Source organism: Aeromonas sp. A04 (assembly GCF_047780465.1).
In the GTDB taxonomy this organism is placed as follows: Bacteria; Pseudomonadota; Gammaproteobacteria; order Enterobacterales; family Aeromonadaceae; genus Aeromonas; species Aeromonas bestiarum.
Genome location: NZ_JBLNHP010000006.1, coordinates 171,171 through 222,656 on the forward strand (window position 1 = coordinate 171,171; position 51,486 = coordinate 222,656).

At 61.1% G+C, this 51,486-nt stretch carries 45 protein-coding genes and 2 tRNA genes; 24 read left to right on the forward strand and 23 right to left on the reverse strand.

Annotated elements, in window-relative coordinates:
• Window positions 1–488 precede the first annotated feature (488 nt).
• Complete coding sequence (locus ACM3N8_RS17570) at window positions 489–2,414, reverse strand: RecQ family ATP-dependent DNA helicase (RefSeq protein WP_290018005.1); 1,926 nt, start codon at window positions 2,412–2,414, stop codon at window positions 489–491.
• 337 nt (window positions 2,415–2,751) lie between these two features.
• On the opposite strand from ACM3N8_RS17570, the gene sstT reads away from it, so the two are divergent.
• Window positions 2,752–4,002 carry a serine/threonine transporter SstT gene (gene sstT, locus ACM3N8_RS17575; RefSeq protein ID WP_098983948.1) on the forward strand — a complete coding sequence of 417 codons (1,251 nt, stop codon included), beginning with the start codon at window positions 2,752–2,754 and terminating at the stop codon, window positions 4,000–4,002.
• A 453-nt stretch (window positions 4,003–4,455) separates the two neighbouring features.
• Here sstT and ACM3N8_RS17580 read toward each other — a convergent pair whose 3' ends face one another.
• The 3 genes from ACM3N8_RS17580 to pabB all read right to left on the reverse strand — a co-directional run bounded on the left by ACM3N8_RS17580 (window position 4,456) and on the right by pabB (window position 7,905).
• Window positions 4,456–5,754: a serine/threonine transporter gene (locus tag ACM3N8_RS17580; RefSeq protein ID WP_043557747.1), complete on the reverse strand. Its 1,299-nt coding sequence runs from the start codon at window positions 5,752–5,754 to the stop codon at window positions 4,456–4,458.
• 215 nt (window positions 5,755–5,969) lie between these two features.
• Window positions 5,970–6,536: a CoA pyrophosphatase gene (locus ACM3N8_RS17585; protein ID WP_098985118.1), complete on the reverse strand. Its 567-nt coding sequence runs from the start codon at window positions 6,534–6,536 to the stop codon at window positions 5,970–5,972.
• An 82-nt stretch (window positions 6,537–6,618) separates the two neighbouring features.
• The gene (pabB, locus tag ACM3N8_RS17590) at window positions 6,619–7,905 is read right to left on the reverse strand and encodes an aminodeoxychorismate synthase component I (RefSeq protein WP_290018364.1); all 1,287 of its coding nucleotides are present in this window, start codon (window positions 7,903–7,905) and stop codon (window positions 6,619–6,621) included.
• Between the two features lie 295 nt (window positions 7,906–8,200).
• Here pabB and ACM3N8_RS17595 point away from each other — a divergent pair, with 295 nt between their 5' ends.
• Complete coding sequence (locus tag ACM3N8_RS17595) at window positions 8,201–9,724, forward strand: fumarate hydratase (RefSeq protein WP_290018006.1); 1,524 nt, start codon at window positions 8,201–8,203, stop codon at window positions 9,722–9,724.
• A 278-nt stretch (window positions 9,725–10,002) separates the two neighbouring features.
• Here the strand turns inward: ACM3N8_RS17595 and ACM3N8_RS17600 are convergent, their stop codons facing one another.
• Window positions 10,003–10,494: a cell division inhibitor SulA gene (locus ACM3N8_RS17600; RefSeq protein WP_098983951.1), complete on the reverse strand. Its 492-nt coding sequence runs from the start codon at window positions 10,492–10,494 to the stop codon at window positions 10,003–10,005.
• A 233-nt stretch (window positions 10,495–10,727) separates the two neighbouring features.
• Between ACM3N8_RS17600 and ACM3N8_RS17605 the strand changes: the two genes are divergently transcribed.
• A complete protein-coding gene (locus ACM3N8_RS17605) occupies window positions 10,728–10,925 on the forward strand; it encodes a DUF4250 domain-containing protein (RefSeq protein WP_005300391.1) in 198 nt (65 codons plus the stop codon).
• A gap of 386 nt (window positions 10,926–11,311) precedes the next feature.
• Window positions 11,312–13,789 carry a glycogen/starch/alpha-glucan phosphorylase gene (locus ACM3N8_RS17610; protein ID WP_043139112.1) on the forward strand — a complete coding sequence of 826 codons (2,478 nt, stop codon included), beginning with the start codon at window positions 11,312–11,314 and terminating at the stop codon, window positions 13,787–13,789.
• A 65-nt stretch (window positions 13,790–13,854) separates the two neighbouring features.
• Here ACM3N8_RS17610 and ACM3N8_RS17615 read toward each other — a convergent pair whose 3' ends face one another.
• The gene (locus tag ACM3N8_RS17615; protein WP_043557749.1) at window positions 13,855–15,240 is read right to left on the reverse strand and encodes an SLC13 family permease; all 1,386 of its coding nucleotides are present in this window, start codon (window positions 15,238–15,240) and stop codon (window positions 13,855–13,857) included.
• Window positions 15,241–15,394: 154 nt separating this feature from the next.
• Window positions 15,395–15,835 carry a thioredoxin TrxC gene (gene trxC, locus ACM3N8_RS17620; RefSeq protein ID WP_098983954.1) on the reverse strand — a complete coding sequence of 147 codons (441 nt, stop codon included), beginning with the start codon at window positions 15,833–15,835 and terminating at the stop codon, window positions 15,395–15,397.
• A 155-nt stretch (window positions 15,836–15,990) separates the two neighbouring features.
• On the opposite strand from trxC, the gene ACM3N8_RS17625 reads away from it, so the two are divergent.
• From ACM3N8_RS17625 to ACM3N8_RS17640, 4 genes are all read left to right on the forward strand, one after another.
• Window positions 15,991–18,792, forward strand: coding sequence for a response regulator (locus ACM3N8_RS17625; RefSeq protein ID WP_043557751.1), 2,802 nt, complete (start codon window positions 15,991–15,993; stop codon window positions 18,790–18,792).
• A gap of 141 nt (window positions 18,793–18,933) precedes the next feature.
• Window positions 18,934–20,670, forward strand: a complete 1,737-nt coding sequence (locus tag ACM3N8_RS17630; RefSeq protein ID WP_103470880.1) for an ABC transporter transmembrane domain-containing protein — start codon at window positions 18,934–18,936, stop codon at window positions 20,668–20,670.
• 91 nt (window positions 20,671–20,761) lie between these two features.
• On the forward strand, window positions 20,762–22,513 hold the full coding sequence (locus ACM3N8_RS17635; protein WP_290018010.1) for an ABC transporter transmembrane domain-containing protein: 1,752 nt from the start codon (window positions 20,762–20,764) through the stop codon (window positions 22,511–22,513).
• A gap of 155 nt (window positions 22,514–22,668) precedes the next feature.
• Complete coding sequence (locus tag ACM3N8_RS17640; protein ID WP_043557753.1) at window positions 22,669–23,142, forward strand: DUF4442 domain-containing protein; 474 nt, start codon at window positions 22,669–22,671, stop codon at window positions 23,140–23,142.
• Window positions 23,143–23,292: 150 nt separating this feature from the next.
• Here ACM3N8_RS17640 and ybcJ read toward each other — a convergent pair whose 3' ends face one another.
• The 4 genes from ybcJ to ACM3N8_RS17660 all read right to left on the reverse strand — a co-directional run bounded on the left by ybcJ (window position 23,293) and on the right by ACM3N8_RS17660 (window position 26,408).
• Window positions 23,293–23,526 carry a ribosome-associated protein YbcJ gene (gene ybcJ / locus ACM3N8_RS17645; protein WP_043557754.1) on the reverse strand — a complete coding sequence of 78 codons (234 nt, stop codon included), beginning with the start codon at window positions 23,524–23,526 and terminating at the stop codon, window positions 23,293–23,295.
• A gap of 252 nt (window positions 23,527–23,778) precedes the next feature.
• Window positions 23,779–24,183, reverse strand: a complete 405-nt coding sequence (locus ACM3N8_RS17650; RefSeq protein ID WP_290018012.1) for a MaoC family dehydratase — start codon at window positions 24,181–24,183, stop codon at window positions 23,779–23,781.
• On the reverse strand, window positions 24,180–25,964 hold the full coding sequence (locus ACM3N8_RS17655; protein WP_290018013.1) for a class I poly(R)-hydroxyalkanoic acid synthase: 1,785 nt from the start codon (window positions 25,962–25,964) through the stop codon (window positions 24,180–24,182). The genes ACM3N8_RS17650 and ACM3N8_RS17655 overlap by 4 nt, the downstream gene beginning before the upstream one ends.
• A 93-nt stretch (window positions 25,965–26,057) precedes the next feature.
• Window positions 26,058–26,408 carry a phasin family protein gene (locus tag ACM3N8_RS17660; RefSeq protein ID WP_043139134.1) on the reverse strand — a complete coding sequence of 117 codons (351 nt, stop codon included), beginning with the start codon at window positions 26,406–26,408 and terminating at the stop codon, window positions 26,058–26,060.
• 318 nt (window positions 26,409–26,726) lie between these two features.
• On the opposite strand from ACM3N8_RS17660, the gene ACM3N8_RS17665 reads away from it, so the two are divergent.
• The 3 genes from ACM3N8_RS17665 (at window position 26,727) to pdxY (ending at window position 29,392) form a co-directional block, all read left to right on the forward strand.
• The gene (locus ACM3N8_RS17665) at window positions 26,727–27,290 is read left to right on the forward strand and encodes a VC2662 family protein (protein ID WP_043557757.1); all 564 of its coding nucleotides are present in this window, start codon (window positions 26,727–26,729) and stop codon (window positions 27,288–27,290) included.
• Between the two features lie 78 nt (window positions 27,291–27,368).
• The gene (locus ACM3N8_RS17670; RefSeq protein ID WP_290018014.1) at window positions 27,369–28,124 is read left to right on the forward strand and encodes a DUF429 domain-containing protein; all 756 of its coding nucleotides are present in this window, start codon (window positions 27,369–27,371) and stop codon (window positions 28,122–28,124) included.
• A 404-nt stretch (window positions 28,125–28,528) separates the two neighbouring features.
• Complete coding sequence (gene pdxY / locus ACM3N8_RS17675; protein ID WP_416016443.1) at window positions 28,529–29,392, forward strand: pyridoxal kinase PdxY; 864 nt, start codon at window positions 28,529–28,531, stop codon at window positions 29,390–29,392.
• 134 nt (window positions 29,393–29,526) lie between these two features.
• Here the strand turns inward: pdxY and ACM3N8_RS17680 are convergent, their stop codons facing one another.
• The 6 genes from ACM3N8_RS17680 to cyaB form a co-directional block, all read right to left on the reverse strand.
• Window positions 29,527–29,859, reverse strand: coding sequence for an antibiotic biosynthesis monooxygenase family protein (locus tag ACM3N8_RS17680; RefSeq protein ID WP_241279141.1), 333 nt, complete (start codon window positions 29,857–29,859; stop codon window positions 29,527–29,529).
• Between the two features lie 117 nt (window positions 29,860–29,976).
• On the reverse strand, window positions 29,977–31,095 hold the full coding sequence (locus ACM3N8_RS17685; RefSeq protein ID WP_103470677.1) for a glycerol dehydrogenase: 1,119 nt from the start codon (window positions 31,093–31,095) through the stop codon (window positions 29,977–29,979).
• 239 nt (window positions 31,096–31,334) lie between these two features.
• A complete protein-coding gene (locus ACM3N8_RS17690) occupies window positions 31,335–31,841 on the reverse strand; it encodes a GNAT family N-acetyltransferase (protein WP_378082119.1) in 507 nt (168 codons plus the stop codon).
• 176 nt (window positions 31,842–32,017) lie between these two features.
• Window positions 32,018–32,410 (reverse strand): NUDIX hydrolase, encoded by a 393-nt coding sequence (locus ACM3N8_RS17695; protein WP_043139146.1) that lies wholly within the window; start codon window positions 32,408–32,410, stop codon window positions 32,018–32,020.
• A gap of 25 nt (window positions 32,411–32,435) precedes the next feature.
• Complete coding sequence (locus tag ACM3N8_RS17700) at window positions 32,436–32,948, reverse strand: DUF4823 domain-containing protein (protein WP_098983965.1); 513 nt, start codon at window positions 32,946–32,948, stop codon at window positions 32,436–32,438.
• An 80-nt stretch (window positions 32,949–33,028) separates the two neighbouring features.
• Complete coding sequence (gene cyaB / locus ACM3N8_RS17705) at window positions 33,029–33,571, reverse strand: class IV adenylate cyclase (protein ID WP_098983966.1); 543 nt, start codon at window positions 33,569–33,571, stop codon at window positions 33,029–33,031.
• Between the two features lie 396 nt (window positions 33,572–33,967).
• On the opposite strand from cyaB, the gene ACM3N8_RS17710 reads away from it, so the two are divergent.
• The 4 genes from ACM3N8_RS17710 to ACM3N8_RS17725 all read left to right on the forward strand — a co-directional run bounded on the left by ACM3N8_RS17710 (window position 33,968) and on the right by ACM3N8_RS17725 (window position 36,278).
• Window positions 33,968–34,813 (forward strand): DUF5718 family protein, encoded by an 846-nt coding sequence (locus ACM3N8_RS17710; RefSeq protein ID WP_098983967.1) that lies wholly within the window; start codon window positions 33,968–33,970, stop codon window positions 34,811–34,813.
• A gap of 136 nt (window positions 34,814–34,949) precedes the next feature.
• On the forward strand, window positions 34,950–35,282 hold the full coding sequence (locus ACM3N8_RS17715; RefSeq protein WP_098983968.1) for a YnfA family protein: 333 nt from the start codon (window positions 34,950–34,952) through the stop codon (window positions 35,280–35,282).
• 46 nt (window positions 35,283–35,328) lie between these two features.
• Window positions 35,329–35,793 (forward strand): GNAT family N-acetyltransferase, encoded by a 465-nt coding sequence (locus ACM3N8_RS17720; RefSeq protein ID WP_172955339.1) that lies wholly within the window; start codon window positions 35,329–35,331, stop codon window positions 35,791–35,793.
• Window positions 35,794–35,828: 35 nt separating this feature from the next.
• On the forward strand, window positions 35,829–36,278 hold the full coding sequence (locus ACM3N8_RS17725; RefSeq protein ID WP_098983969.1) for an acetyltransferase: 450 nt from the start codon (window positions 35,829–35,831) through the stop codon (window positions 36,276–36,278).
• 72 nt (window positions 36,279–36,350) lie between these two features.
• Here the strand turns inward: ACM3N8_RS17725 and ACM3N8_RS17730 are convergent, their stop codons facing one another.
• Both ACM3N8_RS17730 and ACM3N8_RS17735 read right to left on the reverse strand, forming a co-directional pair.
• Window positions 36,351–37,754 (reverse strand): DEAD/DEAH box helicase, encoded by a 1,404-nt coding sequence (locus ACM3N8_RS17730; RefSeq protein ID WP_416016444.1) that lies wholly within the window; start codon window positions 37,752–37,754, stop codon window positions 36,351–36,353.
• A 217-nt stretch (window positions 37,755–37,971) separates the two neighbouring features.
• Window positions 37,972–38,448 carry a glutathione peroxidase gene (locus tag ACM3N8_RS17735; protein ID WP_043142011.1) on the reverse strand — a complete coding sequence of 159 codons (477 nt, stop codon included), beginning with the start codon at window positions 38,446–38,448 and terminating at the stop codon, window positions 37,972–37,974.
• A gap of 292 nt (window positions 38,449–38,740) precedes the next feature.
• Between ACM3N8_RS17735 and ACM3N8_RS17740 the strand changes: the two genes are divergently transcribed.
• Window positions 38,741–39,349, forward strand: coding sequence for a 2OG-Fe(II) oxygenase (locus ACM3N8_RS17740; RefSeq protein ID WP_043142009.1), 609 nt, complete (start codon window positions 38,741–38,743; stop codon window positions 39,347–39,349).
• Window positions 39,350–39,540: 191 nt separating this feature from the next.
• Window positions 39,541–40,530: a D-alanine--D-alanine ligase gene (locus tag ACM3N8_RS17745; RefSeq protein ID WP_043142008.1), complete on the forward strand. Its 990-nt coding sequence runs from the start codon at window positions 39,541–39,543 to the stop codon at window positions 40,528–40,530.
• Window positions 40,531–40,592: 62 nt separating this feature from the next.
• Here the strand turns inward: ACM3N8_RS17745 and ACM3N8_RS17750 are convergent, their stop codons facing one another.
• Window positions 40,593–41,006 carry a VOC family protein gene (locus tag ACM3N8_RS17750; protein ID WP_241279144.1) on the reverse strand — a complete coding sequence of 138 codons (414 nt, stop codon included), beginning with the start codon at window positions 41,004–41,006 and terminating at the stop codon, window positions 40,593–40,595.
• A gap of 165 nt (window positions 41,007–41,171) precedes the next feature.
• On the opposite strand from ACM3N8_RS17750, the gene ACM3N8_RS17755 reads away from it, so the two are divergent.
• On the forward strand, window positions 41,172–41,939 hold the full coding sequence (locus tag ACM3N8_RS17755) for a tRNA-uridine aminocarboxypropyltransferase (protein WP_241279145.1): 768 nt from the start codon (window positions 41,172–41,174) through the stop codon (window positions 41,937–41,939).
• Between the two features lie 176 nt (window positions 41,940–42,115).
• The gene (locus tag ACM3N8_RS17760; RefSeq protein ID WP_241279146.1) at window positions 42,116–42,895 is read left to right on the forward strand and encodes a TSUP family transporter; all 780 of its coding nucleotides are present in this window, start codon (window positions 42,116–42,118) and stop codon (window positions 42,893–42,895) included.
• A gap of 305 nt (window positions 42,896–43,200) precedes the next feature.
• Here the strand turns inward: ACM3N8_RS17760 and ACM3N8_RS17765 are convergent, their stop codons facing one another.
• Together ACM3N8_RS17765 and ACM3N8_RS17770 are read right to left on the reverse strand one after the other, a co-directional pair.
• Window positions 43,201–44,073, reverse strand: coding sequence for a LysR family transcriptional regulator (locus ACM3N8_RS17765; protein ID WP_416016445.1), 873 nt, complete (start codon window positions 44,071–44,073; stop codon window positions 43,201–43,203).
• A gap of 60 nt (window positions 44,074–44,133) precedes the next feature.
• Window positions 44,134–45,051 (reverse strand): DMT family transporter, encoded by a 918-nt coding sequence (locus tag ACM3N8_RS17770; RefSeq protein ID WP_098983977.1) that lies wholly within the window; start codon window positions 45,049–45,051, stop codon window positions 44,134–44,136.
• Between the two features lie 165 nt (window positions 45,052–45,216).
• Here ACM3N8_RS17770 and ACM3N8_RS17775 point away from each other — a divergent pair, with 165 nt between their 5' ends.
• From ACM3N8_RS17775 to ACM3N8_RS17785, 3 genes are all read left to right on the forward strand, one after another.
• A complete protein-coding gene (locus ACM3N8_RS17775; RefSeq protein WP_378040519.1) occupies window positions 45,217–46,095 on the forward strand; it encodes a helix-turn-helix domain-containing protein in 879 nt (292 codons plus the stop codon).
• Between the two features lie 262 nt (window positions 46,096–46,357).
• The gene (locus ACM3N8_RS17780) at window positions 46,358–47,995 is read left to right on the forward strand and encodes an ATP-dependent endonuclease (RefSeq protein WP_043141992.1); all 1,638 of its coding nucleotides are present in this window, start codon (window positions 46,358–46,360) and stop codon (window positions 47,993–47,995) included.
• 195 nt (window positions 47,996–48,190) lie between these two features.
• On the forward strand, window positions 48,191–48,910 hold the full coding sequence (locus ACM3N8_RS17785) for a hypothetical protein (RefSeq protein ID WP_241325949.1): 720 nt from the start codon (window positions 48,191–48,193) through the stop codon (window positions 48,908–48,910).
• Window positions 48,911–48,979: 69 nt separating this feature from the next.
• On the opposite strand, the gene glgX is transcribed toward ACM3N8_RS17785, so the two are convergent.
• On the reverse strand, window positions 48,980–51,043 hold the full coding sequence (gene glgX, locus ACM3N8_RS17790) for a glycogen debranching protein GlgX (RefSeq protein ID WP_098983979.1): 2,064 nt from the start codon (window positions 51,041–51,043) through the stop codon (window positions 48,980–48,982).
• Between the two features lie 196 nt (window positions 51,044–51,239).
• Between glgX and ACM3N8_RS17795 the strand changes: the two genes are divergently transcribed.
• Window positions 51,240–51,316 (forward strand) — tRNA-Met (locus ACM3N8_RS17795).
• A gap of 93 nt (window positions 51,317–51,409) precedes the next feature.
• Window positions 51,410–51,486, forward strand: a tRNA-Met gene (locus ACM3N8_RS17800).

The window sequence follows — 51,486 nt, forward strand, 5'->3', positions numbered from 1 at the left end:
CAGCCCCCAGTAATCCATCACCATCTATTGGTTTAAATTTGCAAGGGTACTTCCCGATCCTGATGCGGGAAGGCGCAATCAGTGACACACCTATGTTACTGACTGTTAAATTATTTTTGCCACGATAGTGAGGTAAATGTCAAAGACATAAAAAATAAATGTTTGCCAGAAAATGGAAAGAAGATCGAATTTATCGGGTCATCTGGCTGCAGCCTAGACAGGGCAAGGGGAGGGGGAATGGCAAGAGGGAAATGCATTACGTTTACGTCAGCGTAATGTAGTCTGTTTGGTGCTTTGGCTCTAATTTTTACATTGACGCTACATTGCGGCTGCTCTAGATTGGCCCTGTGTCAGGCAGTCAGCGCTTTAGCAAGAGAGTGGTTGGTTGCTGGATACAAAGCTCTGTTTAAGCACGTTTCCGTTGGCTTGACCCTCGCAAAAGCGAGGGTCTTATTTTTTCAGCGCAGTGTGAACATGCACAGAGATGATCAGTCGTTATGGGCAGGGTAGATCCGTGACACGGCCGCCAGCACGTTGGCAAACGGATGCATGGCCAGCTGACCAAAGCCCGCCAGGCTTTTTGCCTTGACCCGGGTGGTCAGTGGCGTGGCGATGCCGCACAGAAAACGGGTCAGAATGCGAGGATGGCGGCTGTGGCACAAGGCGATCAGGGGATCGCACCAGGCGCGCAACCCGCTTTCGTTGGGCAGGGTGAGGCTAGGTAGTGGTGGCAGGACTGCGACCTCGCCACGGCAGACTGAGCAGTGCCCGCACTGGCTTGGCGCCTGCTCATCGGCAAAGTAGCGGGCCAGTTCATGGCTCAGGCAGCGAGTCGATGTAAAGAAAGCCAGCAAGGCCTGCAACCGGGCCAGTTCACTCAACTCCTTTTTCTCGAACAGGGCATACAGCTCATTGGCCAGAACATCGATATCCACCCCCTGGCGCAGGATCCGATAGACATCCGTCATCTGCTTGCTTTCCAGCTCTATCCAGCCCTGCTGTTGCAGATAATCCAGTGCCGCCGCCGCTCGCTGCCGCTCCCCCTGATAGCCTTGCCAGAGTGCATCGAAGTCCATGGTGCACCAGCTGCGCGCCTGCGGGGCGCAGGCAAACAGCTGCTCCAGAAACTGGCGGCGATCCGGATTGAAACGGGCCAGGATCTCGGCCTTGTCCAGCACGAACTTGAAGCGATACTCGGCGAAATAGCTGTAGGCAGGCGCTATGATGCCCGCCATCTCCAGATAGACCAGCAGCGTCTTGAGCGGCAACTGACGGATGTTGGTGTCGTTGGAGAGACGTAGCAGACCAAACTCCCACTCGTTGCCGCTTTGCTGCAGGATCTCGAGCAGCGCCACTATGGCGGTGCGATCGGGCGTATCCCCGTACACGAAATTCTCCAGCACGGGGAGCTGGGCGCGATTGGCCAGCACTATGCAGCGGGAAGGGAGCCCATCCCGCCCGGCACGGCCTATCTCCTGGCTGTAGTTCTCGATGGATTTGGGCAGATCGTAGTGAATGACCCGGCGAATATCGGCCTTGTCGATCCCCATGCCAAAGGCGATGGTGGCCACGATGCAATCCACCTTGCCTGCCATGAAGTCATGCTGGATCTGGCTGCGCAGGGCCGAGTCGAGCCCGGCATGATAGGCACGCGCCCTGATCCCCGCCCGTTGCAGCAGCTCGGCGCACTGTTGCGCCGTGTGTTGCAAGGTGACATAGACGATGGTGGGGGCGCCGGGCTCCCGTCGCACTTCCGCTTGCAGCCAGCCATCGCGCGCCTCGGCGGGCAGTGGCACGACGGCCAGATCCAGGTTGGCGCGATAGAAGCCGGTGACGATCAGCCCCTCATCTTCGATATCGAACTTGGCCTGCATGTCGGCCATGACAGCCGGTGTTGCGGTGGCGGTCAGCAGCAACACCTGGGGGATCTTCAGCTCGCGGCGGTAAGTCGGCAGTTTGAGGTAATCGGGTCGAAAGTTGTGACCCCACTCCGAGATGCAGTGCGCTTCATCCACCACCAGCATTGACAGCGGCACCTGCTGGATGAAGCGGCGAAAGCGCTCGTTCTTGAGCCGCTCCACCGAGATCATCAGGATCTTGAGCTGACCGTCACTGACCTGCTGCATCACCCGGCGGCTCTCCTCCGGCGTCTGGCTCGAATCCAGGGTCGCGGCGGCTATCCCCTTGCTGCGCAAGAAGGCGAGCTGATCGTGCATCAACGCGATCAGCGGGGAGATCACCAGGGTCAGGTGGGGCAGGGCAAGGGCGGGCAGCTGGTAACAGAGAGACTTGCCGGAGCCGGTGGGGAAGATGGCTGCGGCGCTCTGGCCTGCCAGCAACCGGCTGATCACCGCCTCCTGACCGGGCCTTAACTGGTCGAAGCCGAAGTGGCGGGTCAACAGGGACGAGATCATGGCAGGACTCCAGTACAAAACCGGCATGATACCACCGCCAGTGAGTGTCTGGACGGCTATCCGGGGGAAAACAGCATCCAATTGGGCGCTGTTGATATTGTGTTATCGCATTGTTGTAGATTTTTTGTGAGGTTAACCGGATATTTTTCAGTGATTATGTGGAAAAAAGCGATTGCAGATGGGATATTCCTTGTCCGCAATCACGTGTGTTTCCGGACAGGCTCAACAGAAGGCTTGCCGGGGCAGATGACGCCAGCCTGTGACATGGGTGTCGCCTGGCGTAGCGGTTGCCAACAGGACTAATGATTCACGCACTTAGGTGCTCAGGGACTATTTGATGACACAACAACACCCCCTCATGCGACTGGTCAACAGCACCAGTCTGGTTAGCCAGATCCTGGTCGGTCTGGTACTCGGTATCCTGCTTGCCATGTTCATGCCGGAATGGGCCAAAACGGCGGGTCTGCTTGGCAGCCTGTTCGTCGGTGCCTTGAAGGCGGTTGCTCCACTGCTGGTCTTTGTACTGGTGATGGCGGCGATCATCGGCCACAAGCAGGGCCAGAAGAGCAACATGAAGCCGATCCTGCTGCTCTATCTGCTGGGCACTTTCCTGGCTGCTGCGGTCGCCGTCGTGGCCAGCTTCCTGTTCCCCTCCAACCTGCATCTGGTGGCAAGCAGCGCCGAGATCACCCCGCCGGGCGGCATCACAGAGGTGCTGCAGACCCTGCTGTTCAACGTGGTGACCAACCCGGTGAAGGCGCTGATGGATGCGAACTATATCGGTATCCTGGCCTGGGCCATCGGTCTTGGCATCGCCATGCGCCACGCCAATGACAGCACCAAGGCGATGATCACCGATCTCTCCCACGGCGTCTCCACCATCGTCAAGGCGGTGATCCGCTGCGCGCCGCTCGGTATCCTGGGGCTGGTCGCGTCGACCCTGGCCGAGACCGGCTTCGATGCGCTGTTTGGCTATGCCCAGCTGCTGGTGGTGCTGATCGGCTGCATGCTGTTCATCGCCTTCGTGGTCAATCCGCTCATCGTGTTCTGGAAGATCCGACGCAACCCTTATCCGCTGGTGCTGACCTGCCTGAAAGAGAGCGGCGTGACCGCCTTCTTCACCCGCAGCTCCGCCGCCAACATTCCGGTCAACATGACGCTGTGTGAAAAACTGCGTCTGCCGGAAGACACTTATGCGGTCTCGATCCCGCTGGGTGCCACCATCAACATGGCGGGCGCCGCCATCACCATTACCGTGCTCTCCATGGCGGCGGTACACACCTTGGGGATGGAAGTGGATCTGGCCACTGCCGTGCTGCTCTCCGTGGTTGCCACCATCAGCGCCTGCGGTGCCTCCGGCGTGGCCGGCGGCTCCCTGCTGCTGATCCCGCTGGCGTGCAGCCTGTTTGGCATCGGCAACGACATCGCTATGCAGGTGGTGGCCGTGGGCTTCATCATAGGGGTGTTGCAGGACTCCGCCGAAACGGCCCTCAACAGCTCCACCGACGTGCTGTTTACCGCCGCGGCCTGCATGGCCGAGGATGAAACCCTGCTGGATGCCTCGCCGGTACCCAATACCGAAGCCTGATAGCCAGCTTCATGGCTCCATGGACAACGCCCTCTTCGGAGGGCGTTTTTTATGCCGGTTTGCCACGGCCGAATACAGGAGATCCGCGTGCAAGTAAAGCCATGGCGGCGGCTTGTCTATCTGCAAGGCCGCAACGTCAGGCCAGTGCGGTCAGCCATATCAACGGTTTGCAAGCGTGCGGCCGCGACATGGCAAGAGACCCATGGACGTGAGCCATACGGGCGGCGCGAGGTTTATCTGAGGAAAATCATGGGCGTGATGAAGGTCATGCCATCCGTCTGCCTTGCCGAGACCGGCCCTGAGGTTGCGAACAACACGCCAGCCGGGGATAGGGTGCTCAAACTGGCAGCCCTGGTCAGGTCACCGGCTTGGGCTGGGGGCGCCATAAAAAATGCCCGCCATCATGGGCGGGCATTTGCGGCAGGCATCGGCCTTGTCGTCAGCTTCTGGCGATTAGCCGACCATCTGGTAGAGGATGGCTGAGATGGCGATCGTGCCCATCAGGGCGACGAAGGCGTTGCTGATGTGGCCCTGATATTTCGCCATGGCTGGCACGCGCTTGATGGCGTACATCGGCATGATGAAGAGGATGGTGGCTATGATGGGGCCACCCAGAGATTCAATCATGCCGAGGATGGAGGGGTTGGCCACCGCCGTGCCCCACAGGGTCAGGATGAAGAAGGCGATGATGAAGATCTCGACCTTCTTGTGGTTTGGCTCCTTGCCGGACTTGCGCAGGTTCTGCACTATCATCCCTTTCAGGCCTTCACGGGCACCCAGGTAGTGACCGAAGAAGGAGGAGACGATGGCCACGAACGCAACCAGCGGGCCGAAGTAGGAGATGATGGGGCTGGCATGCTGGTTCGCCAGGTAGGAGAGCACGGCTATGTTCTGGGACTTGGCTTCAGCCAGCTGGGCCGGGGTCAGGCTCATGACGCAGGAGAAGACGAAGAACATCACGAAGCCCAGCAGTATGGTGGCGGTGCGCTTGAGAATGGCGTCGGATTTCTCGACCGCATGCTCGCCATGATCACGGCGCTGGGCCAGGGAGAAGCTGGAGATGGCCGGGCTGTGGTTGAAGGAGAACACCAGTACCGGGATGGTCAGCCACAGGGTGGTGGCGAAATCCTTGGCAGAGGGCACCTGGGAGAGGGCGGCGCCGGTCCAGTCCGGGATCAGGTAGAAGGAGATCCCCACCAGGATGGCGATGAGCGGGTAGACCAGGAACTCGGTGACCTTCAGCATCAGCTTCTCGCCGGCCAGCATCACCGACATCATGCCCATGATCAGCACTATGGAGAGGATCCAGCGCGGTGGCGCCGTCATCTGCAACTGATTGACCATGAAGCTTTCGACCGTGTTGGTGATACCGACACCGTAGATCAGCACTATGGGATAGATGGCAAAGAAGTAGAGCAGGGTGATTAATTTACCGGCACCGACCCCGAAGTGCTCTTCCACCACTTCCGTGATGTCGGCATTGGGCTTGCTGGAGGAGAGGACGAACCGGGCCAGGCCGCGGTGAGCCAGGTAGGTCATGGGGCCGACCAGCAGCGCCATAACCACCAGTGGCCAGAAGCCACCCATGCCGGCGTTGATGGGCAGGAACAGTATGCCAGCGCCGACGGCGGTGCCGAACAGGCTGATCACCCAACTGGTGTCTTGTTTGGTCCAACCACGAGATTGGATGGAGCGGGTTCCTTGCTCCTGTGAGGTCGCAACGTCCTGTGCGCCGGTGACAGTATTAGTCATGTATCTCACCCCGAATGTGTGGTTTTAATTAGTCGGCGCAAGGATACGGTTTTTTTAATCAAAAATGTTGATGAAATTCATCTTAATGAGGGCCAGACCCGTACTCTTTTGCGGAAATGTGATCGAAGGAAGAATTAATCAATTATTTTTTATAAAGCGCTTCGTTATTTTAGTGTTAACGAGCAAATGTTGCACAGTAATCTGTTGACGAAATGTTATATCGAAATCTGGCGAGACAGTTGGCGGATCATGCTGGCGGTCGCCCCCCAGATAAAGTGGTCCTGCCAGGGTATCCAGTAGATGGTGTGGCGGTGATCGGCTCTGGGAATGGTCAGGGCGATATGGTGGTGCGGATCCAGCAGGTGATTGAGCGGTACTTCGAAGGCCTGCGCCACCTCATCCCGGCTCAGGGTGAGCTGATAATCGGCGGCCACCAGTCCCAGCACCGGCAGTACCTCGTATTGGGAGACGGTATTGAGGGTGCTGAGGGTGCCTATGATCTCGATCTGGGCAGGCGCTATGCCGAGCTCTTCCTGGGTTTCCCGCAGCGCGGTGTGGATCAGATCCCGGTCGTCGGGATCCTGCCTGCCCCCGGGGAAGCTTATCTGGCCCGCATGATGGCGCAGGTGCGGGCTGCGACGGGTCAGCAGCAGTTGCAGGCCGTCGGCCCGCTCGACCAGCGGCAGCAAGACGGCGGCGGGCTTGAGTCCTGCCACCGTCAGCCGATGGGCAGGGGCGGGGCGTTGCAGCAAGAAGCGGGTCAGCAGTTCGGTGCGGTCCATCTGGGCTATGTCTCTCAACTCTTCTCTTGGATCTGCCCTTGAGTCTCTCGCGTGGCGATCCATCTGTCCATTCGTCAGGCGCTCAGCGCAGCGCATCCAGCAGCGGCAGTATGCGGGCCACCTTGTCATAGGTCTCCTGATACTCGCTGTCTACCTCGGAGTCGGCGATGACGCCGCCACCGGCCCAGCAGTGCAGCTGGCCATCCGCCGCTATCAGGGTGCGGATGCAGATGCTGGTGTCCATCCGGCCATGCTGGCTCAGGTAGCCGATGCTGCCGCAGTAGGCGTTGCGTCGCTGGGGCTCCAGCTCCTCTATGATCTCCATCGCCCTGATCTTGGGGGCACCCGTGATGGAACCGCCCGGGAAACAGGCGCGCAGCAGATCCACCGCCTGCCAGCGGCTGTCCAGTTCGCCGTGGATGGTGGAGACCAGATGGTGCACCGCCGGGAATGACTCCACCGCGAACAGGCTGGGCACATGGACTGAACCTGGCCGGCTCACCCTGCCGATATCGTTGCGCAGCAGATCCACGATCATCAGATTTTCCGATCTGTCCTTGTCGGCGCCAGCCAGTTCGAGGGCGCTGGCCTGATCTTGCCCCGGATCGGCAAGCCGTGGGCGGGTGCCCTTGATGGGCTTGGTTTCGATATGGCGATCATCGAGCAGCAGGAACCGCTCGGGGGAGAGGCTCAGGATGGCGCTCCGGGGCAGCCGGATAAAGGCCGAGAAGGGGGCCCGGTTGGCGCGGGACAACGCCTGATAAGCCTGCCATTCATCACCGCGATAAGCTGCGCTGAAGCGCTGGGTCAGGTTGATCTGGTAACAGTCCCCGGCACTCAGGTAAGCCTGTACCCGCGCAAATTTCTCGCCATATTCGGCGCGGCTCATGTTGCTGCGCCACTCCCCTTGCAGGGCAAATGGCGGCGCTGACAGCTCGTGTTGCGCGGCCAGCCACTGCAGCCGGCGATGGAGGCCGGCCTCGTCACCCCAGTGCACCAGCTGCCAGGCGCCGCTCGCCACCTCTCGCAGCAGCGCCCAGTCGTAAATGCCCACCGCCATGTCTGGCACGGACACATCCCGCTCAGCCTGCACCGGCAGTCGTTCGAAGCGGCGGCCCAGATCATAGCCAAACAGCCCGAGGGCGCCGCCAATAAAAGGCAGCGCGTCGCTGTGTGGCGCCAGCTCACCCAGCAGTTCGCGCTGCCGTTGTGCCAGCAGGGTCAGGGGATCGGCGTCAAACGACTGGCGCTGTTCACCCTGGGCTATCCAGGTCAAGGACCCCTCGGTCTGCAGGGTCGCCAGCGGGTCGGCTGTGATGATGTCAAAACGGTTGTCCGCCCCTTGAGGGCCGGCCGACTCCAGCAACATGGCCCAGGGCTGATGATGCAGGCGGGCAAACAGCGCATGCAGCGCCGTCTGGTGATCAAAATGGTGGATATGAAGAGTTGGTTTCATTTTTTGTTACACAGGCAACAGTTTGCACCCTGCTCCCTAGCCGGTACGGGGGGGCAAGCGTATCATAGGCGCCGGAATTTTTAGAAAAAACACGCCGTTGTCTATCGGATCGGCAGGCACCTCGCCTGGCATCACAACACCGAAGCACGGCTCATATGGAAGCCCTTGCTCTGCCGTCACGGCGAAGACAAGGACCAGTGAGGATGATATGAGCATCATTAAAAAACAGGATTTTATCGATTCCGTCGCCGACGCCCTGCAGTACATCTCCTACTATCACCCCCTCGATTTCGTCCATGCCGCCAAGGCTGCCTATGACCGCGAGATCAACCCGGCCGCCAAGGATGCCCTGGCCCAGATCCTGATCAACTCCCGTATGTCCGCCGAAGGCCATCGCCCCCTGTGTCAGGATACGGGTATCGTCACCTGTTTCGTCAAGATCGGCATGCAGGTTCAGTGGGACAGCGACATGACGGTGCAGGAGATGGTGGACGAAGGCACCCGCCGCGCTTACACCAATCCGGACAACCCGCTGCGCGCCTCGGTACTGGCCGACCCGGCCGGCAGCCGCAAGAACACCAAGGATAACACCCCTGCTGTCGTGCACATCGACATGATCCCCGGCAACAAGGTGGAAGTGAGCATAGCGGCCAAGGGCGGCGGCTCCGAGAACAAATCCAAGATGGTGATGCTCAACCCCTCCGATGATGTGGTCGAGTGGGTGCTGAAAACCGTGCCGACCATGGGCGCCGGCTGGTGCCCGCCCGGCATGCTGGGCATCGGTATCGGCGGCACCGCCGAGAAGGCGGCCGTGCTGGCCAAGGAAGCCTTGATGGAGCATATCGACATTCAGGAGCTGATCGCTCGTGGTCCCGAGACCACCGAAGAGAAGCTGCGGGTCGAGCTCTATGACAAGGTCAACAAGCTCGGGATTGGCGCTCAGGGCCTGGGCGGCCTCACTACCGTGCTGGACGTGAAGGTCAAGAGCGCCCCGACCCATGCCGCCTCCAAGCCGGTGGTGATGATCCCCAACTGCGCCGCCACCCGCCATGTCCACTTCGAACTGGATGGCTCGGGCCCGGCCGAATTGACCCCGCCAACACTGGCTGATTGGCCGGAGATCACCCGCGAAGCGGGGGCCAACGTGCGTCGCGTCAATGTCGACGGCATCACCAAGGCCGAGCTCGCCAGCTGGAAGAGCGGCGATACTGTACTGCTCTCCGGCAAGATCCTCACCGGTCGCGACGCCGCCCACAAGCGCATCGCCGACATGCTCAAGAAGGGAGAAGGACTGCCGGAAGGGGTCGATTTCACCAACCGCTTCATCTATTACGTCGGCCCGGTCGATGCGGTGCGTGACGAAGTGGTCGGCCCGGCCGGTCCCACCACCTCCACCCGGATGGACAAGTTCACCGATATGATGCTGGGTGAAACCGGCCTCATCGGCATGATAGGCAAATCCGAGCGTGGCCCCAAGACGGTCGAGAGCATCAAGCAGCACCAGGCCGTCTATCTGATGGCCGTCGGTGGCGCCGCCTATCTGGTGGCCAAGGCGATCAAGAAGGCGCGTGTGGTGGCCTTTGCCGATCTGGGCATGGAAGCCATCTATGAGTTCGAGGTGGAAGACATGCCGGTGACAGTGGCGGTGGACTCTCAGGGTAACAACATACACGAGACAGGCCCGGCCTACTGGTCGGCCAAGATTGCCGAGCTCGATGGCAAGCTCTCCTGAGTGGCCCAACTTGCCGGTAGCCGCTTTACTGCCATAAGGTGAAGCGGCCAACTCGCAGATCGAGTTCAACAATAGGCACTGCGCAAAAAGGCGACCTCAGGGTCGCCTTTTTCTATGAGTGGCAGGCCGGATTGGCGACCGGTTCACTGGCTGGGTTGTCCTGCTGAACCTTGTTTACTTGAACATTTTCCGTCCTGCCACCTCTGTTGGTGTCTTGGTCTGTGCCTACGACTCTTCATACGACCCAGCCTCTGCACGGTTTCATCCTCTCGCCGGCATCAATGGTTGAGGTAGATATCCTGTCCGCCATAGGCCAGTGCGCAGTTGTGAACGGGGAGGGCAGTCCCTGCCGGTTCGAAGAAGCGAGTCAGCACCCCGAAGCGTTGCCCCAGCTTGCTCAGCTTGGCGCGATCCAGCGAGATCTGCTCAGGCAGCCAGGTCAGGACGGCCGCACAGTGGCCATTGCCCAGACTCTGCTCCAGCATGCGTTGCCAGTTCTTGATCTTGGGGCTGTGTACCACCAGCACTCGATCGGGATTGATCCCCTGTGCCTGCAGCTGTTTGGCTACCGGCAGGCCCGGCGGGGCAATCAGCAGGATCCAGCCCGTGTCGCCGTGGCTCAGTCTCACCAACTCGTCGAGCAGCGGCGGTTCCTGGCTGGCAGATGCGATGAGGCGTTCATCTTCCACCTTGCCCTGATGCCGGGTGGGCCAGGGATTGCTCATGCTGACAGAGGCGGCGAAAGGGGGATGACTCATGGGCTGGCTCATATATTTGTCCTGTATGAATAACCATGCTGTATGCGTATACAGTAGTTGTAACTCACACCAGTGACAAGCCATTTATGGTCAAAAATGTGATCTAATCGGCAGGGTTTATGTTCATGTTATTGATTTTAATTAATATTTACTTGCATCTGGGTGTGCGTGTTTTTTAGGCTATGGACAAAGCGGGAGCAGGCGCTCATGGTTATACAGTCGGTTTGTGAAGAGGAGAGATGAGGATGGACGTCAGCACCTTGCAACGACTGGATGCCAATATCCTGCTCGGGATCATCAATGAGAAGCTGCGGCTGGAGTGCGATGGTCTGGAGGAGTTATTGGCCTATTACGACATGACGGAGGATCAGCTCGCGACCCGTTTATTGCAGATAGGCTATCACTACGACCCCATGAGTAATCAGTTCAAGGCGCATGGTTAAAGGGGATATAGCCATCACAGGGCATCGTCAGTCTGGTCCTATGAACAGCGCACATTGAAAACGATTTCAATGTGCGCTGTATTTTCAGTTATTTTCATGGATTTTCAGTACTTGGCAATGATTGAAAACCTATTCACGGATTTATATTTGCATGAGTTTGTTAAGTTGCTGATTTTAAATGGAATGAGCGTTCTTGCTTAATAAGTTTCAGGAAAGGGTTTTCAAGCTTGAACTGTCATTTTTATGCGTTAAAGTGTGACTTGCGTTAACTTTTCAACCATCGGCTTTAGCTAGTATGCCCACGCCGGAACATATTCTGAGATAACAACAGCACCGGTCCCTGATGGGATAACAATTTTATTATTCTGTAACGAAGGAAATGGTTTATGGCTACCAAGAAGAAGACAGACCAGGATCTCCAACTGGATAAAGATCAGCTCAAGGCGAGTATCGTGCGTCACCTGCGTTCTACCTTGGGTACAAGCGAACAGAAAGCCTCGCCAGAAGCGTGGTGGAAAGCGACCGCAGCCGCCGTCAACGAACAGGTGTACGAGCGCCTGACCCGCACTCAGCAGACTCATTTCAAGAAAGATACTCGTGCGATTCACTATCTCTCTGCTGAATTCCTGATGGGGCGTTTGACCTCCAACAACCTGCACAACCTCTCCTTGTACAAAGTGTGTGAAGAGGCGTTGGGTGAACTCGGTCTGGAACTGACAGACCTGTGTGAACAAGAGCCGGACATGGCGCTCGGCAACGGTGGCCTTGGCCGCCTGGCTGCCTGCTTCATCGATTCGCTGGCGACCCTGAACTACCCGGCCGTCGGTTACGGCATCCATTACGAGCACGGCCTGTTCCGTCAGGAGATCCAGGATGGTCGTCAGATAGAGCGTCCGGACTCCTGGCGCGAATATGGCAACCCCTGGGAAATCTGCCGTCCGGAATCCGTGCAGGAGATACCGCTCTACGGTTATGTGGAAACCGTGTTTGGTGACAATGGCGGCCTGAAGAAGGTATGGCACGCCGGTCGCAAGATCAAAGGGGTGCCTTGGGATATCCCGGTTGTCGGCTTTGGCGGCCATACCGTCAACATACTGCGCCTGTGGGAATCCCGCGCCTCCGAGTTTTTTGACTGGGACGTGTTCAACGCCGGTGGTTACATCGACTCCCAGGCCGAGAAAGCCCAGGCCGAGACCATCTCCAAGGTGCTCTATCCGAACGATGAGACAGATGCAGGTAAAGAGCTGCGCCTGATCCAGCAGTACTTCTTCTGTGCCTGCTCCATCAAGGACATCATGCGTCGCTACAAGCGGGTGCATGGCTCGGATTTCAGCAACTTTGCCGCCCAGATCGCCATTCAGCTCAACGATACCCACCCGACCGTGGCCATCCCCGAGCTGATGCGGGTGCTGGTAGATGAAGAAGACTTGAACTGGGATGCCGCCTGGGCCATCTGCTATCGGGTCTTCTCCTACACCAACCACACCCTGCTGCCGGAAGCGCTGGAGAAGTGGTCCGTCAGCCTGTTCGAGAAGGTGCTGCCTCGTCACCTCGAGGTGATCTACGAGATCAACGCCCGCTTCCTGAGCGAGCTGGTCGAACCCAAGTGGCCAGGCAACGATGCCATCAAGGCCAAGCTCTCCATCATAGAAGAAGGGGACGTGCGCAAGGTGCGCATGGGCAACCTGTGCGTGGTCGGCTCTTCCAAGGTGAACGGCGTGGCCGAGATCCACTCCAAGCTGGTGAAAGAGGATCTCTTCCCCGAGTATGCCGAGCTGTGGCCAGAGAAGATGTGCAACGTCACCAACGGCGTGACCCCCCGTCGCTGGCTGCTGGCCTGCAACCCCGAGCTGGCCGAGCTGTACAACGAAGTGGTGGGCAAGGAGTGGCCGCTGCAGCTAGACAAGCTGCGCGCCGTCACCAAGTTTGCCGATGACAAGGCGTTCCAGCAGCAGTTCATGACCATCAAGCGTCATAACAAGGAGAAACTGGTCAAGGTCATCAAGGCCGAAACCGGCATCGATGTGAGCGCCGAGGCGATCTTTGACGTCCAGATCAAGCGTCTGCACGAGTACAAGCGCCAACAGCTGAACCTCATCCACATCATGGCGCTCTACCGTCGCCTGCTGGCGAACCCTGACTATGACATGCACCCGCGCGTGTTCATCTTCGGCTCCAAGGCGGCGCCCGGTTACAAGCTGGCCAAAGACATCATCTACGCCATCAACAAGCTGGCGGAGCGAGTCAACAACGATGCCCGCATCCAGGGCAAGCTGAAGGTGGTGTTCATGCCGAACTACCGCGTCAGCCTGGCCGAGAAGTTGATCCCGGCCGCCGATGTCTCCGAGCAGATCTCCACCGCCGGCTATGAAGCCTCCGGTACCGGCAACATGAAGATGGCACTGAACGGCGCCATCACCATAGGCACGCTGGATGGGGCCAACATAGAGATAGCGGAAGAGGCGGGTGCCGAAAACTGCGCCATCTTCGGTCTGAACGTGGACGAGGTTAAGGCATTGAAGGGACGCGGCTACAACCCGTATGACTTCTACTATGCCAACTCCGAGCTCAAGGCCGTGCTGGACTGGTTCGATACCGACTACTTCACGCCGGGTCGTCCGGGCGAACTCTCCTCCATCAAGCGCTCCTTGCTGGAAGGGGGCGATCCCTACCTGACCCTGGCCGATTTTGCCTCCTACTCCGAAGCGCACAAGCTGATCGATACCTGGTATCGGGATCCGGCGCTCTGGGCCAAGAAGGCCATCATCAACTCGGCCACCATGGGCAAGTTCAACTCCGACCGCTCCATCCAGGACTACGTGGATCGGATCTGGAACCTCAAGAGCTGCAACATCGCAGGTTGATCCCCCTCTGGATATGAAAAAGCCCTCGCATTGCGAGGGCTTTTTGCTGGGGGCGAGTCAGCGGATCAGAGAATGTCGCCGACAAAGTAGGCAAGCCCGGCCAGCAGCACGGTGAACACGACGTTCAGTGCCATCCCGGCCCGCATCATCTCACGCTGACGGATATGGCCGCTGGCGAAGACGATGGCGTTGGGTGGGGTGGCCACCGGCAGCATGAAGGCGCAGGAGGCACCGATGGCGATCAGCACCGCCATGACGATGGGGGAGACGCCCAGCGCCTCGGCCACCCCGGCAAACAGCGGGATCAGCAGGGCGGCGGTGGCGGTATTGGAGACCAGCTCGGTCAGGAATACCACGAAGGCCGCCAGCATCAGCAACACGATGAAAATGTCGGCATGGGAGAGCACGGCCGACAGGTGGCTGGCCAGGAAGGCGCTGGTACCGGTGGCCTTGAGGATGGCACTCAGGGTCAGGCCGCCGCCAAACAGCATCAGCACGCCCCAGTCGGTGTTCTGGTTGACGTCATCCCAACTGGCGACGCGGCTGACCACGATGGCGATGATGGCACCCATGGCAATCAGTGTATCGAGTTGAGGTATGCCGCCGAAGGCGTTGGAGATGGGCTGCGAGCCAATCCAGAGCACCACTGTGGTCAGGAAGATGGCCAGCGTGACCTTGCGTTCACGAGTCCAGTTGATGGTGACATCCTGGATCTCGACCCTGTGGTTGAGCTGCGGGCGGGTGACCAGATAGAGGAGGGCAATGCCGCAGGGCATCAGGATCAGCACCACAGGGATGCCGAATTTCATCCAGTCGGTGAAGCCAATGCCCATCTGGGCGGCAGCGATGGCGTTGGGCGGGCTGCCGACCAGGGTGCCTATGCCGCCAATGCTGGCGCTGTAGGCAATCCCCAGCAGCACGAAGACGAAAGTGGCGCGATCTTTCTGGCTGTCGAGCCGCGTCAGCATGCCGATGGCCAGTGGCAGCATCATGGCGGTGGTGGCGGTGTTGCTGATCCACATGGACATGGCGGCCGTGATGGTGAACAGCAGTATGACGCCCCAGCCCAGATGGCCGTTGGCCAGGTGCATCACCTTGCCCGCCATCAGGGTGTCCAGCCCCTGTTTGGAGAGGGCCGCCGCGAGGGCGAAGCCCCCGAAGAACAGGAACAGGATGGGGTTGGCAAAGTCGGTGAGGGACTTGCTCATGTCAAACACCCCGAGCACGGTTGCCAGCAGGGGCACCAGCAGGGCCGTGATGGTCACGTGCAGGGCTTCGGTCAGCCAGAGAATGGCGATGAAGACCAGAATGCCCAGCCCCTTGTTGACCATGGGATCAAACGGCAGCCAGGCCAGCATGGCGCAGAGCAGCAGCACATCCAGGATGACGATCCCGGATTTGATGTCGAGCCAGCGAGGTGAGGGAGCGGAGGGTACAGCAGATGTGTGCATAATGTTCTCTCGGTTAATTTATGGTTGTTGTTGTGTTGCCGAGATTACATTTATCCCCCTGTTTGAAACAGGGGGAAGTCGTCAAAGCATGCCGGGACTCACAGAGTCAAGGCAAATAAAAACATTAAATAAACACAAATTAAACATCTGGGCATCATTTGGCGGGGGGAATGAAGGAGGCCAGCCACTCCTTGAACAGGCTCTTGGGCAGGGAGCCGCTGCGCTGCGCCACCATCTTGCCCTGCTTGAACACCATCAGGGTGGGGATGCTGCGGATGGCGTAGCGGGCCGCGATGGCTTGCTGCTGCTCGGTATCGACTTTGACAAAGCGAATATTTGGTTCAAGCTCACTGGCAACTTGTTGAAAAATGGGTGAAAATTGTATGCATGGTCCGCACCAGCTGGCCCAGAAGTCGACCACGACCGGAAGGTCGGATTGGATCAGGGTATCGAACTGTTGCTCGCGACCCGTGACGGGCGTGATGCCAAACAGCGGTGCCTTGCAGCGGCCACACTTCGCGTTTGAATCCAATTTTTCGTCAGGCAGGCGGTTCCTGGTGAAGCAATGACTACAATAGGTAGTGATAAATGACATAATTGATTCCTGTATGCATAAGCCCTGCAACATCTTTATTGCACTGACAGGGCCGAGTAACGGTAACATAGCAGTCAGTTATCTTTCACAGCCAGTGATCCGGTTTCGGCATTCTGTCGGCGGATACACGGCCATGACATGAGAATCGAGACGGGATGAATAATGTGACACGGGTCAATCGTGTTGTCCTGAGCCTGATCATCGTATCGCTGCTGGCATTCTCCGGTTATTGCTGGCAACTGCTCAGTCAGCAGCAGAAGGCCTCCGAACTCAGCGTGGCGGCGGAGTTGATCCTCAACCGGGTCAACACGGATACCGTCTATCTGCTGGGGCGGGAGAAGGCCAATGATGGCAATGTTCAGCAGCGTCTCAACCAGCTGTCGAGCAACCTCGACAGCTTCGTGCGCCAGGTGCGCAATGACCCCGACGCCGCTGAGAATCCCCACTCCCAATCCCTGCTGCACGACATCGACAGCTACCTGCTGGACTTGGCCAAACTCTACTCCATGGAGATGGCCATCGAGTACATAGAGCAGCCGTTTCAAAAACAGCTCAATGCCTTGCTGGCGACCCTGCCGGCCGATGCCCCCCTGGCCATCGACCTGACCGAGCTGGCGCAACTCAGCCACTACCTCAAGCGCAGCTGGGACAAGGGCGAGCAGAAGCAGCTGCAAAAACTGCAACAACGGCTCAAGACGGCCTATCCGTCACACCCCGAGGTGGCCGGTCTCGCCCAGTTGAGCGAAGACGTCAGCCACCAGGTGGTGGACTACCACGTGCTGCGCAACCAGGTCATCGACATGCATGAGCTCGATGGCTTGTCGGTCTGGAAGCAGAGCAAGATGGACCAGGCCTCCTCCCTCAAGAGCCGTTTCTATCTGATCGTGCTGGGGGGTGCCATGCTCTGTTTCGCACTGGTGGCCGTCACCCTGTGGCGTCGCAACCAGAAGCTGAGCGAGCTGTCGCGTCAGACCGGCTTGCTGGCCCAGGCGAAAAGCGATTTTCTGGCCAACATGAGCCACGAGATCCGCACCCCCATGAACGCCATCATAGGCTTCAGTTCGCTGGCGCTGCAGACCGAGCTGGATCAGCAGCAGCGGGATTACCTCAGCAAGATCAAGTCTTCGTCAGACACCCTGTTGCTGCTTATCAACGACATTCTGGATCTGACCAAGGTCGAGTCCGGCAAGCTGACCCTGGAAGAGATCGACTTTGATCTGAGCGAGCAGATAGATTCGCTCGCCGGCATGTTTGCCGATCTGGCCGAGCGCAAGCAGGTCGAGGTCATCATCAACAAGTCACCGGCCGTGCCCGACTTCCTGCGCGGCGATCCGCTGCGACTCGGTCAGGTGCTGGTCAATCTGGTCAACAACGCCATCAAGTTTACCGAGCGGGGAGAGGTGGAAGTGGCCATCACCCTGGTCAACCAGCACCCCATGCGGGTGCGTTTCAGCGTGCGGGATACCGGGATCGGCATCGCCGAGGAGAAACAGGCCCAGCTGTTCCAGCCCTTCACCCAGCTGGAGGCGGGCAACACCCGAAAATACGGGGGATCCGGCCTTGGTCTCAACATCTCCCAGCGTCTGGTCGAGCTGATGGGGGGGCGGATCACGGTACAGAGCAAGCCGGGCTCCGGCTCAGTGTTCCAGTTCGAGATCCCCATGACCAAGGCCGTCTATGGGGTGTCCGGTCGTCGGGTCTTCTTCGAGCATCAACCGCTCATTCTGGTGATGGATGACAATGAACTTGTGCTGGATCTGGCCAAGGACATTCTCGGCCGTGCCGGTGTCCGGGTGGTGGCGGTCAACAGCCTCTCCCGGGCTCGTCAGGTGCTGCGCGAGGAGGGCCAGAGCATACGGCTGGCCATTCTGGACTGGCGTATGGGGCAGGAGGATGGCCTGGATCTGGCCCTCGAGATGTACCAGCACAGCCAGTGGCGGCGCCTGCCCATACTGATGACCAGCGCCTGGGCCAAGGAGGGGCTGCACGGGCGCATGGAGAGCATGGGGCTGACCCACTTCCTGGCCAAACCCATGACGGAGAATGCCCTGCTGGCCAAGGTGGACGAGCTGCTCAATGGCAGCTCCCACGATCAGCAGATCCGCCAGGCAGAAGCCCAGGGGGATCAGCAACACTTCCGTGAGCTGTTGCAAGGCGTCCGGGTCTTGCTGGCGGAGGACAACCGGGTCAATCAGCAGCTCATCATCGAATACCTGCGCCGGGTGGATGCCGTGGTGACCGTGGTCGGCAACGGCCGCGAGGCAGTCGAGCGGGTCTCCGAGCAGCCGTTCGACGTGATCCTGATGGACTTGCAGATGCCGGTGCTCGACGGCCTGGATGCGACCCGCCAGATCCGCAAGATGGTGGACAAGCACGACGTCCCCATCATAGCGCTCACCGCCAGCGCCATGCCCGGTGATCGTGAGCGTTGTCTCGGGGTCGGCATGAATGGCTATGTCACCAAGCCGGTCAGCAAGCTGGATCTCTACAACAACCTGCTGCAGTGGGTGAAGAGTGCCAGCGGCGAATGCCGGGTACCGCTGGAGGTGAAACCGCCGGATCTGATGGGGGTGCTGGATCTGGAGGATGCCCTCAAACGGCTGGAGCAGGACAAGGAGGCGCTGCAGATCCTGTTCAAGCTGTTCATGTCCGAGCACAAGGATGACTTGTGGGAGATCCGCTCCGCCCTGCGCCGCCAGCAGCCCGACATCGCCTGCCGGTTGCTGCATACCCTGAAGGGGGTGTCGGCCAATATTTCAGCCTCCCGCCTGCAGATCATGGCGGGTGATCTGGAGTGGCGCCTGCGCCAGAATGAAGAGCTGACCGAGCCGGATCTGGAGCAATTGCAGCGTGTATTCAGTCTGACTCGGGATGAGGTGTCCCACTTCTTGCTGACCGGCGAGCAGCAGGAAACGCCATACAGCCCCTTTGCACAGCGAGATGATCGCTTATTGTGACGGGATAAATAGCAATTATTCTCAAGCCAGCCACTTCAGGCTATCATGACCCTCTCGTATCGCCCCCTTCTGGGGGCGATTGCATTGCGTTTCCCCGTGACGGGCGGCAGCTTCTGGCTGATCGCGACAAAGGATATCTACGTGAGCGTATTCTCAAGGCTGGGCTGGTTTTTCAAGGAGCAGTGGCGGCGTTATCTGGTCGCCATCTCGCTGCTGATGATGGTGGCCCTGTTGACCGTGATCCCGCCCAAGGTGGTGGGCTGGGTGGTGGATGGCATTGCCAAAGGCTCTCTCGACAACGACACCCTGATGGGCTATCTGGCGGGGTTGTTTGTGCTGGGTCTGCTCATCTATCTGTTGCGCTACGTGTGGCGGGTCATGCTGTTTGGCGCCTCTTACCGGCTGGCCTATGTGCTGCGCAATCGCCTGTTCAGCCACTTCACCCGCATGAGCCCCGATTTTTACCAGCGTCACCGTACCGGCGATCTGATGGCCCACGCCACCAACGACATCCAGGCGGTGGAGATGACGGCCGGGGAAGGGGTGTTGACCCTGGTGGACTCCATCATAGTCGGGGTGCTGGTGCTCTCCATCATGTGCAGCCAGTACTCCTGGCAGCTGACGCTGCTCTCCCTGCTGCCCCTGCCGGTGATGGCGTTCTTCATGAACCGTTTTGGCACCCAGATCTACAAGGAGTTCAAGGCGGCGCAGGGGGCTTTCTCCCGTCTCAACAACAAGACCCAGGAGGCGCTCTCCGGCGTGCGGGTGCTCAAGTCCTATGCGGTTGAATCCCTGGAGGACAAGGGCTTTGCCGAGCTGACCCGGCAGGCGGGGGCGTGCAACATGGCGGTGGCCCGCATCGATGCCAAGTTCGACCCCGTCATCTATCTCTGTATCGGTTGTTCCTACTTTCTCGCCGTTGCCGGTGGCAGCGTGCTGGTGGTGCGTGGCGAGCTGACCCTGGGGGAGCTCACCAGTTTCACCATGTATCTGGGCCAGCTCATCTGGCCCATGTTTGCCATCGCCTGGCTGTTCAACATCATAGAGCGGGGCAGCGCCGCCTACTCGCGCATCGAGAGCCTGCTGGCCGAGCGCAGCGACATCGAAGAACCGGCTGAGCCGGCGGTGTTTGTCTCCGCCTTCCCGCTCCAGGCCAAGGGGGTGAGCTACCAGCTGGAGCAGCGTACCTTGCTGCGCAATATCGATTTCACCCTGCACAGCGGCGGCATGCTGGGGGTAGTGGGCCGCACGGGGGCGGGCAAAAGTTCCTTGCTCAAGTTGCTGATGCGCCTCGCCAATCCCACGGCCGGCGAGCTCAGCATGGGCGCCGTGCCCATAGCGCAGCTGGCCCTTGGCGAGCTGCGTGGCCAGTTTGCCTATGTGCCGCAGGAGCCGTTTTTGTTCTCCACCACCATAGCCGCCAACATAGCCCTCGGCCGGCCAGACGCCAGTTCGGAGGAGATAGAGCAGGTGGCGCGCATTGCCTGTGTGCATGACGATATCAGCCGCTTCCCCAAGGGCTATGAGACCGAAGTGGGGGAGAAGGGGGTGACCCTCTCCGGCGGCCAGAAGCAGCGGCTCGCCATTGCCCGCGCCCTGCTGCTGGAGGGACCTATCCTGGTGCTGGACGATGCCCTGTCGGCGGTGGATGCCCATACCGAGCAGCAGATACTGCAGGCCCTCAAGACCCATAGACGGACGCTTATTCTGGTCAGCCACCGCATGACGGCGGTGGAGCAGGCCGACGAGATCCTGGTGCTGGAGCAGGGTCGCGTCAGCGAGCGGGGCCGTCACGGCGCCCTGATGGCTCACAACGGCTGGTACGCAGACATGGTTCGCTATCAGCGGCTGGAACAAGACGTGGAGGAGAGCCTGTGAGCATGATGATTAGACGAGTGGTTCCCCTCATCCCCAACCCTTCTCCCGCAAGGGGAGAAGGGAGCAAAAGCGCTGCACTGGAGGCAAGTCTGTGAATCCAACGATTAAACGCCTGCTCGCTTATTGCGCCCGTTACCCGCGCTGGCTGATCCAGGCCGGGATCTGCCTGCTGCTGGCCACAGGTGCCGAAGTGGCGGGCCCCCTGCTCATCAAGCTCTTCATCGATGACTACCTGGCGCCGCGCCAGCTGGTGTGGCCCGCCATCGCCGCCATCGCGGCCGGGTATCTCGGCCTGCAGGTGCTCTCGGCGGCGGGTTTCTACCTGCAATCCCTGCGCTTCAACCGCATTGCCCAGGCCGTGGTGCAGCGCTTGCGCGAGCAGGTGTTTGCCACCGCCATCCGGTTGCCGGCCCGTTACTTTGACCAGCATCGCTCGGGCTCGCTCATCTCCCGCATCACCAACGACACCGAGGCGATCATGAACCTCTACGTGCAGGTGATAGGCCTGCTGGTGCAAAAGGTGGTGCTGCTGTGCGGCATCCTCATCTCCATGGCGCTGCTGGATGTGCGGCTGATGCTGGTGTGCGCCTGCCTGTTGCCGGCAGTGGCGGCTGTGATGTGGCTCTATCAGAAACTGAGCGTGCCCGTGGTGCGGGCGACCCGCAGCCTGCTGTCCGAGATCAACAGCCGTCTCAACGAATCGCTGCAGGGGATGCCGGTGATCCAGGCCATGGTGCAGGAGCGCCACTTCGCCAATGCCTTTGCCGAGGTGAACCAGCAGCACTGGTCGGCGCGGCTCAAGAGCCTCAAGATCAACGGCATTCTGCTGCGCCCCCTCATCGACTTGTTCTACATGATGGTGCTGATCGGCTTGTTGGCCCTGTTTGCACGCGAGGGCTTGAGTGCAAGTGGCGCCATCCAGGTGGGGGTGCTCTATGCCTTCATCAGCTATCTGGGGCGCATGATAGAGCCGCTGATCGAGATGACCAACCAGCTCAACCAGTTGCAACAGGCCATGGTGGCCGGGGAGCGGGTATTTGCCCTGCTCGACGAGCCCCGCGAGAGCACGGAGGGCGAGAGCCAGTCTTTGCAGGGGCGGGTCAGCTTTGACAAGGTGAGCTTCTCCTACGATGGCCAGCAACAGGTGCTGCGCGAGGTGAGCTTTGCCGTGCACCCCGGCCAGATGCTGGCGCTGGTGGGCCACACCGGCAGTGGCAAGTCCACCATCATCAGCCTGCTGATGGGCTTCTACCCGCTGGATCAGGGCACCATTCGTTTCGATGATCACCCGATGGAGGGCCTGTCGCTCTCGGCGGTGCGGCGCAGCATAGGCCTGGTGCAGCAGGATCCCTTTATCTTCGTTGGGACTTTGGCGGAGAACCTGCGGCTCGGCCGTGACGGCATCGACGAGGCGCGCCTCTGGCAGGCGCTGACCGAGGTACAGCTGGCCGATTTCGTGCTGAGCCTGCCGGAGGGCCTGAGCACCCTGATGGAGGAGGGGGGCAAGAACCTCTCCGCCGGTCAACGTCAGCTGCTCTCCTTTGCCCGCGCTCTGGTAGGGGATCCGCGCATCCTCATTCTGGATGAGGCCACCGCCAGCGTGGATTCCCAGACCGAGCTGGCGCTCTCTCAGGCGCTCTCGGCGGCCCGCCGTGGCCGCACCACCATCGCCATTGCCCACCGGCTCTCGACCATAGTCGATGCCGACGAGATCCTGCTGCTCTCCCGTGGCCAGGTGAATGAGCGGGGCACTCATGGCGAGCTGATGGTGCAGGGAGGGCACTACGCCCAGCTGTTCGAGATGCAGAGCCAGGGGGCCTGGCTGGAAGAGAAGCGGGCCTGATCGAGAGGCCCGTCGTACAAAAAAGAGGGAGCCTTGAGGTTCCCTCTTTTTTTGTGTTGGCCGACAAGCAGCAGAAGCGTGATCGGCAACCTTGTAGAGCAGGGTGGTTGCGTGGCAACATGCTGTTTACATCAACTCATCGGATCAGTTCGCATATGGACTTGCAACGTTTCAAAGCCAATCTGGCGCTGCGGCTGTTTGCCTGGCGTTATATTCCCGTCATCGGCTTTTGTGCCCCCGTCATCGAACGGATGGACGCCAAGGCGCTGCGCATTCGCATTCCCCTTGGCTGGCGCACCCGCAACCACCTGGGCAGCATGTATTTTGGCGCATTGGCGACCGGCGCCGATCTGGTGGGCGGCCTGCTGGTGATGGAGAAGGGACGGACGAGGGGCAAGAAGGTGCACTTCGCCTTCAAGGATGTGCAGGGGGAGTTTCTGAAGCGGCCCGAGGGGGACGTGCAATTTGACTGCGCCGCCGGGGAGGAGATCGACGCCATGATAGACGAGTCGCTGGCGAGCGGTCAGCGCATCAATCGCCCCATCCAGGTGGTGGCCACCTGCCCGTCATTGAACGGGGATGAGGCGATGGCGCGCTTCGTGCTGACCCTGTCGATCAAGGCCAGCTGAATGCGAGAGGGCGCGTCGGCGCCCTTATTCAAGCAGGGATCAGAGGATCTCCGGGCTCACGCCCGCTTTCACCACGACTTTCATGCCATTGAAGTTGACCACCTGCTCGGCCACTGTGCTGGGTAGCGCTTGCGTGCTAGAGCGTCGGGATCAAAGGATCTCGGGGCTGATGCCTTCTTTCACCACCACCTTCATGCCGTTGAAGTTGACCACTTGCTCGGCGACTATCTTGCAGCGCTTGCGGGTCTCGACCTGACCGTCCACTTCCACCAGACCGTCGGCGACGAGCGCCTTGGCTGCGCCGCCACAATCGGCCCAACCCTGATGCTTGATAAGGTCACACAAGGCAACGAAGGGGTGGCCTTCGAGCAGAAACGTCTCCATGGGAAATCCTCTAGATGGATGAATGGCTGAAACAGCAGGGCGGTTATTCTAGGCAGTTCGGGCCGTCAATGAAAGGGCAAGGGTGCCTGTCTGCGGGCAATTGTGGTCGCAACTGAGCGTCTGGACCTCTTTCTGGACGTGCAGGCAGGGCTCAAGGCCAGCAACCGTAGCCGTCATCGCGGTGGAACATGAGGTTGCACCATAAAAGTCAGCCCGGCGGAGCCGGGCTGAAGGAGGGTCGGTGATCAGTGCTTAGCCAACCTTTACCACAGCCTCGCCAGTCACGGCGAGGGCCCCGGCCGCCGTCACTATGCGGGTGGCCAGGGTGATGATGGGCTTGTCGCTGCGCAGGGCGATGATCTCCACCTCGGCCGTCACCTCATCCCCCACAAACACCGGCTGCTTGAAGGAGAGGCTCTGCCCCAGGTAGACGGCGCCCTTGCCGGGCAACTGCTGGCCCAGCAGCCCCGAGAAGAGGCTGGCCAGCAACATGCCGTGCACTATGGGGCGCTCGAACGGCGTGGTGGCGGCAAAGGCAGGGTCCAGGTGCAGGGGATTGAAATCCTCCGACAAGCCGGCGAAGGCCTCGACCTCGGCCGCACCGAACCGTTTGGTCAGACTGGCTTTTTGCCCAATCTCAAAGGGGAGTGTGCTCATGCGGGCTCCTCCTCCGGGGTCTTGGCAAAGACAGGGTTGAGCCGCACCTTGACGTAGCCGCCAGGGGCTGCCTCCAGTCCCTCGCTCGGGATGCGGGCGGGCACGGGCGTGGCCTCTTCCTCTCGCGCCTGGATGAAGGCTGCCATCTGGGGCCACCAGGAGCCGCTCTGATGGGTGGCCTGCTCGAGCCAGGCGGCTGGCGTGTCACTGCTCGCATCGCTGTGCCAGAAGCCGTACTTGTTGGCCGCAGGCGGGTTGATGATGCCGGCGATGTGACCCGATTCCGCCAGGATGAAGCGCTGTTCGCCGCCAAACAGCTTCATGCCCTGCCAGGTGCCCTGCCAGAGGGCGATGTGATCGTCCATGGCCGAGACCAGCAGCACAGGGGTCTTCACCTTGGCGAGATCGATGCGGGTGTGACGGATCTTGAGCTCCCCCTTCACCAGCTGGTTCTCCAGATAGAGGCGACGCAGCAGGCTGTTGTGGGTCTTGCCTGCCACGTTGGTGCTGTCGCTGTTCCAGTGCAGCAGATCGAACGCCACCGGGCTCTGGCCCTTGAGGTAGCTGTCGATGTAGTAATTCCAGTAGAGGCTGTTTTCCCGCAGCAGGCTGAAGGAGACCGCCAGCTGGCGCCCGTCCATGATGCCCTTGGCTTCATTCTGGGCCTCCAGTGCCGCTATGATGGGCTCGTGGATGAAGATGCCGAGTTCCCCCGGCTGGGAGAAATCGAGCAGTGTGGTGAACAGGGTGGCGGAGCGAACCCGCTGCTTCTGGCGCCGCGCCGCCAGCCAGCCCATGGCCAAGGAGAGGGCTGTACCGCCGATGCAGTAACCTATGCCGTGCACCTCGCGTTCACCGGTGGCCGCTTCCACGCCGTCCAGCGCGGCGATCACCCCATCGACCACGTAGTCGTCGAGATCGATATCGGCCTGCTCTACACCTGGGTTGCGCCAGGAGATCATGAAGACCGTCTGGCCCTGGGCGACCAGCCAGGCGACCAGGGAGTTCTGGGGCCGCATGTCCATGATGTAGTACTTGTTGATGAAGGGCGGCACTATCAGCACCGGCGTCCTGGCCACGGTTTCCGTGGTCGGACTGTACTGGATCAGCTCGTAGAGCTCGGTGCGCTGCACCACCCGGCCCGGCGTCAGCGCCAGATCCCGCCCCAGTTCGAAGGCGGACTCGTCGGTCAGGCGGATGTTGAGCTGATCGGCGCTGCGCTCCAGATCCTCGGCCAGCAGGGCCAGTCCGCGCACCAGATTCTGGCCGTCGGATTCCAGGGTGAGTCTGAGCAGTTCGGGGTTGGTGGCCAGAAAATTGCTGGGCGCCATGGCGTTGAGGTATTGGCGGGTGAAAAATCGCAGCCGTTCCCGGCTCTTCTGGGGTACCCCTTCCAGCGCATCCACCGAGGCCAGCAGGTGCCTGGCGGTCAGCAGATAGGATTGCTTGAGGTAGTCATAAAGGGGCTGATCGCGCCAGGCGTCGTCCTTGAAGCGGCGATCGCTGCGCTCCGGCGTGATCACCGGCTCGCTCTCCTGGCCTGCGCTTTTGAGCAGGGTGTGCTGCATCAGCTTGAGCTGATCCTGCCACCAGTTCATCTGGGCATTGATCAGTTGCCAGGGTTGCTGGCTGCCCTGTTCCAGTACCTGGCCCAGATCGTCCAGATTGGTCTGCAGCAGCGCCTGCGCCGTGCGCTCCGTCTGTGCCTTGGCCATGTCCAGCAACTTGTCGTTATAGTGGGCCAGGGCCTCGAACAGCGGGCCGTAAGATGATTGGCTCATGTTCTCTCCTTCACCCACACCCGTGACAGGGCGAGCCTGTCGTGTCGGGTCATGGGGAGATGTGGCTGCCCTTAGCGGGCAGCCAGGGGGATATCAGGCCTTGCCCGTGCTCTTTTTGATGCCGTCGGCCGCCAGGGTATCCAGCTCTTCCTTGAACTGCAGACCCAGCGCATTGAGCTTCTGGATGTCATCCAGCATCTGGCGGGAGAGCTGGCTGGCGGTCTCCAGCTGCACTGTGCCAAGGGCCGCCAGGCTCTGGGCATCCTGCACCTTGCCGGCGGCCTGCAACTGGCTCAATCCCAGTTCGGCATAGGCATTGGCGGAGGCCAGCTGCAACCGGGTCAGCTGTTCGATGTTGCTGGCCAGCAGCTGGTTATAACGGGTGAGGGGGGCAGCAAAGCCTTGCATCTGCTCGGTAAAGGTCTTGATTACGTCCATATTCATCGCGTGTCTCCGTGGTTGGCAGAAGGGTATTGCAAAAGGCCGATGGGCCCATTCTTCGGTTACATCCGTTCGACTACATCCTTAAGTCGTCACGTGTCGTTTGCTCTGTTCAAACGCACGTTTAGGCATTGTGTTACCAAATGAGGCTTGATGTAAATAATATAAATGTTAATTTTTGCTTTAAGTTTGACTCTGGTCTGTCCAGTTTGTGCGAATGAATTCAGACGGGGGATGACGCAGCAGCGCCTGCCCGGCCTCGTTCCCGCACGCGAGTGCTGATAGGCTGGCCTCCCTCCCTGATTGTTAAGGAAAGCCCCGATGAAACCTGCCCACCTGCTGCTTGCCTGCGGCTCCCTTGCCCTGGGTGGTGTCGCCCATGCCAGTACACCCATCCAGGTCTCGCTGCCCGGCGTCAATCTGCCCGCTTCCCATCAGGTCGAAGGCGCCAGAGCCTCCTTTCTCTATGGCCGCACCGGTCAGGTGAAGGGAATAGATCTGCCCATCCTGGCCCTCTCCGACGTGGATCAGTTCAGCGGCCTGCAGCTTGGCGTCTTCCTCGGTGCCGGACGGGTGCGCCACCAGTTCAACGGGGTGGCCATCAACGCCGTCAACTGGCACGAGGGACAGGACAAGGGGATCAACCTTGGCTTCGTCAACCTGACCAACAATGTGCAGGGCCTGAACTGGGGCGCCGTCAACATCGCCAAGGGCAACGCCCTGGCCAACGTCGGCTTCGTCAACTATGCCGAGCGCACCACCTTCCAGCTGGGTTTCATCAACGCCACCAAGCATCTGGACGGGTTGCAGATAGGCCTTGCCAACTACGCCGAGAACGGCATTTTCCCCATACTGCCGCTGATCAATTTCAAGAAATCCTTCTAAGGCGCGCTCCCGGCCTTGCTTTAGGAGACGCAGCCATTACCCTGTGCTCCATTGATAGCGCGCAGAGGTGACACGGGCATGACAATGGAACACATGGACGCCATCGGTATCGGCTGGGATGTGAGAGGCTGGCAGGGCAATGCCCAGGCGGTGGCCGTGGTGGGCTGGCAGGCGCGCGAGCAGCGCCTGCACTGGTTTGGGGTATCGCCCCTGTTTCGGCTGAGTTCGCGGGTGGCGCCGGATCTGGATGCCCTGCTGCGCCCGGCATTGCAGGACGAGATGAACCTGCTGCAGGTGCTGGCTTGCCCGCAACTGGCGTTGGGCATCGATGCGCCGCTGGCATTTCCACGCGCCCTGGGCGATCTGCTGGCGGGGAGGGCAACCGAGTGCGTCGTGCCCCAGCGGGAGATAGACAACCCTTATGCCTATCGCGACTGCGAGCGCTGGCTGCACCGGCAATATGGCAAGAAGCCGCTCTCGGCCACCTTCGACCGGCTCGGCAACAACGCCACCCTGGCGCTCGCCATGCTGCCCCGGCTGGCGGATTTGCAACTGGTACCCAGACTGCAGCCAGAGGCCGATCGCGCCGTGCTGGAGGTCTATCCCGCCCTGGCCAAGGTGGGTGGCAAGGCGTCTGCGGTCAGGGCCGAGCTGCACCCCCATCTGCCGGCCGATGTGACGGCGGGCACGGATCGCTACGATGCCGCCATCTGCGCCCTGATGGCATTGCAATACGCTGCCAAAGGGAGTGTCTCCCTGCTGCCGGCACTGGTGCCGCCACCCGCCGAGATGGCTTTGGACGAGGGTTGGGTCTACCACTTCGCGCGCCCTTGAGCAGAAGGCGGATCTGATGGTTCCAGCGGATCTTGCCCTCTTCCCATTTTGCGCCCGCCATGCCTTGCTGGCGGGCGCTGATATCGACCGATTGCCCACCGGGCTCCCATTTTCTTCCCCTTCAGCACCTGCCTCGGCATGTGCTGATTTATTGTTCTCATATGCCATCAAACAAGAAGCTGAAACCACTTCATGAAGCAGGAGCCGCGACCCCTCATCCGATCAACACCTGGCAAGGCAGGAAAACGGCGGCAACTGTGGCCAAGGAGGCAGGTCTGGCAAATGGAGCTTAGATCGGCAGTTTTTAAGACCAAATACGGGTTTGTGCTGCACAAAAGTGGAAGTTCAATATCTTCATCCGATATATTGCGCCTTTCCCCTGACTCTTCTCTGCGGTGATGTCGATGAAACGCATTCTCTCTATCCAGTCCCACGTGGTGTTTGGCTGTGCCGGTAACAGCGCCGCCGTGTTTCCCATGCGCCGTCTCGGCATGGAGGTGTGGCCCGTCAACACGGTGCAGTTTTCCAACCACACCCAGTACGCGGCAGGCTGGCAGGGGATGGCGATGCCCGCCGGTCACATCAGCGCCCTGTGCAAGGGGCTGGGGGATATAGAAGTACTGGGCCGGTGTGACGCCGTGCTGAGCGGCTATCTGGGCTCGGCCGAGCAGGGGGACGAGATCCTGACCGTGGTGGCTGCGGTCAAGGCGGCCAATCCTGACGCCATCTATTTCTGTGATCCCGTCATGGGCCACCCGGAGAAGGGGTGCATAGTTGCCCCCGGGGTGACCCGGTTTCTCACCGAGCAGGCGTTGCCGGTGGCCGACATCATGGCCCCCAACCTGCTGGAGCTGGAAACACTGTGTGATACCCACCTGGCGGATCTGGCCCAGACCCGCGCCGCGGCGCATCAGTTGCTGGCCCGGGGAGTGAAGATGGTGCTGGTCAAGCATCTGGGTCGCGCCGCTCGCGAGCCGGGTCGTTTTGAGATGCTCTTGGCTACCCCGGATGGGGATTACCTGATCGCCCGTCCGCTCTACGAATTTGCCCGTCAGCCTGTGGGGGTGGGGGATCTCATCAGTGCCCTGATGCTGGCCAATCTGCAGGCGGGCTTTGATGCCGTGACGGCGTTTGAGCGCACCAATGCGGCTGTGGACACTGTGCTGCTGCACACCTGGCAGGCGCAGGCTTACGAGTTGCAGCTGATTTCGGCGCAGGGGGCATTTGCCGAGCCCGTGATCAGCGTGCGCGCCGAACGGCTGGCCTGATGCGGCCTCCCTGTGCGAGCAGGGTGTAGTGATCATCATAATTCTCCAGCCAGTGATCACGCCTGGGCCAGCTGGTCATGTCATTGCCAGGCCCTGCGGGGGATGGATGGTGACCCGCCGGCCCTGGCTGTTTGCTACGAGATCCCGGCGCCCTGTCTTGGTCCGGTCCCCTGGCACTGCGCCACCGCCTGATAGTGTTCCACCGTGGGGAAAGGGTCGTAGAAGTGATGCAGCAGCGCCTTCCATTGCTGGTACTGGACCGAGCCGCGAAAGCCCTGGGTGTGATCTTCGAGCCGCTGCCAGCTGACCAGCAACAGATAGCGGTGAGGATCGGTCAGCGAGTGCTGCAATTGGTGCCCGGCATAACCCGGCATGGCGCTGATGATGGCCTGGGCTTGGCCAAAGGCCTGCTCGAAGGCGGCAGCCTGGCCCGGAATGACCTGCAGATGAGCGACTTCCAATATCATGGTGACTCCTTGTCCTGAGAGGGGAAGAGGCATTCCAGCAGTTCGGGACGCAATAGACAAGGCCAGCCGCACGGCTGGCCTTGTCGTTGTTGATCAAGGGTGCGTTTTATCCATTGATCAATGGTGGGGATGGCGGGCCCGATAGCGCTCTGCCATGGCGTTGGCCGCGATCATGGCGCCGTAGACATCCTGCTCGTTCACGGCCATGGGCATGTTGCCCATGGTGTCGAGGGGATCGCAGGCAAGCGCTGCCACCTTGCGCCACTCGCTCTCGACAAAGCGGGTCAGCCCCATCTCCTGCAGCGTCATGGGCAGACCGGCGACATGGATGATGCGCATCACCTCGTCGAGCTCGGCCTGGGGGGCGCGCTCCAGTACCAGCTGGGTCAGCAGGCCGAATACCACCTTCTCTCCGTGCTGGGCCCTGTGCAGGTCGGGCACCACAGACATGCCGTTGTTGACCGCATGGGCCGCCGCCAGACCGCCGGCCTCGGCGCCGACCCCGCTCAGGTAGATGGTGGCCTCGATGATCTGCTCCAGCGCCGGTGTGGTGACGTGATGGCGCACCGCATCCATCGCCATCTCGATGTTCTCCCCCAGCAGCTCATAGCAGAGCCGGGCCAGACCCAGTCCGGTGCGGGAGGGGCGCTTGCCCACCAGATTGATGCCATCGGCACGATAGCAGGCGCGGGCCTCGAAATAGGTGGCCAGCGCATCCCCCACGCCGGCGGCGAAGAAGCGGGCGGGGGCTGCGGCTATGATGGCGGTGTCGGCGATCACCACGTCCGGGTTCTGGGGCAGGAACAGATAGCGCTCGAACTCGCCCGCCTGATTGTAAATGACCGCCAGCGCGGTACAGGGGGCATCGGTGGAGGCTATGGTGGGGAACAGTACCACGGGGCGGCGCAGGTAGAAGGCGACCGCCTTGGCCACGTCCAGGGTCTTGCCGCCGCCGATCCCGACGATCACGTTGGCACCCTGCTGTTCGGCGATATCCAGAAGGCGGCGGATCTCGATGTCGGTACACTCGTAGTTGAACTTCTCGACCGCCCCCTTCAGGCCCGCTTGCAGCAGGCCGGCCAGCGCCTCTTCACGCACCCGCTCCAGGATGAACTCGTCGCTGACGAGCAGGGCGTTGTCGCCAAAATCTTTCACATGATCATGGAGTTGGGGCAGAAGGTCGTGGCCGATGATGAACTTTTTGGGGGAGGTGACGGTACGAGGCAGGATAGGCATGCAGGATTCCTCAAGGCAGTGAGTGGCACCCGGTTGGTATGCAAACGGGTCTTCCTGCCACACCATACGCCTGGTCCGCCATCAGGTGAAGGGAGAGTGGGGTTCATCCCTCGATTAAATTAATCAAATAACCTGTTGGATGGTTTGTCTGGGGTAAAGAGATGCGGGCTGCGAGGTGCCGATGGCCAGCCTGCGCCCGCTATGGAAGCCGGGCGCAAGGCCATCTTTGCAGGGGAAACTCAGAGCTGCTTGTAGAAGAAGAGGGTAGCCGCCAGGGTGCCGTCGGCACTGCGGGCAAAGTCCGGGATCTGGCCTGCCTCCTGATAGCCCAGCTGGCGATAGAGGCTGGATGCCACGTCGCCGACCCGGGTATCGAGCACCAGCAGGGTACGCCCGGCGTCACTGGCCCCCTGCTCCATGGCCACCATCAGGGCGCGGCCGACCCCCTTGCCACGAGCGTGACTGTGTACCATCAGTTTCTCCACCTCGGCCCGGTGGCGGCCGTTGGCCTTGGTACAGAGCGCCAGTTGCAGGGCGCCGACCAGCTGATGCTGCTCGAAGGCGACCCAGAGCCGGCGGTTGCCTGCCGCCAGCTCCGTCTCTATCCCTTGCCAGTATCCCAGCCCCTGCTCTTCCGTCAGCGGCGGCAGAAATCCCACGGAGGCGCCGCTGGCCACGCTGTCTTGCAGCAGGGTGATGAGCGCAGGCTTGATGCCCAGGGTGGTATCAACCTCAACTATGTCCATCGAGAGTCCTTGTCAAACGTGGTCACGACAGCGGCATGCACCGCTGTGCGGCAAACAGCGATAAGGTATCCGTGTTTTGCCACATGACGGGTTAGCCTCGCCGTTTCTGGCGCCGATTTCAAGCCGAAGGCTCCCGTTGGTTGCGCCGGATCACGCTTGCACCGCTGCGCTATGCCTCAGCGGATGAGACGCTGCTCTGCCAGCCAGGCAAACAGCAGGCGGGAAACGGGGGAGATCTCGGCCAGATGGCGGCTGTCCAGCCAGCGCAGCTCGGCGATCTCGGCCGAGGCAACGGGCGTACCGCTGGCCTCGCCGGTGTAACAGCGCAAGCGGACCTGCACGCCTTCGGGTTTGCCATCGGCCTGGGCGCTGAATTCGCAGGCAAGGCGCAAGGTGTCGGCTTGCAGGGTCACGCTCAGCTCTTCCTCGATTTCCCGAACCAAGGCCGCTTCATCGCTCTCTCCTGCCTCACGTTTGCCACCGGGGATGTAGTAGATGGCCTTGCCGTGGGAGCGGGCACAGAGCAGTTGCTGATCCTGGAAGGTCAGCCAGGCGAGTTTGTCGATCATGGTTGTGTCCCGGTGGTGAAAATGGTCAGTAGAGAGCCTTTACGTATTTTTCAGTCGGTTCCGGCAGTAGATCTTGCGGATGATCGCCACCAAACGTAGCCCATTTGCTTGCTCCCTTGAATGAGCTATTGGCTATGCTCTTCTTGCTCAGGGTGTCGTATATAACTACCTGAATTTCAATCACATCTGGTTTTCCAGACCATTCTGTTGCCCGTTCCTCCCAATGTAGAATGACGGGTTTCACATAATATCTGAACTGAGTCGGTTCAATGGTGTTCAGGCAAGGGTCTCCATGACAACGGGTCGTGATCTCGACTCTGTGAGCCTTCTTGGAAAATGCCGCATAGATTGCCTGGGCCGTCATTTGCCCCGAATTCTGATACTGCGTAGTTTCATATGACCCATCTTGGGGTTGAGAAATGAGTACCCCCTGACTGGCATCGAGTTTATTGGTCATCGTTTGTACATCGGCTTGTTGATAGGTCGAGCTACAGCCGACAGCAAGCAAGGAGAAAAGGGCACTGAGATAGGGCTTCAAAATACATTCCTTTGTTTAATGAGTTGTTTTTTGATTTTTAGATAAAAGCGTGATTTTTATACCAGAGGTAAAGATGTAACTTATTGATTAAGCTCACATAATTTTTTATATGATCGATATTCTCGCTGCTTCAAGCCCAGCTTTATCGCCAGATGCTCCAACTCGGTTCTGTATTCCTCCAACCGATCTTCATCGTCGGTCATGATGGCCAGCTCGGCAAAATCACCGATCCCCTCGAGATGATCCCGGGTGACATGGAAGGGGCCGACAAAGTAGATGCTGCGCCGCTTGCTGATGGCCAGTACCTGCCGGTAGCCCAGGGTGCGTAACATGCTGGCCGCCTTGTCGGCGTCCGTGATATTGACGGCCTCGCAGCGATCGGCTTCGGGTCCCTTCACTATCCAGAGCTGGATGCCGGAAGGCTGCATGGTGCGGAGCACCAGGCTCTTGCCCTCTGCGGCCAGGCTATGTTCTGGCGTGTCGAAGTAGCTATCCTGTTCCTGGTTGTCTTCCAGCATCACCTCGGGGTTGAGGGCGGCGAGGGCGGTGGTGAAGGCATCGACATCGCTCAGCCGGTACTTGAACTCGACCTCGAAGCGGCCCTGAAAGTGTTGTGATGACATCGGCAGGCATCCTTGAGTGTGCTGTTTTGCATGGCAGGCAGCCTAGCAAAGTTGACCGGCAGGCCCAAGGGGCAGCCGTGCACTCTGTGGAAACGATCTGTTTCTCGCTGCATTCGCTCTCAGTGCATCCTCTCCCTGTGCTCAGGTTGATCAGCTGGGTGCATTTATTCTTGATCTATGACCTTGTTTGCGTGAGGCAAGGGGGCCGTCAACTGGCCGTGAGCCTCTGCCCACAGACGCGCCGGCGGATGCCGAAAAGTTCGGGCTGGCGCACAGGATGGGGCGCCCGGGCTGGGCGGGGGCGGGTCCCTGTGGTTTAATCCTTGCCACTTTCGCGGTAGCGGATCCCGTCTGGTGGATCGGCTGCCCCCGCTTTGGCAAGATGCAGGTGATCAGATGCAAGTGACAGCAGAGAGCAAATTTATCGGACTCGGGGTGGCGGGCAACTTCGCCGGTCATCTGGAGCAGGCGGGAGAGGCCTCGGATTTCGTGGCTGTGGTGGTGCGTGACACCAACGCCCCCAAGGCGCTGTTCCCCTTCTATGTGCCGAGTCATCCGGGCCAGCTCGGTGTCTTCCCCCTGAGCGAGAAGGCGATCTTCCTGCCAGAGGCGGCGGTCAGCGGTGACGAGAAGGTGCAGATCGAGCCGGAAGTGGCACTCTGGTGCGAGCTGGAATACGCAGGCACCCAGGTGGTGGCCATCCATCCCCGCGCCTTTGGGGCCTACAACGACTGTTCCATCCGTCGTCCCAATGCCAAGAAGATCAGCGAGAAGAAGAACTGGGGGGAAGAGAGCAAGGGGCTGGCGGCCACTCTGCTGCCACTGTCTCATTTTGCAGCCGGCTGTGAGCTCGATGACTATCGCATCGCCTGTTACCTGGAGCGTGACGGCGAGCTGCATGCTTACGGGGTAGACAGCGCCGCCGTCGATTACAGCTATTTTCATCGACAACTGCTGGACTGGGCCATCGACAAGTTCAACCATCAGCAGGACGAGGGCCCGGCGGAGCATATCCAGGGGCTGCTGGCCCAGGCTGGCTACCCGTCCCATGCGCTCATCAGCATAGGGGCCACCCGTTATACCCATTTTGGCGAGACCCACTTCCTCAAGCCCGGTGATACGTCCTGCGTGCTGGTCTATCCGGCCAGCCGCTATAGCGACAGTGACATCCGCGAAGCCATTCGCACCCGCCAGTTCGGGCCGGATCTGTCTGTCCTGCTGCAGGCGGTCAAGACCCGCTGATGCCACCCCGGCTTCCCCTGCACCCGCGGGGGAAGCCGGGTCCTCCCGCCACTCGGCTCCCTCCTGCTGCGCTTACATAACGCGATGATTTGCTTTAACATTCAGCCTGTTTAACGGGGGGTGATAGAGGCGCATCATGGTGGAACTCAAAACGATCGGACTGTTTCTGATCACGGCGGTGGCCGAAATCGTCGGCTGTTATCTGCCCTATCTCTGGCTGACACAGGGCCGGAGCATCTGGCTGCTGCTGCCCGCGGGCTTGAGTCTGGTGCTGTTTGCCTGGCTGTTGTCACTGCATCCTACCACCGCCGGTCGCGTCTATGCCGCCTATGGTGGCGTCTATATCTTCGTGGCCATCCTCTGGCTCTGGTTGGTGGATGGCATCAGGCCCACGCTGTGGGATCTGGTGGGTTCGCTGGTGGCCCTGCTCGGCATGGCCATCATCATGTTTGCGCCAAGGCCCGCTTAGGGCTCGTGGGGGAAGCCGTGTCGGCAATCAGATCAGGAGGAGTGCCATGGTGGTGATCAGAGCGTGCAATGAACAAGATATAGCCGGTTTGCTGACCCTTTATCGGGAGCTGAGGCCCCATGATCCGCCGCTGGTTGAAGCCGAGGCGGCTCTTGCCGCCTTGCTGGCCCAATCCCATGTGCGGCTTATCGTCGCCGAGGTGGAGGGGCAGCTTGCCGCCACCTGCCAGCTGGGGGTGATCCCCACGCTCACCAATGGTGGCCGGCCCTTTGGCATCATAGAGCACGTGATCACGGCGGCCCGCTTTCGGCGCCAGGGGCTGAGCCAGCAAGTGCTCGAGCAGGCGCTGGCTCTCGCCTGGCAGCAGGATTGCTACAAGGTGATGCTGTTGTCGGGGGAAGGGCGCGAGGCGGCCCACCGCCTGTATGAAAAACTGGGTTTCAAGGCCGGCATCGAGAAGGGATTCGTCATCAAGCAAGCGGATGCCAAAGGCACAGCCGAGCCTCTTTGATGAGACTATCCACTCCAGCCAACAAGAGTCAGAGCATGAAGATTGAACAAGCAAAGACGCAGGATTATCCGACCCTGATCGCCCTCTGGGAAGCCTCGGTGCGCGCCACTCACCACTTTCTGCCAGAAGCTGAGATAGATGTCCTCAAGCCGCTGATCCTGGAGCACTATTTCGCCGCCGTCGATCTGGTCTGTGGCAGGGATGAGGCCGCTGGCATCGTCGGCTTTTGCGGGGTACACGATGGCAATATCGAGATGCTGTTTATCGCCCCCGAGGCGAGGGGCTGCGGTGTTGGCCGCCAGCTGGTGGCCCATGCCATCAGCCGCCAAGGAGCGACCCGGGTGGACGTCAACGAGCAGAATGGGCAGGCGCTTGGCTTCTACCAGCGCATGGGCTTCGTCGTGACGGGGCGCTCGCCGCTGGATGGCCAGGGCAAACCCTATCCACTGCTGCATATGGTGCTGGCGGGTGTCGAAACGGTGTGATCTATCCCGCCAATAAAAAAACCGCCGAAAGGCGGTTTTTTGTTTTTCAGTGCGGGCAGCTCACGGCTGGCCTTACTCCTCGTTGGAGTTGTCCTGATAGCTGTCGCGCTGGGCCCGGGGCAGGCGGCGCATAGGGGTGAGCCCTGCGTCCACGCCACCGCGATCCTTCTGGCGCGCCGGCGCCGGTTGCTTGCTGCCATCGGCTTTGGGCTTGCCGGCTCCCGGCTTGCCTTTGCCCTTGGCGGGCGCCTTGGCATTGTGCTTGGCGTTGGCATGGCCGCGATCCCGCGGCGGGTTTTGTACCGGCTTGCTGCCTGGCAGGGTCTGGCGAGTCGGTTTGCCGCTCGGCTCGTAGCCTGCCTGGATCTCGCTCGGTATGCTGAGGCCGATCAGGGCCTCGATGGCCTTGAGCTGATCCTGTTCATCCTGGCTGACCAGGGAGATGGCTTCGCCTCCACGACCGGCACGGCCGGTACGGCCGATGCGGTGGATATAATCCTCGGCCACCTGGGGCAGCTCGAAGTTGATCACATGGGGCAGTTGATCGATATCGAGACCACGGGCGGCGATGTCGGTGGCGACCAGCACCCGTACCTTGCCTTCCCGAAAATCCGCCAGCGCCCGGTTGCGGGCACCTTGGCTCTTGTCACCGTGGATGGCGACGGTATTGAGGCCGTCTTTTTCCATCTGCTGGGCGAGGCGGTCGGCGATCTGCTTGGTGCGCACGAACACCAGCACCCGTTGCCAGTTATTGCGGCCGATCATGTGGGAGAGCAGCTCGCGCTTGCGCTCGCGGTCGACCTTGATGATGCGCTGATTGACCTGCTCGGCCGTGCTGTTGCTCGGGCTCACCTCGATCAGGGTCGGGCTCTTCAGCAGATCGTCGGCCAGCTCCTTGATCTCGTTGGAGAAGGTGGCAGAGAACAGCAGGGTTTGCCGCTCTTCCGGCAGCGCCTTCATGATGCGGCGAATGTCGGTGATGAAGCCCATGTCCAGCATGCGATCCGCCTCATCCAGCACCAGCACTTCCAGCTCGGTCAGGGTGAGGGCGCGCTGGGTCAGCAGATCCAGCAGCCGGCCCGGGGTCGCGACCAAGATGTCGACGCCGAGCTTGATGGCGTCCAGGTTGGGCTTGATGCTGACGCCGCCGTAGGCGATCAGGGTGCGAAACGGCAGGTGATGGGCGTACTTGATGATGCTTTCGCCCACCTGGGCGGCCAGTTCACGGGTCGGGGTCAACACCAGGGCGCGTACCTGACGACGGCCACCACGGCCATGGTTGGCCAGCAGACGGTGCAACATGGGCAGGGTGAAACCGGCCGTTTTGCCTGTGCCTGTCTGGGCGCCGCCCAGCACATCCTGACCTGCCAGCACGGCCGGAATGGCTTGCTGCTGGATGGGGGTTGGCTGTTCGTAACCCAATTCCTTGACGGCCCGCAGAATATGCGGTGACAGACCCAGTTCGTTAAATGACATGTTCGAGAGAGACTCCTGAGGTGAGCCTTGGGCTCAACGCGTGACAGACATGCGCTGACGCCTGCTCTGCCACAACATAAGGTGCGGCGGGCCACCTTGGCAGCCAGCCACAACATAGAAAAGATAATGGGGGCGTAATATAGCAGATGTGCGACCTGCACGCAGCAGCCGTGTCACTTGCCCGGGCCGGGGGGCGGGTCTGGTTCCCTGGCGAGGCTCAGAGCAGGGCGCTTATCTCGTCCAGCAGGCTCTCTGGCTTGGTTTGGGGGGCGAAGCGATCCACCACCTCGCCGTCACGGTTGATGAGGAACTTGGTGAAGTTCCATTTGACGTTTTCCAGCCCCAGCAGCCCGGGTTTTTGCTGTTTCAGCCAGCGATAGAAGGGGTGGGCGTGCTCGCCGTTGACCTCGCACTTGGCCATGATGGGGAAGCTCACCGGGTAATCCAGCGAGCAGAAGCGGGCTATCTCGTCCGCATCCCCCGGCTCCTGATGGCCGAATTGATCGCAGGGAAAGCCGAGGATCACCAGCCCTTTGGGCCCCAGTTGCTGGTAGAGCGCCTCCAGCCCCGTGTATTGGGGGGTAAAACCGCAGCGGCTGGCCACGTTGACAACCAGGATGACCTGGCCTTGCAGGGCGGTGAGCGAGAGTTCGGAACCATCTAGGTGTTGCAGGGTGAGGTCGGGCAAAGGCATGGTGCACTCCTGGGAGGATGGGGCCCATTCAGGGCGGTTATCATGCACGTTAACGGGCCAGGGCGTCGGGGGCAAGTGGCAGGTGCCCCGTTTGCGCCATGGCTCTCGTGTGGCATGTTCCCATCCTTTTGGGGAGCCGGATCACAGGGTGACCAGGTCGGTACGATAAAGGGCGCCTTCTGTGGCGGAATAGCGTATTGATGGTGGGACTTCTCAGGAGAAGCAATCTGGTTTGTGCCCAGGCCGGGAAGTCGCTAAAAAGCGCCCTCTCTCCACTTATTGTGAGTCACTCTTGGACTATCAAGCCGTCATGGATGCCATTTACACCCGGGGATGGGTGATAGTGGATGATTTTTTAACCGCTGCCGAGGTGGATGAGCTGAAAGCCTGCCTGCCAGGGGAGTGGCAACCGGCCGGGATCGGACGCGCCGCGCTGCATCAGGGCAACCCCGACATTCGCCGTGATCAGATCCACTGGCTGGAGCCCGATCTTGGCGCGCCTGTGGCAGCCTATCTGGCCCGCATGGAATCCCTGCGCCTCGCCGCCAACCGCCTGCTGATGCTGGGGCTGTTCGATTACGAGGCCCACTTTGCCCGCTATCGCAGCGGGGACTTCTATGCCACCCACCGCGATGCCTTCGCCGGTCGCTCCAACCGCCGTCTCACCTCTGTCTTCTATCTCAACAACGACTGGCAACCGGAGGCGGGCGGTGTGCTCAGGGTCTACGACAACGACGAGCAGTTGCTGATGGATGTCTCTCCCAAAGGGGGGCGGCTGGTATTGTTCCTGTCGGAGGAATTTCCCCACGAGGTGCTGCCCGCCAATCGGGAGCGTTACAGCATAGCCGGCTGGTTTCGGGTCAATGGCAACGGCGTGGGACGGCTGGATCCGCCCCGCTGACGCCTTTTTGTCCAATTTTTGACACAGGCAGGAATTTTTCAGGCTGTTGTCGGCGGATGGGGCTCCCATCGGCTGACAAGGCTTGATTTCCCTTGCTACACTGGCCCGCACTTGGCTTCGTCCGGTTTTTCAGTACGGTTGGATTATCAGATGGTCATGACGAGGCCGCTTTTCCCAAGGGATCACATCTAATGAAGAACATGCATGTCTTGCTGCTGTGCGGCGGCGGTGGCTCAGAACACGAAGTCTCTCTGCGCAGCGCCAATTTCCTCGAGCAACAACTCGGTTTCCTGCCTGGCGTCGAGGTGACCCGGGTCGAGATGTTCGCCGATCGCTGGCTCTCTGCCGACGGTCGCGAGTGCAAGCTGGGGCTGGACAAGCTGCTCTCGTTTGACAGCGTGGCCCGTCCGGTGGACTACGTGGTGCCCTGCATTCACGGCTACCCGGGTGAGACCGGCGATCTGCAATCCTTCCTCGAGCTGGCGGGCCTGCCTTATCTCGGTTGTGATGCCGAGGCGAGCAAGATCTGCTTCAACAAGATCAGCACCAAGCTGTGGCTCTCCGCCATCGGCATTCCCAACACCCCCTATCTGTTCCTGACCGAACAGAACGACGCCGCCCTGACCGAGGCAAAAGCCGCCCTGGCCAAGTGGGGCAAGGTCTTCATCAAGGCCGCCTCCCAGGGCTCCTCCGTGGGCTGCTACTCCGCCAGCAACGAAGCCGACCTGGTGCAGGGCATCAAGGATGCCTTCGGTTACTCCGAGCAGGTGTTGATCGAAAAAGCGGTCAAGCCCCGCGAGCTGGAAGTGGCTGTCTACCAGTACGGTGACGAGCTGATTGCCACTTATCCTGGCGAGATCTGCGTGCCGCAGGACAAGTTCTACACCTATGAAGAGAAGTACAGCAGCGCCAGCCACACGGCGACCAGCCTCAAGGCCGAAGGCCTGACCCAGGCGCAGGCCGATGCGATCCACGAGTATGCCCTCAAGGCGTTCCGTCAGCTCAAACTGACCCACCTGTCGCGCATCGACTTCTTCCTGACCGAGGAGGGCGAGATCCTGCTGAACGAGATCAATACCTTCCCCGGCATGACCTCCATCTCCATGTTCCCGAAACTGCTGGAGCATCACGGCCACAGCTTTGCCCGCTACCTCGAGCAGATCCTGCGCAAGCCCGCCTGACGGTTTGCCGAAAACAACAGAGGGGCCCGCGGGCCCCTCTGTTGTTTTTGCGATTGGCGATGTCACATGGATTCAGGGGTGAACAGCCAGATATGCGCCCCTTGTGGATCTGCAATCAGGGCCATGCGCCCGACCCCCGGGATATTCATGGCAGGCACCACCAGGGTGCCGCCGTGCTGATTGACCCTGAGTACCCTGGCATCCACGTCATCCACTGCGATATAGGTTGCCCAGTGGGGCGGTACGCCGGCCATCTCGGGATTGCCCCGGGTGGCCTGCACGCCGGCGATTGGCCTGCCATTGGCAACCAGCATGGGGTAGTTGCCGCCTTCCATCGCCATGGTCTGGCTCTCCCAGCCGAGCACCTCAGTGTAGAAACGGATCCCGGCCTCGGCGTCGGGGAGATAGAGCTCGTGCCAGGTGAAGGTAGTGCCTTCGGCCAGGGCGTGCTCGCGGGCAATGTCTTGTTCTGCCATCGTCGTCCTCCTGTGTCCCATGCGTGGGTGCATGGGTTGACGACCAAGTATAGAGAGGCGTGGTGCCCCGGCTTGCCCCGGATGGGGGGCCTTGCTGCGCGGCGGACGGCTCGTTACAATCTGCCCCCTTTTTTCCCGCAACGTGCACCGCCAGAGCCGCGCCCCATGAAGCCAATCCCAGATCACGCCGTCAATCGCCTGCGCGTATGGCGCAAGAGCATCTCCACCCGTCCTTTTCTCGCCCGTGGTGGCACAGTGCCACGCTGCGAGGCGTGCCAACTGCGCCGCGACTGGTGCGCCTGCGAATGGCGCCCCGAGCTCAAGGCCGAGGCCGGCTTCTGCCTGCTGATGTATGACAGCGAGCCGATGAAGCCTTCCAACACGGGCCGCCTGATCGCCGACGTCTTGCCTGATACCACCTGGGCCTTCCTCTGGAAGCGCACCCAGCCCCATCCCGAGTTGTTGGCACTGCTGGCCGATCCTGCCTGGCAGCCCTATGTGGTCTTTCCCGCCTGCGAGAAAAACCCTGCACGCGTGACCGAACGGGTCACGCTCGCCCCCGGCAAGAAGCCGCTCTTCATCCTGCTGGACGGCACCTGGCCCGAGGCGCGCAAGATGTTCAACATGAGCCCTTATCTGGATGGCTTCCCCGTGCTGGCGGTCAAGCCGGATGCGCTCTCCACCTACGGTATGCGGGTCGCCAACTGCGACGAGCACCTCTGCACCGCCGAGGTGGCGGCCTGCGTGCTGGAGGTGGCTGGCGAGCTGCAGGCAGGCCAGGCGTTGCAGCTCTGGTTCAATCTGTTCAGTTGCCGCTACATGGCCGGTCGCGTAAGCCGGGCGCCCGGTGAGGATGAAGTGCAACTGCAACAGGCGCTGGCGGCGATAAAGGAAGACATACTCGCTGAGGCGTTGGCCGATAGCGCCGCCTAATGGGGGTAAGGGACTGACGAGGAGAGATCAACAAAACTGATGAAAATCAGGAATCAATTGGCTGCCATCGTTTCGTTAGCCTCATGAGCGAGAGCCCGCTAGGATAGCGACCAGCTTGACTCATTCAGGTTCCCGGCGCGGGTGCGGCGGGCACCACAATCACACGAGGTCTATGGATGGAATTGGAACTGTACACGCTTGTCGCCCTGTTCGGGGTGGCGCTCATCGCCGGCTTTATCGACGCCATCGCCGGCGGCGGCGGCCTCCTGACGGTGCCGGCCCTGCTGGCTACCGGCATGCCGCCGGCCCTGGTGCTCGGCACCAACAAGCTGCAGAGCAGTTTTGGCTCCTTCTCCGCCACCTGGTTCTATGCCCGCAAGGGGCTGCTGGAGTGGGACATGATCTGGCCCGCGGTGATCTGCACCTTCATCGGGGCGGCCATCGGCACCCTGGCGGTGCAGACCATAGATGCCGCCATTCTGGAGCGGCTGCTGCCCTTCCTGCTGATGGCGTTTGCCTGCTACTTCTTTTTCTCCCCCAGGGTGAGCGATGCCGAGAGCCAGCGCCGCCTCACTCCCATGCTGTTTGCGCTGCTGGTGGGCGGCGGGGTGGGTTTTTATGACGGTTTCTTCGGGCCGGGCACGGGGTCGTTCTTTGCCATCGGCTTTGTGGCGCTGGCGGGCTTTGGCATGGCGCGGGCCACGGCCCACACCAAGTTGCTCAACTTGACCTCCAACATCGCCTCCCTGCTGTTCTTCGCCCTCGGTGGCAAGGTGGTGTGGAGCGTCGGCTTCTGCATGGCGCTGGGCCAGTTTATCGGCGCTCGTGCCGGCTCCAAGCTGGTGTTGAAGAAAGGGGTCAAGCTCATCAAGCCGCTGCTGGTGACCGTCTCCCTGCTGATGTCCGCCAAGCTGGTGTGGAGCCAGTATCCCGAGCTGTTTGCCTGGGTCGGCTAGGTGATGTCGCCTGCTGATGTCTGTTGCAGCATTCTGGTGTGGAGCCAGTATCCCGAGCTGTTTGCCTGGGTCGGCTAGGTGATGTCACCTGCTGATGTCTGTTGCAGCATTCTGGTGTGGAGCCAGTATCCCGAGCTGTTTGCCTGGGTCGGCTAGGTGATGTCACCTGCTGATGTCTGTTGCAGCATTCTGGCCTGGAGCCAGTATCCCGAGCTGTTTGCCTGGCTGGTATAACGGCCGCTTCGTGGCATGAGCCAGCCAACAGGGCCCGATCCGCTGGATCGGGCCCTGTTGCTTGGTGGCGCTCACACGGTCAGCGGGCGGAAATGGGCCTGCAGGGCCTGCACCAGATGGGCAATCCGTGCGCGCTTGAGGCTGTTGGGTCGGTAGACCAGGTGCAGCGGGCGGGCGAGCCCGGGCAAGGGACGCGCCTTCTCTCCCTGTTCCCCCACCAGCGCCAGCAGGCCGGCCGGCAGTAACACGGGCCCTATGCCCGCCTTGGCCAGTTCGATCAATGCCAGATAGGAGTCCAGCTCCATGGCGGGCACCATGCCCAATTGCGCCAGGGGGTCACGCAGGTAGCGGTTGGAGGGATTATCCAGATCCATGGTCAGGATCTTGCGCCTGTGCCCCTGCTCGAACGGCCGCTGATCTGCCGGCAGCCCCTCATCCTGATCGTTTCCCACCAGATAGAAGGGCTCCTCCAGCAACAGCTCGGCTCCCAGGCCATGGCCGGGAGGCAGGCGTCCGGCACAGATGCCGAGCAGGGCGTCGCCACTGCGCACCCGCGCCAGGATCACCGGGGTGTGATGGGTGGAGAGGGCAATATGAGGATCGCGGCCGAGGTAGTCGTGCATGAAGCGGGCGAGATAGCCTGCCAGCAGGGTTTCGGAGCAGGCGACGGGCAGGGGAGTCAGATCGGTGAGGGTCTGGCTGTCGGCCAGCACCCCCTTCATCTCGGCGAGGCTCGGGGCCACCCGGTCGAGCAACTCCTGTGCCTGCGGGGTGAGCCGGATCTGGCGGCCATCCGGCTCTATCAGCTTCTTGCCGAGGCGCTGCTCCAGCTGGGCAATGCGCTTGCTCACCGCCGACTGGCTGATGTAGAGGCGACTGGCCACCTTGGCCATGGTGCCCTCGCTTGCCAGCAGACTGAGTGTCTCCAGCCCTTCCAGTAACATCCTGCCCCCTAGTGTTGCCATCACGCAGATCGAATGGCGCTACCTTAGGGGCTGACGGCCTCAGGAGCAAGTGTCGTTTGCTGCCTTGGCTGGCCGCCAGCGCCACTCCCGCACGGGCGGGGCGAAGATCACCAGGTTGCCGAGCAGGCTGATCACCACCCCCACCACAGAGACAGTCTGCCAGACGAATCCCTCATACAGGGTGGAGAGGCTGAGGGCCACCAGGGGAAACAGCACAGTGGCGTAGGAGGCCTTGCTGGCACCAATCCGGCCCACCAGCGTGAGGTAGGCGGTGAAGGCGATGACAGAGCCGAACAGGGCGAGATAAACCATGGCCGCCAGATAGTGACCGTCGGTCGGTATGGTCAGGGACTGGCCGAGCAGGGTAACCCAGCCCAGCAACAGCACAACCCCGTACACCATGCCCCAGGGCACCAGTTGCAGCACGTGGTAGCCATGACGCTGGCCGCGGGCCGAGACCAGGTTGCCCAGCGAGAAGCAGAGGGTGCCGCCACAGGCCAGCAGCAGCCCCTTCCAGCCGTTTGCACCCAGTTGCGCATCCGCCAGCACGGGCCAGAACAGCAACAGGGTGCCAAGCAGTCCCAGCAAGGATCCTTGCAGCCAGCGCAGGTTGGGGCGTTTGCCCTCGAACAGCCAGAGATTGAGACCGTTGAAGATGCTGGCACTGGCGAAGATCACCGCCGACAGGCCACTCGGGATATAGAGGGTGGCGTGGTAGAAGCAGAGGAAGTTGGTGGAAAAGAGCAGGGCGCCGAGCAGGGCCGCGTAGCGCTGGCCCGCCCAGGGCAGACGCGGGAAACGGCCGCTGACGGTGAGCAGGGCAAACAGCGCCAGCGCCGCCAGCAGGAAGCGATAGAGCACTGAGACCTCGATGGGAATGGGGCCGAGCTGCCAAGCGATGGCGATCCAGGTGCTGCCCCAGATAAGGACGGTGGCAAGGTAGAGCAGTAGGTTCATGAGGGATCCTGTGGTGTGAAGAGGGCATGAGGATCAGCATGGCGCGGGCCGGCGCGACTGGCTTGCACCATCTTGCGGTTTTTTCCGCAGGGCCGCAGCGTTTGGTCCGGCGGCGCGGTAAGATGGCCATCAGGCATGAAGAGCGGGGCATAAAGGGTGCAGCAGATGAGAGGGGCAGGGGTATTCGATGCACTGGTCAGCACGGGGGCGCGGCTGGAAGATTCCTGCTGGCTGGAGCCCGGCCTTGGGGTGGCCAGCTGGCGCAACCGCTACGATCAGACCCGCTACCACAAGCCGGGCCACCACACCCTGAGCGTCTATCTGCAGGGGGGCGAGCAGACCGAGCGCCTCGATGGCCCCGGCGGTCATGGCGGCACCGGCAAGGTGTGCATCATGCCGGATCACCACAGATCTGAATGGCTGGTGCGCGAAGAGTTCCGCTTCTTCCACCTCTATTTTACTCCGGCCCACCTCACCCGCATCGCCGAACAGGCCTGCGACAAGGAGGGGCGCCATCTGCTGCTGGAAGACAAGACCTTCATCGACGACCCGCAGGCGGCGGCACTGGTGCAGGCCCAGCTGATGAAGCTGGAGTGGCAGCACGGCGTCGATCGCATGGCGCTCTCCCACGGCGCCTGGATGCTGATGCTGCACGCCTATCGCCACCACACCCGGGAGGCGCCGAGCCTGCCCGAGGTGCGTGGCGGCCTGGCACCCGGGGTGATCCGGCGGGTGCAGGAGTACCTGCTGGCCCATCTGGCCGAGCCCGTCACCCTGGCCCAGCTGGCGCAGGAGGCGGGTCTGAGCGAATACCACTTCGCCCGCATGTTCGGCCAGAGTCTGGGGTGTCCGCCCCATCGCTACCTGCAGGGGCTGCGCCTCAAACGGGCCAAGCAGCTGCTGGCGGGCCCCGAGCCCCTGGCCAGCATCGCCATCTTGTGCGGATTCTCTTCCCAGGCCCACTTTGGCAACCGTTTTCGCGAGGCATTTGGCCTCACGCCGGGCCAGTGGCGCGCGCAATTGTCATCCTATCGTCACAGATAACGCTGAGACTCTGGGTAAAACAGGTGTACCATCTACCACTTACCCATTGAAAGGAATGCCCATTGAATTATCGCAAACGTCAGACCCGTACCCGCCACCTGTGGTTCAGCCACTGGAATGCCCCCCAAGATCGCACCTGTATTCCCACCCCTCCCGAACCCGTAGTGCCTCACAGTTCCCGCTGAAAATCGACACGACCCGATAGGATTTTTCCGGCAACTTTGCCACTATTGCGCCATCAGGATGGACTGGATATGGCCGCATGTTTCTGGAACGCATTGAAGTCAAAGGTTTTCGCGGGATAAATCGCCTCTCGCTCGGGCTGGATAACACCACGGTTCTCATCGGTGAGAACGCCTGGGGCAAGTCCAGTCTGCTGCGCGCCCTCTGGTGCCTGTTGGGGCAGGATGCCGAACCCTATCAGTTCGAGGCCGACGATTTTCACCAGCCGGAAGACCCCGAACTCGCACCCGCCCGCAATCTGCAACTGGTGCTCACCTTCAGTGAGCACAGACCCCAGATGTGCCTGCACTCCCATCGTCTGGCCCGGCTGGGCGCCTCCTGGGTCAAGCACAAAGACAAATTCCACCGCATCCACTATCGCGCCAGCGCCGAGCTGGAGGCCGACGGCTCCGTGACCACCACCCATGACTTTCTCGACGGCATCGGCAAGAGCCTGCCCATCGACAATGCCCATGAACTGGTCTGCCTGCTGATCACCATGAACCCGGTATTCCGGCTGCGGGATGCCCGCACCGCCCGCAGCGGGGTGGAGGTGCTTAAGTGGAGCGATCTGTCGCAGAACCGGCTGAGCCAGCTGGCCAACAAGCTGATCGACGAGCCCCAGCGCATCGGCGAGCCCGAGCTCAAAGAGGCATTGCAGGCGGTGCGCCAGCTGATGGATCACTACTTCAATGCCCTTGCCCCCATCAAGAACAAGCCCCGCAGCCAGCGGGACATAGTCAATCGCCCCATGACGCTGCGCAACCCCGGCAATCTGCAGGCACTGCTGCGCAATGCCGACAACCGGGCGCTGCAGCTGGCGATGGCGGGCATGGCAGCCACCCTGCTCAACGCCCGTGGCAACCGCGAGCTGGAGCAGGGCGCGCGCCCCATCATGATCCTGGAAGATCCCGAGAGTCGTCTGCACCCCACCATGCTGGCTCTGGCCTGGGGCCTGCTCGAACAATTGCCTGGCCAGAAATTGCTCACCACCAACTCGGGAGACTTGCTCTCCTCCCTGCCCCTGAATCAGGTGCGCCGTCTGGTGCGTCGCCAGCAGGACATCGTCTGCCATCAGCTCGGTGGCGAGCGTTACAGCAGCGATGACTTGCGCAAGATTGCCTTTCACGTGCGCATCAACCGCCCCATGTCGATGTTTGCCCGCTGCTGGTTGCTGGTGGAGGGGGAGACGGAGATCTGGCTGCTCTCCGAGCTGGCCCAGATCTGCGGTTACAGCCTGCGGGCGGAAGGGGTGCGTATCATAGAGTTCGCCCAGTGCGGCCAGTCGCCCCTCATCAAGGTGGCGCGCGACTTTGGCATAGAGTGGCATCTGCTCACCGATGGCGACGAGGCGGGGATCAAATACGCCACCTCGGCCCGGGCGTTGCTCAAGGGGGAGCGGGAGCGGGATCGGTTGACCCAGCTGCCGGCGGCGGACATAGAGCACTACCTCTATCACAATGGCTTCGAGGCGGTGTTCAGGCGCGAGGCCGGCGTCGGTGGCCGCTCGACCCTCAATGCCGGGCGCATCATCAACAAGGCGATTCATCACCGCAGCAAGCCGGGCATGGCGCTGGCGGTGGTGGAGGAGGCGGAGCGCCTCGGCGGTGAGCACATTCCGCCTGTGATCCGCCAGATGTTTGCCAAGGTGGTGGCGCTGGCGCGCGGTCAGGGCTGATCCGCCCGTCTGCACCCTGACGCAGGAGAATGCAGGCCAGGGGAATCGCCCCTGTTGTCCCGGCAGGCTGACGGGGCGCCGGCCACCCACTCCCTCGCCGGTGGCAGGGATTGGGGTTGGGAGTCGGTTTGGGTATACTCGGCCCCTTCTTGGCGCCCCATAGGCGCATCCCGAATCCTTGCTGCTGGAGGCGTCATGTTCGTCCAACTCCCTTTTTGGCTCTTTCCCCTGACCGGATTGATGGCGCTGGGGGCGCTCATCGCCCTCGGCCTGGTATTGTGGCGCGGTGACATCTGCCCGGGCCAGCGCTCGCGGATCACGGCCCAGCTCTTCTCCATCTGGGTGATCACCGGCCTCTCCCTGATGCTGGCGGTGGAGGCCAGGGTGGCGAGCTGGTTGATCTGGAGCGGGGGGGCCGCCCTGATCCTGGGGATAGTGCTGTCGCTGGCCCAGTCCCGGCTGGAGGGCAAGCGGGCCATCCCGTCCACCCTGCTCTGGTTGCCTGCCATGCCGCTGCTGGTCTATGGCGTCGGCTTGCTGCAAATCCAGGGCTGGCTGAGCGGCCTGCTGCAGATGACCTTGCTGGGGGCGGCCTTCGCGCACCTGATGCTGCTGCGGGCGCGTCACCGCCTGCAGGCCTTCAATCTGTTGCTGCCGGTGGCCGGGCTGGTGGCTGCCATCCTGAGCCTGCTCTGGCTGGCGGTGCTGGTGGGCTGGCAGGGCAGTGGCGCTGAGCTGGATGCCCTGATCCCCGGCGTGCTGACCCAGGCCAGCTTGCTGATTGCGGCCCTGCTGCTCTGGTTCAGCCCCATCTATCAACAGCGGGAGACGGCGCCCGTGGTGGTCTCCACCGCCCTGTGCGGCCTCATCATCGCCCAGATAGCGGCGACCAGCGTGCTGCACCAGCTGGCCTGATCGACTGGCGTCATGAAAAAGCCCACCCCGGTTGCCCGGGGTGGGCTTTTTGCTGGCCGCAACCCGGGCCTAGTAGAAGTCGTCGGCCCCGCAGATAAAGAGGCAGCTGCTGCGTGGCTGGGCCAGGTATTCCCGGGTCAGCCCCTCCAGCGGCATGCCGAAGGTACAGATGTCATGGGGTGAGGGCAGGGCGGTATCCAGGATCCGGCGCCAGTAGCCGCCGACCCCCTTGGGCGGGCTTGGCAGGTTGAAGGTGAGCGGCTCCCAGTAGGCGTTGAACAGCACATAGAGCGCCAGTTTGGTTTCGCTGGAGAGCGCCGACATGGCGATGGCGTGGGAGTGGGGGCTGAAGTCCGGCTGGGCGGCATTGACCCCGTGCCAGCAGATCTCGCTGTGACGCAGGATCTCGGTCAGCGACAGCGGCATGCTCTCCTGCTCGGGTCGCTGGAACAGGTGCTTGCGATACTGGATCAGCTCCTTCATGAAGCGGAACATCTCCTGCCCCATGACGCTGGGCTGCCAGTTCATCCAGCAGGTCTCGTTGTCCTGGCAGTAGCCGTTGTTGTTGCCGTGCTGGGTGCGCAGCACCTCGTCCCCCATCAGCAGCATGGGAGATCCCACCGACAGCAGGGTCGCCACCATCATGTTCTTGGCCTGACGCACCCGCAGGGCATTGATCTGGGGATCCTCGGTCGGCCCCTCCTGGCCATGGTTCCAGCTGAAGTTGTGATCGCAGCCGTCCCGGTTCTCTTCACCGTTGGCCTCGTTGTGCTTGTGATCATGGCTGGCCCAGTCCCACAGGGTGAAGCCGTCGTGGCAGGTGACGAAGTTGATGCTCTTCTCCGGATCGGCGTGGTGATAGTGGTAGATGTCCGGGCTGCCGCACAGTCGCTCCACGAAGGTGGCGACTGCGTTGTCATCCCCGCGCAGGAAGTGGCGCACATCGTCCCTGAACTGGCCGTTCCATTCACGCCAGCGCGCGCCGGCCAGGCTGCCCACCTGATAGAGGCCCCCGGCATCCCAGGCCTCGGCGATGAGCTTGATGTCGGCGATGCGGGGATCCGTGTCTATGGTGCGCAGGGTCGGTGCATTGGCCTGGGGCATGCCGGACTCGTCCCGCGACAAGATGGCGGCCAGATCGAATCGAAAGCCGTCCACGTGCATCTCCTGGCGCCAGAAGTGGAGGCTGTCCATGATCATGCGCAGCACCACCGGATGGGCGCCGTTGAAGGTGTTGCCGCAGCCCGAGTAGTTGGTGTCCTTCTGGTTGCTGTCGAGTATGTAGTAGGCCTCGTTGTCTATGCCGCGAAACGAGAAGGTGGGGCCATCATCGCCCCCCTCGGCGGTGTGGTTGTAAACCACGTCCAGGATCACCTCGATATTGGCCCTGTGCAGCGCCTTGACCATGTCGCGAAACTCGGTGAGCGGATCGGGGCCGCTGGCATATTGGGCGTGGGGGGCAAAAAACGACATGGGGCTGTAACCCCAGTAGTTGGAGAGCCCCTTGGGGGCATCCTGGGGATCGAACTGGAACACCGGCAGCAGCTCGACGGCGGTGACGCCGAGGGATTGCAGATAGGGGATCTTGTCGATGAGGCCAAGATAGGTGCCGCGCAGGGCGGGATCCACCCCTGAGCTCGGCGACTTGGTAAATCCCCCCAGATGCAGCTCGTAGATCACCGAGCGGGAGAGGGAGTGGGCGGGCAGCTTGTCCCCTTCCCAGTCGTAGTCGCGGGTATCCACCACCCGGTTCTTGGCACACACAGCCAGATTGCTGCCGGGACGGGCCGCGGCCCAGCGATCGTAAGTCGGCCCCAGCTCAATGCTGCGACCATAGGGATCCAGCAGCACCTTGTCCGCATCGAAGCGGGTGCCGTAGTAGGGACGCCAGGGGCCCTGAATGCGATAGGCGTAGCGCTGACCCAGTGGCAGGCCTTCTATATGGATGTGCCAGTAGTAAGCGGTGCGGTTGAGACGGGGTGACAAAGGGATCACTTCAGGGGCGGTATCGTCGGCACTGGCGAACAGCAGCAGTTCGACCCGACTGGCCAGGCGGGCCCAGATGGCAAAGTTGACGCCGTCGTGCTCGGGTGTGGCCCCCAATTGACGGCAATGACCGGCGGATATGCGCATGATAAACCTACCCAAAACGAGGAGTGACAATCCAATTCAGTGTAGTGCGCCAAGCTGGCCCCAAACCTGCTTGTCTGAAAAAACAGCGCCCTGTTGCAAATTCCTTCACTTTGTGCCGCTTTAACCTACGAATGAAGTTTTTTTAGGATATTTACTTGCAATCTGAGCGCTGGCGCCTATTATTGGCGACCTCAGACGCGGGGTGGAGCAGCTCGGTAGCTCGTCGGGCTCATAACCCGAAGGTCGTCGGTTCAAATCCGGCCCCCGCAACCATCTGAGTTTCCGAGTCGACAACGCCAATTAAGGCATTGAAGATAAAGAGAATTCGAACTGGCTACTGCTCGGCCACTTCGGAAAAAATACGGACGCGGGGTGGAGCAGCTCGGTAGCTCGTCGGGCTCATAACCCGAAGGTCGTCAGTTCAAATCTGGCCCCCGCAACCA

Bases quoted from the DNA above. Each gene is read 5' to 3' on its own strand.
- ACM3N8_RS17765 (WP_416016445.1), bottom strand. From the start codon at position 44,073: ATGTTACTGGAAGGGCTGGAGACACTCAGTCTGCTGGCAAGCGAGGGC.
- ACM3N8_RS17745 (WP_043142008.1), top strand. From the start codon at position 39,541: ATGAAGAACATGCATGTCTTGCTGCTGTGCGGCGGCGGTGGCTCAGAA.
- ACM3N8_RS17625 (WP_043557751.1), top strand. From the start codon at position 15,991: ATGAATAATGTGACACGGGTCAATCGTGTTGTCCTGAGCCTGATCATC.
- ACM3N8_RS17770 (WP_098983977.1), bottom strand. From the start codon at position 45,051: ATGAACCTACTGCTCTACCTTGCCACCGTCCTTATCTGGGGCAGCACC.
- ybcJ (WP_043557754.1), bottom strand. From the start codon at position 23,526: ATGGAGACGTTTCTGCTCGAAGGCCACCCCTTCGTTGCCTTGTGTGAC.
- ACM3N8_RS17680 (WP_241279141.1), bottom strand. From the start codon at position 29,859: ATGATATTGGAAGTCGCTCATCTGCAGGTCATTCCGGGCCAGGCTGCC.
- ACM3N8_RS17600 (WP_098983951.1), bottom strand. From the start codon at position 10,494: ATGAGCCAGCCCATGAGTCATCCCCCTTTCGCCGCCTCTGTCAGCATG.
- ACM3N8_RS17660 (WP_043139134.1), bottom strand. From the start codon at position 26,408: ATGAATATGGACGTAATCAAGACCTTTACCGAGCAGATGCAAGGCTTT.
- ACM3N8_RS17595 (WP_290018006.1), top strand. From the start codon at position 8,201: ATGAGCATCATTAAAAAACAGGATTTTATCGATTCCGTCGCCGACGCC.
- ACM3N8_RS17610 (WP_043139112.1), top strand. From the start codon at position 11,312: ATGGCTACCAAGAAGAAGACAGACCAGGATCTCCAACTGGATAAAGAT.
- ACM3N8_RS17685 (WP_103470677.1), bottom strand. From the start codon at position 31,095: ATGCCTATCCTGCCTCGTACCGTCACCTCCCCCAAAAAGTTCATCATC.
- ACM3N8_RS17580 (WP_043557747.1), bottom strand. From the start codon at position 5,754: ATGACTAATACTGTCACCGGCGCACAGGACGTTGCGACCTCACAGGAG.
- trxC (WP_098983954.1), bottom strand. From the start codon at position 15,835: ATGTCATTTATCACTACCTATTGTAGTCATTGCTTCACCAGGAACCGC.
- ACM3N8_RS17640 (WP_043557753.1), top strand. From the start codon at position 22,669: ATGGACTTGCAACGTTTCAAAGCCAATCTGGCGCTGCGGCTGTTTGCC.
- ACM3N8_RS17780 (WP_043141992.1), top strand. From the start codon at position 46,358: ATGTTTCTGGAACGCATTGAAGTCAAAGGTTTTCGCGGGATAAATCGC.
- ACM3N8_RS17655 (WP_290018013.1), bottom strand. From the start codon at position 25,964: ATGAGCCAATCATCTTACGGCCCGCTGTTCGAGGCCCTGGCCCACTAT.
- sstT (WP_098983948.1), top strand. From the start codon at position 2,752: ATGACACAACAACACCCCCTCATGCGACTGGTCAACAGCACCAGTCTG.
- ACM3N8_RS17755 (WP_241279145.1), top strand. From the start codon at position 41,172: ATGAAGCCAATCCCAGATCACGCCGTCAATCGCCTGCGCGTATGGCGC.
- ACM3N8_RS17760 (WP_241279146.1), top strand. From the start codon at position 42,116: ATGGAATTGGAACTGTACACGCTTGTCGCCCTGTTCGGGGTGGCGCTC.
- ACM3N8_RS17725 (WP_098983969.1), top strand. From the start codon at position 35,829: ATGAAGATTGAACAAGCAAAGACGCAGGATTATCCGACCCTGATCGCC.
- ACM3N8_RS17585 (WP_098985118.1), bottom strand. From the start codon at position 6,536: ATGGACCGCACCGAACTGCTGACCCGCTTCTTGCTGCAACGCCCCGCC.
- ACM3N8_RS17690 (WP_378082119.1), bottom strand. From the start codon at position 31,841: ATGGACATAGTTGAGGTTGATACCACCCTGGGCATCAAGCCTGCGCTC.
- ACM3N8_RS17750 (WP_241279144.1), bottom strand. From the start codon at position 41,006: ATGGCAGAACAAGACATTGCCCGCGAGCACGCCCTGGCCGAAGGCACT.
- ACM3N8_RS17785 (WP_241325949.1), top strand. From the start codon at position 48,191: ATGTTCGTCCAACTCCCTTTTTGGCTCTTTCCCCTGACCGGATTGATG.
- cyaB (WP_098983966.1), bottom strand. From the start codon at position 33,571: ATGTCATCACAACACTTTCAGGGCCGCTTCGAGGTCGAGTTCAAGTAC.
- pdxY (WP_416016443.1), top strand. From the start codon at position 28,529: ATGAAACGCATTCTCTCTATCCAGTCCCACGTGGTGTTTGGCTGTGCC.
- ACM3N8_RS17670 (WP_290018014.1), top strand. From the start codon at position 27,369: ATGACAATGGAACACATGGACGCCATCGGTATCGGCTGGGATGTGAGA.
- ACM3N8_RS17730 (WP_416016444.1), bottom strand. From the start codon at position 37,754: ATGTCATTTAACGAACTGGGTCTGTCACCGCATATTCTGCGGGCCGTC.
- ACM3N8_RS17775 (WP_378040519.1), top strand. From the start codon at position 45,217: ATGAGAGGGGCAGGGGTATTCGATGCACTGGTCAGCACGGGGGCGCGG.
- ACM3N8_RS17735 (WP_043142011.1), bottom strand. From the start codon at position 38,448: ATGCCTTTGCCCGACCTCACCCTGCAACACCTAGATGGTTCCGAACTC.
- ACM3N8_RS17665 (WP_043557757.1), top strand. From the start codon at position 26,727: ATGAAACCTGCCCACCTGCTGCTTGCCTGCGGCTCCCTTGCCCTGGGT.
- ACM3N8_RS17710 (WP_098983967.1), top strand. From the start codon at position 33,968: ATGCAAGTGACAGCAGAGAGCAAATTTATCGGACTCGGGGTGGCGGGC.
- ACM3N8_RS17715 (WP_098983968.1), top strand. From the start codon at position 34,950: ATGGTGGAACTCAAAACGATCGGACTGTTTCTGATCACGGCGGTGGCC.
- glgX (WP_098983979.1), bottom strand. From the start codon at position 51,043: ATGCGCATATCCGCCGGTCATTGCCGTCAATTGGGGGCCACACCCGAG.
- ACM3N8_RS17605 (WP_005300391.1), top strand. From the start codon at position 10,728: ATGGACGTCAGCACCTTGCAACGACTGGATGCCAATATCCTGCTCGGG.
- ACM3N8_RS17695 (WP_043139146.1), bottom strand. From the start codon at position 32,410: ATGATCGACAAACTCGCCTGGCTGACCTTCCAGGATCAGCAACTGCTC.
- ACM3N8_RS17615 (WP_043557749.1), bottom strand. From the start codon at position 15,240: ATGCACACATCTGCTGTACCCTCCGCTCCCTCACCTCGCTGGCTCGAC.
- ACM3N8_RS17720 (WP_172955339.1), top strand. From the start codon at position 35,329: ATGGTGGTGATCAGAGCGTGCAATGAACAAGATATAGCCGGTTTGCTG.
- ACM3N8_RS17650 (WP_290018012.1), bottom strand. From the start codon at position 24,183: ATGAGCACACTCCCCTTTGAGATTGGGCAAAAAGCCAGTCTGACCAAA.
- ACM3N8_RS17570 (WP_290018005.1), bottom strand. From the start codon at position 2,414: ATGATCTCGTCCCTGTTGACCCGCCACTTCGGCTTCGACCAGTTAAGG.
- pabB (WP_290018364.1), bottom strand. From the start codon at position 7,905: ATGTTGCTGGAGTCGGCCGGCCCTCAAGGGGCGGACAACCGTTTTGAC.